Here is a 57,671-nt window from a genome sequence, read left to right as displayed (position 1 = left end):
ATTGGCTTTGGAGGCAAAGGGGTACAACAACTCGCTCCTATCGTGATTTATAAAACTCGTAGTAATTACAACCATATGGTACCGGTAACCTTAGAGGTCGATGGCACAATTATTAGCTATCCCTCTCGCGGAGACTTGGGCAGTGAAGGCAACTACTTCTACCCTATCGAGTTGGACAATGGTTACCTTTGGGATCGTCGAGGCGTGGGGCTAACAACCGCCTTTTTAAGCCTCTCCTATGAAGAGTACAGTGCTCTACCTACAGACCCAACGGCAGTAGAACTACAAGATTTTATCATGGACAAGTCTCCTTTTACCTTTCTCGCTGTATGCGATCGATCACAACTTAAGGAGATAACAGCCGAAGAGCTCAATCGCTACATCGCAGCAGGTATGCCTGGAGCCAACATATTTATAAACCAATAAGGAACAATCTCAGGAGGTAGAAAATATACTAACGTATAAATTCTACCTCTTTTTATATCTATATCCTTTTGAGCCATGCGATATAAGATACCTCGTAGCTACTACCCAATCTCTTTTTTGGGGAGCTTCTTGGGGCTACTTCTCTCTACCTTCGCCCTTCAAGCCCAACAATTATACGAGCTTTCCACCCAAGCCTCTTCTCTCCTTCGAAAAAGCGAAGAGGCGCAAGAAGCACTCTACTCCGTTGCTGTACAAGATATATTTGACCCCTCAGAACGCTATGGCTATGCATCGGAGCGTGTCCTTTGCCCCGCCTCAGTAACCAAACTCTTCACCACCGCCATAGCTTTAGATGTATTAGGTCCCGACTACTCTTTCGTTACTGACCTTTACCTCCGAGGTAAGGTAGAGCAAAATATACTCAACGGCGACCTGATTGTCGTTACCCATGGCGACCCTTCCATAGCTTCTAAGTATTTTCCCAACGATTCTACTCGATGGATAGAAAGCGTCTACTTGACCCTTCAAGCCCAGCATATAAAAGAAGTAAGAGGTAATATCATTATCGAATCTGCCTCCTTTGACTCCATAGGCGTACACCCTCTATGGGACCAAGAAGACAGAGGAGAATACTACGCTACAGGGGTCTATGCAGCTAATATCTATGACAACTGGATAGACCTCTACTATACCACTGGTAGAAAAAGCGATGACTTTACCTTCTTGGGGACTAATCCACCCGATACGGGGGTAGAATGGAGGCATCAACTCAGTGTAAACTGTAATAAAAGTGGATGGGGATGTCGTGGTTATGGACGAGATGAGAAACGTACCATAAAAGGGACACTACCCTGCAATCGAGATAGAGTAACACTCAAATCGGATCTTCCCAACCCACCTCGATACATGGGAGCTATATTAAAAAAACGACTTATCGAATATGGTATCTTCGTTGAGGGGCAAGTACAAACCCTCTTTACACCACTCAATGATCGAGGTAAATTGGCAGGAAAATACTACTCTCCATCACTTAAAGAACTTTGCCGAGAGATGAATTACCGCAGTCTGAACCACTATGCCGAAGCTATTCTCAAAACCATTGCCATAGCCCCCTCGGACTCCACACCAGCTTCGACAAAAGGAGCTATTGAAAAAGCCTTACAAGTATGGAAAGAGGGAGGGCTAACTTTCTCTCCACAATTTAGGCTCTATGACGGCTCTGGACTGGCTCGCGCCAATCGGACCTCTGCTTCTGATGTTACCACTCTTCTAAACTATGTAGCCTTGGGAAGTATCGAACAGGTCGATGCCTTTATGCAAACCCTCCCACAAGCAGGAGTAGAGGGAACGGTAAAGAACTTTATGAAAGAGAGTTACCTGCGGCTCTTCGTCAAAAGTGGTTCTATGAAAGGTATTCAGTGCTATGCTGGCTATCTTCACTACAATGGGCGTACATACAGTGTGGCACTATTAGCCTCAGAAGTTAAGGATAGAGTCAAGGTACGTCTTGCTCTGCAAAACTATTTGGAAACACTCTTCCCCACCACTCTTTCTCTCTAACTACCAATTCACTTACTCTATGATACGTGGCCTTATCCGCTGGCATAAATGGCTTAGTTGGTTGCTTTCGTTTTTTCTTATTTTCTTTGCCCTCTCAGGCATCTTACTGAATCATCGACACACACTTTCAGGGATAGATATTTCAAGGGGCCTACTACTTCCCTCCTATCATTATAAAAATTGGAATCATGGTTCTATGATAGGTTCGGTAGCCCGAGATAGTCTTTCCCATTGGTATATGGCTATTCGGGTATATGGCTCACCGACCACTTAGCACAACACTTCGTAGACTTCAACAAGGGGCTACCTAATGCTACCGATCAACGCTCGATACGAGCCCTTGCCCGAGCCCCTCAAGGGAGTCTCTTTGCCCTTACACCCTATCACCTATACCGCTATACGTACAAAGGTTGGGAGAAACAAGCGATCGCTGTAAAGAAAGACGATGCTCTCCTTACAGATGTTGTCTTTAAAGGCGATAGTATGCTGGTGCTATCTCGATCTGCACTACTCCTCTCGCTACCACCTTACAAAGAATTCTCGTTGGTACCTCTACAAGCTCCCGAAGGGTACAAGCCTCAAGCTTCGCTCTTCCGTACACTTTGGATGCTACATAGTGGTACTCTGTTTGGCTCTGTAGGCATTTTTGTAGTCGATATAATCGGTCTTCTACTCTTGATTTTAATTGTAACAGGGCTACTCATCACCCTCTATCGTATAATGGTGCGAAGAAATAAGGATAAAAAAATCCGCAACAATGCCCTATTGAAAAAGTGGAATACATCGCTACAATGGCATAATTGGGTGGGAAAGAGCTTCTTCATACTCTTATTGCTAATTACCCTTACGGGAATGTTTTTACGTCCTCCCTTGCTTATTCCTATCGCTCGAACAAAAGTACCTACCATTCCAGGTACTGCTCTCCACTCGGACAATCCTTGGAAAGATAAGTTGCGCAAGCTACGCTATGACTCGATTGCAGGCGAGTGGTTACTCTCTACCTCAGAAGGCTTTTTTTCTTTAAGACATTGGAATCAATCACCCCAACGTATAACAGCATCCCCTCCCGTTAGTGTTATGGGTGTAAATGTCTGGGAACAAGAGTCTGATGGTTCGTGGATAGTGGGTTCTTTTAGCGGTATCTATCGCTGGAATCGCTCCTCTCAAGAGAGCTTAGATTATATCACTCAAAAGCCTATAAAGGCAGTCCAGGGAGGTATGCCCTCGTTCGAAAATGCTATTTGTGGGTTTTCCAACCATTTTACTCAAGGGCCTCTCATAGTAGACTATAACAAAGGGGCTTCATTTATTGACTCCAACTGTCCTATCCCTCTATGCCTGACGAACTACGACCAGGGCGCATCTCTCTGTGGCAAGTAGCTTTGGAGGCACATACGGGGCGACTTTTCATCCCTCATATGATGGGTTCCATGCTCTACATTTTCGTAGTGGGGCTTTTGATTCTTATCGTGTTTTTATCAGGATACATCGTATATAAGAAACGATACGTAAAAAAGTCGCCCAAGAAGTCAAAGAAAAATACCCAATAAAGAAAAGAATGCGGAACAATAAATATCTCCCTTGCTGGTTAGTAACCCTTCTTCTCTCCTTAAATATAGGGGTTGTATCTGCCCACTCTCTATCGGGTACTTGGTATGGCACAATCAGCTTACCTTTTGGTGCAGAGTTAAGTTTGGTAATCCATCTTACTGAAGAAAAGGAGAGTTGGGGAGGAACAATGGATAGCCCTGACCAAAACGCCTTCGACATACCTTTATCTGAGGTAAAAATGGAAAACACATCACTCTATTTCTCTCAAAAAGAGCTTTCCATCTCCTACAAGGGGGTACTGAATAATAAGGGAGCTTTCGAGGGTACTTTCGAACAAAATGGCTTCTCCTTACCACTATTATTGAGTAGAGAGAATTATCGATATCGCCCACAGACTCCGCAAGCACCTTTTCCCTACCATGAAGAGGAGTGTACTTTCTTTAGTGAAAAGCAAGAGTCGATAACCCTTTCGGGGACCTTAACTTTTCCGAAAAACACTTCTACCCCTCTGCCTGTGGTGTTACTTCTTACGGGTAGCGGTCCGCAAGATAGAGATGAAACGCTCATGGGACACAAACCCTTTGCCCTAATTGCAGATACACTTACTCGAGCAGGTTTTGCCGTACTCCGTTATGACGATAGAGGGGTAGGTAAAAGTACAGGATACTTTGCCAAAGCCAGCATCCAAGATCTAAAAAATGATGCGCTATGCGCTATACGATTTCTACAGCAACATCCTAAAATTGACACTAAGAGAATCTATCTCTTGGGGCATAGTGAAGGAGGCATCATAGCTTCGATGATAGCCGCACAGCACCAACAAGATATAGCAGGAATAGTACTGCTTGCCACCCCCATACAACCTCTTGTGGAGCTCCTCCCCATGCAGGCAAGAGCAATAGGTGCTTTGGAAGGCTTAGACAACGCGACACTGGATGAAAACAATCGCATCAATAAAGATTTGCTCTCCATAGCCGTCGATAGTATGCAGAGCGAACAAGAACTCAAAAAGGCTTTGAGCAAATACATTCACTCCTATGCTTCGCAACACCCTCTTCTATCTCCCCTACAACAAAAGCAACTCGAAGAGCAAGCACTTGCTCTGCTCCAACCGGGGATACGTAGCCTCCTTAGCATACGACCGCAGGAGTACTTATCGCAAATAACCTGCCCTATCATCGCTCTACAAGGAGAGAAAGATGTGCAAGTATTGCCCCTCAATATAGATTTACTAAAGGAGCACTGCCCCAAGGCAAGGACTCGACTCTTCGCAGGTCTCAATCATCTCTTTCAACCAGCCTCTACGGGAAGTCCCAGAGAGTATGCTCGCATAGAGATTACTATAGCTCCCGAAGCCTTAGGATGGTTAGTAGAGCAACTAAAAGAGATAGAGTAGCTTTCTTTTTCCACAGAAAATTTCAATCGAAAAGGTATAACCCTTTTGAGAGTTTGCACGGATGGTTTGGCGCCAAAGGGTCAATGGTTCGGAAAGTTTGCACGGAAGGTTTTGCTTCAAAGGGTTAATGGTTGGGAGAAATAGCTGGAATTATCAAGAGTCGGAGCAGTATAGATGGAGGCAATAGCCATTGTTCGTTTCGCTTCGTTCCTGCTTTATCTACATGTTTTGGAGTAGTTTTAGGCTGTTGAGTACTTTGTTATCTTTTGCCTTACTATTCTTTGAGTACTTGTGCTAGGATTTAGATGAAGATGGCTAATCTTTTGTACATCAGTTTCTTCTCTTAGTACTCGGTTAGAAGGCGAAGAGTAGAGAGGGAAATAGAGGATAAAAGTTTTAGCAAAAGTGTTGCTAATCCCGAAATAATAGCTATCTTTGCAGTCGGAAATAAAAATGCTTCCTTAGCTCAGTTGGTTAGAGCATCTGACTGTTAATCAGGGGGTCCAAGGTTCAAGTCCTTGAGGGAGCGCAAAAGAAAGGGTCGTTATTCACAAAGAGTAACGACCTTTTTCGTTTTACATTTTGTCGGAAGAGAGTTTCAGATAACGAGATAATTATAGCTATACAGCTTTTGTTGTATTACTCTCATTACGTAAATATGGTTGTACATTGCTCTGTACTTTTTCTTCTTATTAATGTTATGTTTTTATCTCTGCCAAGGGAACTCCCCCAAAAAAGGTAAATAGAAGAGCCTTTCTGGGAGAGTTCGAGAGTAGCATTCTATCGTATCAAACGTAGGGCTTGGCGAACTTCTTCTTCGTAATAAGCTACCGCAATATAGGTTCCCTCATCGAGAGAGGATAGATCTATCCACTCTGTTGGATTTTCCGAAAAAAGTACTTTCTGCCCGAGCATATTGTACACCTCTATGTGTAAATAGGGTTTCACGAAGTGTAGTCTTTGGTTTGTTTTGTCGTAGTAGTAATGGAGCTCTTCGGCATTGATTGGAGTAATAGCATCGGGTAGTCCCGGAGCGTTCTTTACTATCCAACCAAGGGAGTGCGCTTTGTTAGTGTCTACTTCGCTACTTCCATAGTTGTAACTAATATCAATTTGCTTAACCCACTCTTTGTTGTTTTCGTTAATCTCAACCGAAGAGACATCGGGTAAATCGTTCAAGAGGCGAGTAAGTACCTCTTTGTGTAGTTCGTTATGATCAAGTCTAATGCCCTGTATGCCTTGATTGCTTTTGAGGTTAATCTCCTTGAGCTTATTGTGCGAAGCGAATAGCTTCTGCAAATTGCTTAGATGGGCTACTTCGAGCGAGGCGATTTCATTATTCTGGCATTCTAACCATACAATGTTTTTATTGTTTTCAATAGATAGATGGGTCAATCTGTTGCTGTCGCATTCCAGCCAAATTAGTTGCTTTTGACGAGATATATCCAACTGTTTGAGTTGATTATTGCCCACCCAAAGTACAGATAAATCGGGGTTGTGGCTTAGGTCGATACTGTGCAATTTATTGTGCGATGCCTTAATTTGCTTCAATTTACTTTGCTGGCTGAGATCTATTTTCTCAAGATGATTGTCGTCGAGGATAAGCCATTGTAGAGCTTTGAGGGGAGTGAGATCAATTTGTTTGAGTTTGTTCTGCCCAAGATAGAGGTTCTCAATAGCTGTATTGTGTGAGAGATTTATTGTCTCGATACTATTCTTAGTAAGTGTTAGCGTTTTGAGTTGCTTGTTTTGGCTTAGGTCGAGCCAAGAGAGAGCGTTCTCTACAGCGTAGAGTTTAGTCAGTTTGTGGTTCTTTGTTAGGTCTAAGCTCTTGATTTTATTGTTCGCACAGAGCAACTCATCCAATTCGCTACATTGAGTTACATTAAGTTGTTCTATTTCGTTGTTTTCGCAACTGATAGTAGTGAGTTTGTCCGCTTTGGAGGGCAATATGAGTTCGCTAATTCGATTGTCATTACAGATAATGGAGGTCAAATTCTCTATGTGCGATAGGTCCAATCGCCCTGATATTTGGTTGTTTTGACAACTTATTACATTCATCCTGTTTTGGGCTTTGAGGTTCAATGCTCCTGATATTTTGTTTCGATCGCAGTAGAGCATATAGAGGTTGGGCGAGTGCGAGACATCAAGACTCTTGAGCTCGTTATCCATAACCTGAAGTTTCATGAGGCTTTTGGCATTTGAGAGATCGAGCGATGCAATACCCTGTTGATTAGCTACAAATACAAGGATTCCCTCTCCGTATATTTTAATAGTTCTACCTTGTACTGTCTCTGTGATTACTTTAGCCCCTTCATATTGAATTGGTTGTCCAGAGCCGAAGTCTATCGAAAAAGAGGTCCCCTCATTTCCTCCCACACCGAGCTTAACATTACTATTCTCGGTGCTCATAGTAACCACGATGGCAGGGATTGCTTGGGGCGGTTTGTAGGCAAAGGCACCTCTATCTATCTTCCCATCTCGTATACGCTCTACACCACGCATATCGGTAGGTTCTGGTGTCTCAGGGATTATTTCGCCTGTAGCAATATGATCGCTACCAACGTCAAGTGCCCAATCAGCCGAATAAATTTCTTCTTTTTGCTCGGGTGTTAGTGCTGACCCTGTAAAAGAGGTTGAGCGTATGAAGCCTACGGGAGAAGGGTCGTCTGAGGCTATTGTATTGAGCATAATGCCCCCCTCTCCCAAAGTTACGTTTTGTACAGGCTGATTGATGAGGCGTGCGTTACATTGTTGTACGGTGGAGTGGTAAAGTTTGCCCGATGTTTTGAAGCCAACGCCCCCACCCAGCTTACCTGAACTACAGTTTGCAATGAGCGAGCCTATTACAGTTGTGGCTCTTTCGCCATAGATTCCTCCTCCTGAGCCACCTCCAGCTTCGCCAAAAGCAGGGTCGTCCGCATAGCAACCTAATATCTGAGTGTGATGTATCTGGCTATTCGCAGAGTAGATGCCTCCACCTACGAGCCCTCGGCAGTCGGCAATATAGCAGGCCTTTATTTGTGCATCATTGGCACAGATAGCACCACCTTTACCTCCGTAACAGTCATAGAAGTAGCAGTTTTTTATCTCTCCGCTGTTTAGTCTTACTGCACCGCCAGCATCTACGCCGACATTGGCGCGAAATAGGGAGTTAGATATAGTACCTTGCTCTAAGTACACTGCCCCTCCTTCGGCAGAGAATGTAGGGAGATAGGCTTGATTGTCTTCAAAGAGACAGTTTTCTATACGAGCCTTGCCCCCTCCATTACCTATGTATACAGCACCACCAAAGAAGTTGACATTGCCTTCGGCTCGACTGTATGTAGCGTTTCGCTTAATGATACTATTGAGCAAATGTATCTCGCCACGAGCATAGAGAGCGGCTCCCGATACTTTTACTTGAAATACATCGGCATAGGCCCCTGTTAGTACTAACCCATCAATAACGATAGCATGGGTGGCTATGTCGGGTAGATAGAGTAAGTGATTGGCATTCTTCTCATGCCCTGAAATTTTCCAAATATAGCGAGAAGTCGAGCCTTCCTCTATAACTCTTTGCCAAGACTCTTCATTGTCATCGATATTGCCGTCGATAATGGTACGATGCTTGAAGAGAAACTGTAGAGGTACAGGTGCTTGGGTATGTTCGCGCTCTTGTTTAGAGGTTTCACTCCCAGCAAAGCCTCCAAGCAGACTTACTCCATTTTTGAGATGAAAGGCATACGAACGCTTTTTGTTCTCTCGAATGAGTCGAGTCGGTTTGTAGTGCCCTTCGGCAATCCATATCTCATCGCCAGAGGTAGAAGCATCAATCATTGCTTGCAAATCTCCAGATGCTTTTGACCAAGAAGAGCCATCTCCAGAGCCACCTTCCTTTACGAAACGAATATTACCCTGTGCTTTGAGGGTAGGAACACTTAAGAAAATACTCACGAGGAGTATACAATAAGTAATTAAGTTTTTCATAGGTCTATAATCTTTTATTAATGATTATTAGAAGATTTCGTAAAGGTATCAAAAACATATCTAACATCGAATACCTCGAGGCTATGGTGTATTACTAATTTTGTATAGCCTTCTGATCGAGAGAATTACCCCCTCGGGGTATAGTCATTGTTATAAAAAATCCCCAAAAGGCTATGAGGAAACCTTTTGGGGGAGTAGGTATTCTTACGAGTTTTATCTCTCAAATGATTGATTACACTCTTAGAGACAAGCGCACATTACTTTTCGATGGGCATTTTAGATTCTGTCCAAGATTTGATACCTCCTTTTAGCTCCCATACCTTGAACCCCATCTTTTGCATTTTTAGAGCTGCCTTATTGCTTCTTTTACCACTACGACAGTAGAGGTAGTAGGTCTTGTTTTTGTCGAGTTTCTTTATCTCTTGCTCGAAGAGAGGTTCGTCCAGCACGTTGATGAGTATAGCTCCTTTGATATGTCCCATTTTATACTCTTGAGGTTGGCGTACATCAAGGACAATAGCCGAAGGGTCATTCTGTATCGCTTGCTTATATTCTTGAGGGGTAAGACTCTTAATCCCGTTTTGTGCAAAGCTCTTATTACAAAAAACAAGAAGAGCAATCAAGAGTGGCAAAATTTTCCATTTTATATCTTTCATTGTTTCAGCTTATTTGTTATTCTGTATTTACTATATCGAGTTATGTTTCTGTTGTTGTGAAATTTTTGAAGGTCGTAGATGTACTGTTGATAGGAGAGGTTTATTCGATAACAAATATAATGGTTTGCAGGTAAGGTGCCCATTTATAGATGAAGAAGGCATGAGAGGAGGGCGTTCTGACACACATATGCGAGAGTGGACGTGTGCCCAGAGAACTGCTATACTCGGTGATTTCTTCTTTAGGCACCACAGAGGGTACACCATGCACATAGGCTCCTCCTGTGAAGCGACAGGCATAAGGAGCAAACCCTGCTATTTCTGTTTGCGAACCATCTTTAAGATAGCGCATCTTTTCTCGTTTCCCTTGTAAGAGAAACATGCCTAAGGGGGTTTCTTGTGAGTAGGGAGGTTTTTGGATACCTGTAGTACTGGGGTTTACACTCCTTATAGCCCATTGTTGAGGGGATAATCGCTCCGTCGTAACGATATATTGTCGCTTGCGATCTATAAAAATAACGTGCTGAAAAAAGGTGCTGTCTGCAAGAGGAGTGAAATAGGCTCTTGGAACCAAAAATTCTCGATCCAACTCAATGGGATGTACTCGATAATAATCGTTTTCTAATCCCTTGTTGAGAGCTATCCATCCATCTCTTGCATAAAGCAGAGGAAGCTCTAAGTCTTCTTCTGTGTAGAGAGGAATAGCTTGGTAACGTTCTACACCCAACGAATCGAATACGCTTTTACCCTCGATGCGAGCATTTTTAGGCTGAGGAGCTTTCCCTTTTAGGTTTTTGTAGTTTTGCAGTACTCCCCATTGGAAAGAACCTTCTAACATATTCTCCACTAAAGCAAGTTTAGAACGTATTTGCGCCCACTGTATTTGTCTACGCTTTTTATTGTAGGTATAGGTATCTTTTAGGGTGTACTTATCATAGAGTAATATTCTTTCGAGCGATATATCTTCTCCAAAATATATAGGTAGTAGAAGTTGCTCTCGTAGCTCCTTAGAGATATTCTCTGGGTCGAAAGTGAAACTTTGAGTGTCTTCAGTTTGTGCTCTTAAGGGAGTGTATCCCCACCAACCTATTAATAGGACTATAAGGGATACAAGATGAAACACGTTTCTTGTCATAAGAAGTTACTGCTTTATGGATGGTCTCATTACTTCGGGTTTACGATGAGAACACTCGGCAGATGAGCAAGAACCTCAGGACGTAATTCTGTTAGTAAGGTCCATGTTTCGTAGGAGATGAACATAAATTCGTATTGAGAGATTTCCTCGCCCGACTTGCTTGGAAGAAGTAGATTGACAGACAGAGAAGAGTAACCCTCTGCTCCCTTATCTGAGGAGGTAAGTTGTAGAGGTAGGAGTGATACTGTGCCCTTGTTAATTGCCGCCATATTTTGAGCATAGGGTAATAGTAAAGCATCTTCTTTTCCATGGCAAGCTACTAATATACGTCGAGGAGAGGTAAACTTACGATTAACGAAAACTCCGAGCGAGCATTTGGCTTCTTCGGCAAATCGAGCCATTTTGTCGTTAAACATAGTGCGAGCATTGAGGATTGCTTCGGGGGTATTTACGGATAGCTTACCCCAAAATTTTTGGAGTGATTGGTGCTCGCTGATAATACTTTTGTCGATTTCGGAATCCGAAAGGTTTAAGCCTGCCCCGACCAATAGGAATTTATGTTCGCCATTGTTGGCACAATGGATAATTTCTGTCGCTGCTTGGTCAGATATTTTATGGATAGGTTCTACTTTTAGTGATAGGCGTTCGCTCTCTTTGATAGACTCTTCAAAATTTTCTTCAAAGAAAGTCTCCTCATCAATAACGCTAATGTTGTAGCTCATAGTGATGTGTAGTAGCGAAAGTCCATTATTCAACTCTTGTTTGGAGAATATTTGATGTGCCAAGCGGAGCAGAGTTGGACCTGTATTTGAACGCCCGAAAGCCAAGAGAACACGTTGGCTGATTTTACGAAGTTTGCCTTTTCTTTTCTGTACTAAGGCATCTATTGTATCTATTAGGTGAATCAATGGAGCTGTCATCAGGGTTGTTACCAATGTCATAAGTACCAATATGGCGAAGAAGACAGGTGGTAGTACCCCCAAATCAAGACCTATCTTTAGTACAACGAGTTCCATGAGACCTCGCGTATTCATGTAAGCTCCTAAGTACAAACTCTCCTTTACTTGTAGCCCACAGATACGAGCCGAGAGATAAGTACCTCCAATCTTGCCGATAATAGCCACGGCGATAAAAATCATAAGGAGAATCCATAACTCTGGAGTATTGATAAGTCCCAGCTCGGTACGTAGTCCCGAAGAGGCAAAGAATAGTGGTAAGAATACGTTGAGCGAGACATCCTCTACCTTTTCGGTGAGGATGTGGCGAAACTTTACATCTTCGGGCATGATGAGACCTAATATGAATGAGCCGAAAAGGGCATGCATACTTAGAATTTCTGTTACATAGGCACTCACCAAAAGGAGTATGAAGATAAGTCCTATAATGGACTTGCTAATAAGTTCTTGTTTGTTATAAATACGTCCGATGATAGAAAAGAGAGGGCGTAGGATGCCGAAAGCTACCAAAAGATAGAGTAGCAAGAAAAGGAAGTTGAAGATAGCACTATTGAAGCTCCCACTTTGTGTGATTGCCATAATACCAGCCAGAAGAAGCCATGCAATGATATCGCCAGCAGCTGCTGTATTAAGTGCCAATTTCCCCAAGGGAGTACGACTCATAGAACGCTCTTGGATGATGCGAGCCAATACGGGGAAGGCTGTAATACTCATAGATATACCCATAAAAAGAGCGAGAGGCAAGAATGCTACTTGACTGGAGTAACGGGTATAGGTAGTGATACATAGGACAATTCCTAAAACAAAGGGAATAAAAATGCCCGACTGGCTAATGATAAGCGCATTACGGGCTTGTTTACGAATGTCGGATATGTTGAGTTCCATCCCGATCGTAAACATGAAAAGGATAAGACCAAATTGGCTTAAAAGTTCAATACTTCCCAAGCTCGACTCAGGAAAGAGAAAGGCAAACCCCTCTGGCCAAACAGCTCCCAAAAGGGTAGGACCTAAGAGAATACCCGCTACAATCTCTCCAATAACGGTAGGTTGCTTTAGCTTGGAGAAGAGAATCCCCATACCTCTTGCCACAGAGAGAATAACGATAATCTGCAAGAGTAGTAGTCCTATGGTTGTTCCTAAATGGTGCTGTACTCCCTCTGTAAAGGTGGCAAAGGCACTGGTACCTACTCGTATATTGCTCTTTGCCATCTCGTCTGGGGAGAGGATCGGTAGAGCGATAGTTGCCGTTGCCCATATTCCCGCTATAAAAATAAGCAATAGGAAAAGGTAAAATATGAGTGATTTTTTATCTTTCTTTCTTGCTAATTTATCGTCTTGCATATTCATCAATCTTTTTTATTTCCCCTACAAAGATACTTTGTTTGTGTTATTTTCTGCACAGTGATATGTCTGTTTTTGGTATAAAAAAGATGCTTGGAGAGCAATGGATAACTCTCTCCCTTGGTAAACAAGGCTTGTCTTACCTATGGAATACTCCCCTTTTTGGCATTGTTTTATAGTCTTTATCGGACACTATCCATCAATACAAAAGAGCTATAATGGCAACTCTTACCCCTCCCATCCCAGCAAACTTTCCCAACCATTAACCCTTTGAAGCAAAACCTTCCGTGCAAACTTTCCGAACCATTGACCCTTTTGCAACAAAGCATTATAGGAAACTATTACATCTCTTTCTGTGAACACCCATAATGCTCTCTACAAATAGTCAAGAACTAATGTGCAAATGGAGAAAAGGCGACTATAAAAATCCCCATCGTCCAATGAGAACAAAAAAAGGGCAACCCCAAGATTGCCCTACTTTTTCGATATGTTTACGACTCACAAGCGTATCAATTCATTGCTTCCAATACAACTTGAACTACTTCTCCGATAAGTTTTCCATCGGCTCTACCTGCCAACTCTTTACACAAAACTCCTGTTACACGCCCTTTCTGCTTGATATCAGTAATGCCCAATTCTTGTAACTTGGCGGTAACAATAGGGCGCAACTCTTCGGCAGATAATTGCTGGGGGAGATAAGCCTTAAGTACTTCTGCCTCTTCGAGCTCTCTTTGCGCCAAATCGGCACGACCATTTTCGGTGTATATAGCAGCACTATCTGATCTTTGCTTCAGTAGTTTACGGATAATTGCAAGAGCTTTGTCATCGGGAAGCTCTCCAGTACTGCCTTTAGCCGTGAGGACCTCTTGAAACTCTTTTTTTACGCTTCGAAGAGCTTCTAAGCGAACCTTCTCGCGAGCCAACATCGACTCTTTTATATCTTGGTTAATCTGTTCTAATAAAGACATAATCAAAAAAAGTTATTTATTACTGAAATACCATCATTCTCTTCGCTGGTTTTCTCTGCAAAGAGTTCTTCAGACTCTAAAATATGAGAGGGAACTCTCCGTAGTTTGTGAGAGTTTTTACTCTTTCGCATCTCCTCTAAAAGAAAATGCTCTCTGCGAAAAGCAGGCTGATTTTCGACCGCGTGGATAAAAGCATCATCATCCAACTCGTCTAAAGTAAAAACAAAAGGAGTAGTCGAAGACTTTACTCCACTTCCAATCTCTTCAAGTTTATAATACTTACTAATAAGTAAATCATCCTCTTTCTTCTTATAGGCTCGCTGGTAAGACTCCATTGGATCAGACTCTTCCTGTTTCAAGCCTAAAAATTCGTAAGTAGCTTCGGGGGCAAATCCTGAGGCAACAATAGTTACTCTCATACTGTCTTTGAGCGTGTCATCGTAATAGTAGGCACGGATGCAAGCATATCCGCTCTGAAGCGTGCGAGTGAAATCTGTTATTACACTCTGCTCCTCTATCCTCAAGGCATAGCGCTCATCTTTAGAGTGATAAACAGCTATGAGTATGCGCCGTGCCTGCTCCACGTTATTGTTATTGAGCAAAGGTGATCTGAGAGCTTTATCAATAGCCTCTTGCATACGATTGGGACCACTTGCTGTACCAGTACTAACGATAGCCACATTACCATTCTCAAGAGTAGTACGAATATCATTCAAGTCGGCATTTTGATACCCTTGCTTCCAAATGATTTCGGAGATACTCCTCACGGCATTAATCAAAACCTCATTGGCTTTCTGCAGTGCTGCGGGAAAGGTAAGCCCTTTATAAGCCTCTAGCATTCGCTCATTACTGATTACCATAAGGGCGTCTACCTCTTTATGTAGCTCTTCCAACCCTCTTAATGCCTTAATTATTTGATCTCTTCCATCTGCCGAAAATGGGATAGTAACCACAGCAATGGTTAGTAACCCCAACTCTTTCTTTGCAATACGAGCCACAACGGGACTTGCTCCTGTTCCCGTTCCCTTACCCATGCCGGCGGTGATAAAGACCATTTCGGTACAACCATCATTGAGTTTGTCATAAATCTCTTGGAAGCTCTCTTCGGCTGCCTTGCGTCCCTTTTCGGGCAAGTCTCCAGAGCCTAAGCCTCGAGTAACCGTGGGACCTAAAAGGAGTTTATCGGGCACCGCACTCTTGTCCAAGTCTTGTTGGTCAGTATTGAGCAGCAAGTAAGATACGCCCGAAACCTTCGCTTGGTACATATCGGTAGTAGCATTACCTCCACACCCACCGACACCAATTACCTTGATATTAGCTTTTTTCTGCGGTTTGGGGTAATTAAAAGAGAGTTGTGGACGAGGCTCTCCTCCTGAAGAGAGGCGAGATGGGTTCATGTCTATAATTGGAGCATCTCCACTGGGAGTAGCATTTACGCCTGTTATGTTCAGTTTATTATCTTCCATATTACCCTATTTTAAAAGGCTTCTCTTTAGACATACAGTTCTTATTTCCTCTTCTCCTTAAAGATTAAAAATCTCCAAAAGGCGTCTCCTCATCCTCTTCCTGTGGAGTAACAAGAGAGGAAATCTTGTCAGTAACATTTTGCAGGAATCCTTTTGACTTCTTTTTTAAACTAAAGCCTCTACTTCCACCATTATTTGTTTCAGAATGGGTCTCTTGATTTGGGTCTTCCATATTCTCAGAGTCAGGGAATAAGCCTCCGTCATTGGAAGTTGCCGAGGAAGGTGTTTCCGACTTTGCCTCAAGAGTACTCTCAACAAGCTCTGAAAGTGTCTTATGAGTTACCTCAAGACAATCCTCTTGGGCCTCCAATGCCAACCCCAAAAGGGTTATAAAACGAGGGTCTGAACTATAAAGCAAACTATCGCTCAAATCAGTTATCTCATCCGAAATAATCTCCCTTTTTATAGTTCTGATTAGCGTATAGTTGCTTGAGCAATACATCTCTATGAGCTCTTTCATATTCCGTATTTTAGTACCCCCTCCAGCAAAAATATAGCCCGCACGCAACTGTTCTTTGGGAACTTCGGAGTAACCCACGATAGCCACAGCATTGTGTATAATCTCCTTCATACGCATCGAGCTAAGATTGTTAATATCAATCTTGCGATAGGTGGTGGGTTGCTCCGATGTTTCCGTAAGCAATTGCACCGTTTCGTTACGATCTTCCGAAGATCGCATAGCACTCGCATGTTCTATTTTTAGACGCTCGGCATCGTCCTCTACTATCTTCAGATCTGTGAGGTCTTTAGTAACGTTGATTCCACCAAAGGGATACACATTCAACTGTTCCAAACAACCTCGTAAAAAAACAGCTACAGAAGTTGTTCCTCCCCCCACGTTTATATAGGCACACCCCAGCTCTTTCTGAGTAGGCGAAAGTACTACACTGCTCTCGCACAGAGGGGCAACTAAGATTTGTACTAAGGTAAGATGTAGATGATCTTCTATAACCGAGCGTATGTTACGTGCTATGGAACTACGAACAGAAATCAAACGATAATGAGCCTCAAACTTATCTCGACAAACTACCCCAAGAGGCTTCGTGGTATGAATACTATCTATTGTAAAGAAAGGATCTGCGATATGAATAATCTCTCGACCTTCATACCGTTTTTCCTTTACCCTTTGCTGAAAGTCGTCCAACATCTCCTGCGAAATAGGAGTACTCTCCTCATTCATTTTGTGGGAAAATTTCTCCTTATGCGAACGTAGGGTCATACAGTCCACTCCGATATACACTCGCTGAATATGATAATTCTCCTCTAAGCATCCATTCAATTGCTTGATAATAGAGGTTATAATCTCTCCCGTAGCATCTATATTCTGCACCGTACCATGAAATATAGATTTCTTACTGGGTTCTTCGGCATATCCTAGAGGGATAACCCGACCCATACCATCTTTGCATGCAACCATGCCAGAGATTGTAGAACTACCGAGATTTATTACGGCATAAACAGGAGACTTATAGGGCATAAAACTATAATCTAAATCGTCCAAAAATTCATAAAGGAAAGCATCGCACCAAGAGCACATAAGCCTTTGTTATCGAATACTAAAGATACCCTGCATACTACTAAGCCAAACGAAAAAAACAGCTTGCAAAGGCTCTACAACAAGGGCATTCTCGCTCCCTTGCAAAAGTATAAAAATAGGCTGAAACGAGCAATAAAAAGAGCTTTTTTTCAAACAATTACGAGAATAAAAAAGAGCATAGTAGTACAGTTCACCATCTTAGCACCCTCTTTTTTATAGTTCGTCCATCTCTCGCTATCTTTGTAACCTCATCTAAAAACGCCTTACAGACATGCCTCTATCTGTATCTCAACGCCTTGTCTCTCCTCTCCAAGAATGGTATCTCTCGCACCACAGATCACTCCCTTGGCGAGATACTCAAGATCCCTATAAAATATGGGTGTCGGAAATCATTCTTCAACAAACCCGTGTCAATCAAGGGCTCGAATATTATAAGCGTTTTATAACCTACTTCCCCTCCATCAAAGAGTTAGCAGAAGCCCCCGAAGACAAGGTACTTCTCCTCTGGCAGGGACTGGGCTACTACAGCAGAGCACGCAACTTACATAGAGCGGCACAGCTGGTTATGGAGCAATACGAGGGAGTGTTTCCAAAAACATTCGAAGCAATTAGAGCTTTACCAGGCATTGGCGAATACACAGCAGGGGCAATAGCCTCCTTTGCCTATAATCTATCTCACCCTGCAGTAGATGGCAATGTACTCCGTGTAATGAGTCGTATCACAGCTTGTGCCCTACCTATAGACTCTAATATGGGCAAAAAAGAGCTATCTCAGGCTGTAGTCTCTCTACTCAAATCTGCCCATCCTGCTATCTTCAACCAAGCTCTCATCGAACTTGGAGCACTAGTCTGCACACCCAAAAAACCTCAATGTAGCCAATGCCCTATTGCAGAGCATTGTGCGCTTGCAGGCACTCCCGAAGTAGAGCGATACCCCTACAAAGAGAAACAAATAACCATACGTCATCGCTATCTAAATTACATAGTTCTCTCCTCTTCTTCTGGGTACTATATCAACAAACGAGGCGACAATGATATTTGGCGAGGTTTGTACGAATTTCCTTTATTGGAAACCGAACAAGCGACCGCCCCTAAAGACCTTGCCCAGCTATGGCAAGAAAAATTTGCTACTTCGTGGACGGAAATCCCCTCCGCCCCTCTCTTCGAGATGGAGCATAAACTAAGCCATCAGCTCCTACACATCAAAGTGTATCGAGCCGTGCAGAGTGCCGATACGCCCTTGGGCAACCCTTTCCAACTCGTCTCCCAAGGGCAATTGTCAGACTACGCTTTTCCCGTCCCCCTTGCTCAATTCATCAAAAAGCATCGAGAGTAACCCGCTCACCCTCTGCCACGAAGAGCGTTTGATAGACTCATCAACGCCTCCTCTCACTCCTCACAGCCGCTCTCTCCACTCGATAAAAAAGAGCTTTCGACGCCCCTTTCGGCACTTTACCCTCCTTCCGTTTTCCCTATTGCTCTGATATTGTTACCTTTGTGAGCAGTATTATAGGCTAATGATGCACATAGATATTATCACCATACTCCCAGAGATGATAGAGCCTTTACTCTCTGTCTCTATCATCGGCAGAGCTGTCCGTGAGGGGCATGTATGTATCCATCTGCACAATCTCAGAGACTACTCTAACGACAAGTGGCGCAGAGTAGACGACTACCCGTATGGCGGGGAAGCAGGTATGATCATTGGTATAGAACCAATAGCCAATGCCATAGAAAGCCTAAGCAAGGAGCGTGTATATGATGAGATTATCTACACCTCTCCCGATGGCGAACGGTTCGACCAACCGATAGCCAACGAACTAAGCCTTAAAAAGAATCTTCTCATCCTTTGTGGTCATTACAAAGGCATAGACCATCGGGTCAGAGAGCACTTTATCACCCGTGAAATCTCTATTGGCGACTATGTACTTACAGGCGGAGAACTACCCGCAGCCGTTATGACCGATGCTATTGTGCGCCTCCTACCAGGGGTAATTGGCGATGCCGAAAGTGCCCTGAGCGACACTTTCCAAGATAACTTATTAGCCCCCCCTATATACACACGCCCAGCCGACTTCAGAGGATGGCGTGTACCCGACATTCTGCTGAGCGGTCATCAGGCTAAGATAGAAGCATGGAAACAGGAGCAAGCCCTTGAACGAACTCAACGTCTACGCCCCGACCTACTCAACCAATAACTCACAACGACATCTATTTTCACCACAAATAACATTATGGATCACTTAACAGAACAAACCGTAGCTCGGTATCTATTGCAGGTAGAGGCTGTTCGCCTTAGTCCTAAAGAACCTTTTACTTGGGCTTCAGGCTGGAAATCTCCCATCTACTGCGATAACCGTCGCACCCTCTCCTATCCAGAGGCACGCAACTATATAAAGATGGCTATGGCAAAAGCTATCATAGATCGCTATCCCGAGACACAAGTTATAGCAGGCGTTGCTACTGGAGCTATATCGTGGGGAGCTTTTGTTGCAGATGCACTTAACTTACCTTTCGTGTATGTACGTTCGCAAGCCAAAGACCATGGTATGAAAAACCTTATCGAAGGTTACCTACCTGAGAATAGCCGAGTGTTGGTTGTAGAAGATCTTATCTCGACAGGAGGTAGTAGCCTAAAAGCTGTAGAAGCTCTGCGCGATGCTGGCGCCGATATACTTGGGCTCTATGCCGTATATACTCATGGCTTCGAGGTGGCAGAGCAACTCTTTGCAGAGGCTGGTGTAGCTATGCACACCCTAAGCAACTACAACGCCGTTATCGAAGAGGCTCTACGCACTGGCTATATAGCCCCTGAAGTAAAAGAAGTACTCCAAGAGTGGCGCAAAGACCCAGCTAACTGGGGTAAGTAATAGCAACTTTCTCTCCTTACACCCTACACGATGAAAATTAGTAGTACACCCCGAGAAATCAAAGCCCCTATTGCCACTGTCTTTGCCAAGGTATCAAACTTTGAGCACCTACGCCCTCTTGCCGAGAGAGGTGCTATCAATGGTGTCTCTATCTCGGTACAGGATGCCGACACCTGCCTATTGCAAACAGCTATCGTTGGCGACATTGAGCTCACTATCGTACAGAGGGAAGTGCCTACGTTCGTGAGCTTAATACCCAAGAATGCTCCCGTAAGCGGTTCTTTGAGTCTTACTTTAACTCCTCTTTCAGAGGAAGTCACATCGCTTGTATTTACTATAGAGGCAGATGTGCCTATATTCGCAAAAGCCATGGTCTCTAAACCTATGAGCGAAGGTGTCGAAAAGATAGCCGACCTATTCAGTAGCATATCTTATATTGAATGAGAAGGTATTGCACCCATCTAATAAGGCCTTTAGCAGAGAGGAGGGTTATTTTCCTTCTCTTGGCTTTGAGCCTTTTTTCTTTTCTTACCATGGGGTGCATCTATGAGTCGGAGAGCAACATCCCTCCCTCTCCTGTATACTATCAGGTGGACTTCAATTCGTCGGCAGGTAAAGCCCTCATTGCTCCTGGAGGTTATCTTCGGGTAGAGCGTGTAGAGCTTGCCAACTCTGCTATTGGATATGGAGGGTTGCTCATTATCCACTCTCTTCTACAAAACAATGTTTACTATGCCTACGATCTCTCCTGCCCTTATGAGCGCAAAAGGGAGATAAAAATCTTTTTCAATGACCGCTACGAAGCCGAATGTCCTGAATGCAAAAGTCGCTTTAGCATACAGTACGGAGATGGGAGTCCTCTTTCAGAGCCAGCCCACACACCGCTAAGACGCTACGTTGTGCAAACTTCACCACAAGGCTTGACTGTACATAATTAACGATATCTTTCGCCCCATTGCCTGCCACTTATCCCTCTGTGCCTTTGCTATCATTATGAAAAAAGAGAGTCGCCCCTACCACTCTACCACAAAAACATCCCTCACAAACTCTTTTTTCAAAGGGTTACTACTTCTTGCCCTTCTATTATTCGGGAAGGGGTATAGTACCATTCTGTGGGCACAAACGGGCTACTTCATACAAGGAGAGCAGGAACAGGGTGATGTAGAACTCATCAATCGGGGAGAAACTTTCCGAGGATTTAAGCTACACCCCGTCACTGGGATGCCCTATGAGAGCGATGTAGATACGATAGCTCTTGACTATTACAAACGCACTACGGTAGAAGGCAAAGGTCTTGCCGTTGGGTATAACGGCAATCTAATCGGACCTCGTCACTTCAAAACCTACTTCGACCGTACCTATCCTATTAATCCTTTTATATTCGGAGATACCTACCAAGGTCTTCTCTATGCTCAACCCTCTATTCGATTCTACGACACTCGCTCTCCCTGTACCAATATGCTCTATCAGCGTAATGGTTCTGCCAATCAACGTGAAGAGGAGTTAGACATGACTATGGCTCTCAATATAGGCAAGCCTATATCATTGGGGGGCGACTTCAACTACACGCTTTCGAGAGGTCAATACATTGGCAACCTATCACAAGGGGTTAGTTATCGCCTTTTCGGGAGCCTATCACTGCCTCGCTACGAACTCTACGCTTCGGCTGGTAACAATTACCTACGCATGAATGAAAATGGCGGTATTAAAGACGATGATTATATCAACAATCCTATGGGGTTGGGAGGGGGAGAAGTAACCTCCAATCTATCGAAATACCCGTGCGCTTCCCCAGTGGTGTTGGTAATACCTTTTTTGTAGGGCACATATTGGCAGCTCACCGCTTCAATATAGGGAGTGAGAGGAGTTTTCGCAAAGATAGCCGACTGCCCAATGGCAAGATTGCACAGCAAGATACAACCCTCTTCGTACCGGTGGGAAGCATTAGCCATCGTTTCTCCTATGATAGAGGGGTACGTCTCTATATAGGGAAGCGCAACCACCTCGACACTATCTATAAAAGAGCCTACCCCTATCTGTGGGAGGGGCGGAGCAGTCAGCAGACAGACACCCTTATGGTACTACCCTTCGACTCTATTCGTATGACTCAAATAACCAATACGGTAGCTCTTTCATTACGAGAAGGCTTCCGTCCGTGGATGAAGTTTGGACTTACGGCATATGCGCGCTTGGAAAATCGCTCTTTCTTTCAGAGAGACACTCTATCGAGCAATCGAAACATCCATGAATTCTCTACATTCGTGGGGGGACGTATCGAACGAAAAACAGGTAAAGGGCTCAACTTCGACGCAGGGGGCGAAATAGCCGTACTCGGTAGCAACATTGGAGCTCTACACATTGACGGCACGGTACAAACAGCTTTCCAAATAGGCTCTATCCCTGTTGGCATCGGTGCTCATGGAGCGTTGCATATAGACCGGCCGCCCTACCTTATGCGCCATCACCACGGCTCTTTTTTCCGTTGGGATCAAGAGTTTGCCTACACAAGGCGGTTGCTCTTGGGCGGTACCCTCTCGGCACCGAAATGGGGCACCGATATATCGCTACACTCTGCCACTATTGGCAATCAGATTTACATTGCCCCTGACGGCTTCCCCCGACAATATACCCAGCCACTCCAAATAATGGAGGGACGACTAAGACACCAATACCATTGGGGTTTCATAGGCTGGCAAATGGAGGGATCGTATCAAATATCGAGCAATCAGCAGGTGATGCCTCTGCCTCAACTTTCGGCATATGCCTCTCTGTACCTCCACTTCTACGTGGCAAAGGTAATGCGTACCCAAATTGGAGCCGACTGCTACTACCACACTCTGTACCACGCTCCCTACTACGAACCAGCCACACAGCAATTTGTCAATCAGAGGGATGTCTTGGTAGGCAACTATCCGATGCTCAACTTCTTTGCCAACTTCAAGGTACGGCGTGTGCGCTTTTTCCTTATGATGCACAACGCTACTGAGCTTTTCCTACAACCTGCCAAACGCTTCTCTTTGGCACATTACCCCATCAATCCGATGACGTTGCGTTTGGGTATCAACTTCGACTTCAACAACTAACATTCCTCTCTTTTTCCGTTCACTACCCCTCTTCGAGGTTTTCGATAAACACTCGAAGTGCAACCATTATACCTTTGTCCGAAAAGCATTAATCCTTTCGACAGAAACCATTAATCTTTCCGAGCAGAAGTATTAACCCTTTTGTTGCCCGTCGTGAGCTCTCTTTTGAGCCTATCTCTACTGGTACTCCAACAGAGATAGGCGAAAAGTCTCTTTAGGCTCTACATAAATCTCTTCTATGCTCTTTTTGAAGTACCTTTGTAGTATAATTTTTACATTCCATAGAAATAATAGAAGTATGATGCTCAACGAACGTGCCTCTGCTCTCTGGCGAACCTTTACGCCACAACTATTCCAAAGTCTTCGAGATTACAATCGTGAGAAGTTTGCCAAAGATGTAATGGCAGGCCTCATAGTCGGTATCGTTGCACTCCCTTTGGCGATAGCTTTCGGTATTGCCTCTGGGGTCAGTCCCGAGAAGGGTCTTATCACAGCCATCATAGGGGGCTTCATTGTCTCCTTTCTTGGGGGGAGTTCCGTACAAATCGGTGGTCCTACGGGGGCTTTTATCGTAATTGTTTACGGCATTATCCAGCAATTTGGCGTTGAAGGCCTGGCTATTGCCACTTTTATGGCAGGATTGCTACTCCTGCTCTTAGGCTTTCTTCGCTTGGGTACAGTGATTCGTTTTATCCCCTACCCCATCATCATCGGCTTTACAAGTGGTATTGCCGTGACCATTTTCACCACTCAAATCAAGGATTTTTTCGGACTCACTACGGAAAGCCTGCCAGGTGATTTCATCGGAAAATGGGAGGTCTATTTCCACTCTTTCAATACTTTGCAATGGACAGCTACCCTCATCGGACTTCTTACCATTGCTATTATCTTCCTTTTCCCAAAGATTTCTAAGCGCATACCTGGGTCTCTAATTGCAATTATCGTGATGACCTACTCGTGTATGTTCTTAATAAATTCACCACACTATCGGGCATGGAAACCATCGGCGACCGTTTCTCCTTCTCAGCATCGCTCCCTCAAGCAGAGTCGCTCGGGCTAAGTATGGAAAAAATCCGACAGCTTCTCCCCTCCGCCTTTACGATTGCTATGCTGGGAGCTATTGAATCTCTCCTCTCTGCCTCGGTAGCAGACGGAGCTATCAATGAAAAGCATAACTCCAATATGGAACTCATAGCACAGGGTACTGCCAACATAGTAGTACCCTTCTTCGGAGGAATACCCGTAACAGGAGCCATTGCCCGCACTATGACCAATATCAAAAATGGAGGTAAAAGCCTATTGCGGGTATTGTCCACACCATAGTTCTTCTTCTTATTATGCTCTTTTTGGGGCAATTAACTGCCTACATTCCTATGGCTTGCTTGGCAGGTATCCTCATGGTAGTGTCGTTCAACATGAGCGAAATCAAGTCTTTCACTGCCATACTCAAAGGACCTATAGGAGACAGAGCCGTACTTTTGGTTACTTTCTTACTAACGGTACTCATCGACCTAACCATAGCAATTGAGATTGGTATGCTACTCAGCGTACTCCTCTTTATGCGCCGTACTTATTTAGCCACCGACATTATCCTACACAAAAACCATATCGATCTGGACAATGAGGTAGCTCCCAGCACGCAAGAGGAAATACTTAAAGTACCCGAAGGTGTTGAAGTGTTTGAAATCAATGGTCCCTTCTTTTTTGGGATAGCAAACCGCTTTGAAGAAGTAACCAAACTGGTGGGCAAACGGCCTCAAATACGCATTTTACGTATGCGTCGAGTACCCTTTATGGATGCCACAGGAGCGCACAACCTCAAGATGATGGTCAAGGCATGTCAAAAAGAGGGCATCGCACTCATCTTATCGGGTGTCAATAAATCGGTTCATGAGACTCTCACGCAGGTAGAAATAACTGCACTCTTAGGCGAAGAGAATATTTGCCCCGACATCCATCGAGCCATCGAGCAGGCACAATGTCTACTTCAAGAAGAGCCTCGGCTCAACCAGGAATGAACACTTCCTCATAAAAGCTGTTTTTAGTGTGGAAGAGAGAGAGAAAATACCGACTTGTTATCTCCTCTTTTCTGATATAAAGAAGTAGCTTTGTAGTCGGATAATTAGTAAAAAGTATCGTTTTAATTGTATGACAAATAATAGAATAACCTCTCTCTTAGGAATAGAATATCCCATCATTGCTGGTGGTATGGTTTGGTGTAGCGGATGGCGTTTGGCTTCTGCCGTAAGCAATGCAGGCGGATTAGGCTTGATTGGTGCAGGATCTATGCACCCCGAAACACTCCGCGAACACATCGTTAAATGCAAAGCCGCCACTCATCGTCCTTATGGTGTAAATGTTCCGTTACTTTACCCAGAGATGGATAAAGTAATAGAAATTATTATAGAAGAGAAAGTACCCGTAGTAGTAACCTCTGCTGGTAACCCTAAAACGTGGACTGCTAAACTACATGAAGCTGGTTGCAAGGTACTTCACGTGGTAAGTAGCTCTAAGTTTGCTATGAAAGCCGAAGCGGCAGGAGTAGATGCTATCATTGCCGAGGGTTTCGAAGCAGGAGGACACAATGGTAAAGAAGAGACCACCACCATGTGCCTCATACCCTCTGTAGCAGACAGCGTGCAGATACCCGTAGTGGCAGCTGGGGGGATAGCCTCTGGACGTGCTATGGCTGCGGCTATGTGCTTAGGAGCAGAAGCAGTACAAATCGGTACACTTTTTGCTATGAGTGAGGAGAGTTCTGCACATAAGAACTTTAAGAACCTTTGCTGCGAAGCTGGCGAAGGCGACACTGCCCTTGTACTCAAAAAGTTAGGACCTACACGTATTCTCAAAAGAGAGTTCTACGACCAAGTGATTGCAGCCGAAGATCGTGGAGCCTCGGCAGAAGAACTCAAAGAGATACTCGGCAAAGGACGTGCCAAGAAAGGCATCTTTGAAGGCGACCTCGTAGAAGGAGAGTTAGAGATTGGACAAGCCTCAGCACAAATCAGCAAGATTCGTCCCATCGCAGAGATTATGACCTCTCTTCTGGAAGAATACAAGCAAACGCTAAATCGAATGCAAAAATAATCGACGAACCTTCGTTGTCATAAAGGCATAAATAATGCCCCCAAAAAACCTCATAGAGAAAGGCTAAAGACCCTACTCTATGGGGTTTTCTTCTTGCTATCTCTCGCTCTCCTACCACATTTGGATGTTTGGGATATTTAACTACATTTGCTCCCATTGTAACTCCACGATCTTTTTACTCACTGCAACAAAAGAAGTATTCAAACTTAAATGACCCAAGAAACAATGAAAGAAAAGGTAACTAAGAAAGGTATCGTTATAATGCTATGTATAGTATACGGCATTGTACAAGTATTGGCTCAAGTAAAAATCCCGTTGCCCGAGAAATTAAACTTTGAAGCCAGCAATCTGCTACTCGTTAGTGATGGTGATAATGAATTAGGGCTATTAGCCAAAGAATATGTAGTACTCGAAGGCAAAGGACAAACACTAACGCTCTTATACTTACCTAAAGAGAATAGAGAAATAGACTTTTCGGTAGGATATAGAATAGATCAAGCCAAAAAAGTACTCCATAATACCTCTAACAATACTTCAGCCGAGGAGACGGTAGGAGAAATATGGCAAGGAGCTTTGTTTCTTACAAATAAAGGGAACCTCTCCTATGCACCCATAGATGGAGCCCAAGAAGTACTTATAAAGCCGTTTTTATTGGAAGATAAAAGAGGCGACGAGACAGAACACTATGCCTTAGTTAAAGTAGGGTTACAGATTTGGATGCGCGACAATCTACGTACTGGGCGTTTCAATGACGGCTCTACTATTGTTACCAATCTCCCTAAAGATCAGTGGGAAAAGAGTAAATCTCCTGCAATGACTTACTATGATGGTAATAAAGATAACAAAGATAAAATGGGAGCATTGTACAACTGGTATGCCGTAGAAAACGCAATATCTATCGCTCCTAAAGGTTGGATAGTGCCTCGTATGGAAGATTGGGAGTCGCTTGCTAAATACATTGACCCTAAAGGGGCTATGACATTTGACTACGAAACAGCTTCTCTATCCTATACAGCAGGTGAGATGCTCAAGAGTAAAACAGAGTGGGTAAAGCCCTCTACTGCAACGGGACAATTACTTCCTGGTAACAATGCCACAATGCTCGATATGAAAGCCTATGGCAGTACCTCTACAAGCAAATACTTCAATGGGTATTCAGGACTCAACCGACAAGGCTATTTTTGGACCTCTACCGTTAGTGACTACTCTGATACTAAAGCTCTGTTCATCCGTCTTTACTGGGACTCCCATACCATTAACAGTTACATGGAAGATAAGTTTATGGGCTATTCAGTACGTTGCATACTCCAAGCTCCATTGCCCCTCTCTCCATGGCAAGAGGTAAACAAAGAGGAGTTAAGTCTCAATGTTTCCAAAGCAGGTGAATTGGCATCATTAGTAAAGCCTGACCAGTTTACTATGGTTAAATCTCTAACAATAAGTGGGACATTAGATGCAAGAGATTTTCGCACATTGCGCCGTTTCAATCAACTACAAACATTAAATCTCTCTAATATCTCCATAGATGCCTACAATGGCACCGAAGGTACATTGGAGGGGAGCAAAGCATACAATAAAGAAGAAATACCCGCAGAAAGTTTCAAAGGGATGACCTCTCTCGTCTCGTTTTCTGCCTCTGGTACGTTATTGGCTTTAGGTGCTGGAACTTTCGAGGGGTGCTCGGCTCTTGCCCAAGTTGTTCTTCCTGAATCTTTGAAGAAATTAGGAGGCAGTAATTTTCTCAACTGTACCTCCCTAAGTAGCCTCACACTTCCCTCTCAAGTAGAAGATTTAGGCATAGCCACCTTTAAGGGATGTACAGCCTTAGGAACTATTTCTTTGCCAAATACAATTACGCAAATCAAAGAAGAAGTTTTTAACTCCTGTCAATCCCTTACTCGTATTACTTTCTCTCCGAACATCAAGGAAATAGGAGCTTCTGCCTTTAACAAATGTACGTCTCTCAGCGAAATAGCCCTTCCTAATCAAATTACTAAGATTGGAGATCTCTCCTTTGCTCATTGTAGCAAACTAAAAAGCATCGCTTTAAGCAATGCCATAACAGAGATTGGCATCTCTGCTTTTCTAAACAATGCAGATCTAAATGAACTACATCTTCCCGACGGATTAAATAAAATAGGAAATTTTGCTTTCGAAGGGTGTACCTCTCTAACTCGCCTTGCTCTCCCCTCCTCCCTTAGTTATCTTGGAGACGGAGCGTTCAAGGGAACTGCCATACAGTTCAACCTTCCTGAAAATTCTCTATATAAACTGCACAACGGAATGCTTATGAGTAGAGACAACAAAACAGTCTATAACTTGCCCGTTAATTATGCACAACCAGTAGTTATACCAGAAGGAGTTGAAACCCTCGCTGGCTCTGCTTTTTTCGGATGCAAAAGCCTTACCCATATAGATCTGCCTTCTACTCTCAAAAAGATTAAGGCTGCTGCCTTATCCAATACAGCTCTATTCCATATTGTACTACGAGTCAATGATCCTGCAAACATAACACTCGAAGAAAATGTATTTGGGACAATGGATTATACGCGCTGTGAACTCTTGGTTCCCGAAGCCTCTTTCGACCTATACCAAACAATCGCCCCATGGAATTTATTCAAACTGTCTAAAATTACCGCTACGACCATTATTGACTCAACACCTATAAAAGTAGCAGTAAAGAAAGAGGCTATCATGGTAGTAGTACCAGAGGAATACCTTGGAGAGATGATACATCTATACACTATAGATGGTAGGCTTATTTTCTCCTTACAAATACAAACGGAGGAGGTCCAAGTTTCTACAAGCAACTTTCTCAGAGGCGCTTATTTCCTTAAAGTGGGCAAAACCAGTCAGAAGCTATACATACAATAAGAATGCTGTAAGCCTCCTTTGAGAAGGAGTACAATAACCTCTAAAAAGAACCTCATAGAGAAGGCAAATAGTCCTACTCTATGAGGTTTTATTATATACATTCCCTCTCTCTTATCATCATAAGCTCAAAGCATGAAACAAAGTATAGGCTACGCTCCATAGAGGGACGGATAGAAGTATCATCGGGAGTTACTTCACGACAAGTTTCTCTACCACCCAAATACCTTGTACTTGATACTTCACGAAATACACTCCTCTGGGCAAGCTTCCTACCTCAATCTGCTCAATGGGATGAGCGTTTCCCGAACGGATCAGCTGACCACTCTGTGTATAAAGTGTATAGGAAAGAGTTGATTTTGGGAAATAAACAATGTTATCTGACGGATTAGGATAAAGATGAAATAAGCGATCCTCTTCGGGCATTGAATTCAAAGAAAGAGCCTTTTCTACAATATCTTTCGGTTTATGAGCTACAAAAACTCCTGCATCTGTAGTGAGGACAAGATGTTCATCTCGGAAATAAGTATTGTAAACCATCAACTTATTACTCAATCCATAATTCGTTCCAAGATGTTTGTAGACTCCATTTTTTGTCCTGAGGAACAAACCATCAAGTAATGTACCGATAAAAGCATTTCCCTCACCATCAAACACAATAGAGGTCAAAATAGACATAGGATTATCTACCGGTCCTGTCTCATGCACCTTTGTATCTGTTACAGGATCGTAGATAACGAGACCACTTAGCTTACTCACCCATACTTTTCCATCAGGAGCAAAAGCAAAATTGCGAACATTATTGTCTTTTACGGTTTCAGCAGCTCCTGTATTAGGATTGACCATCTCGGTTTCTGTGGTAAAATCTATCATCCTATAAGCTCCGTCCTTATAAACTAATGCTCCATCTACTGAGCCTATCCATACCGAAGCATCTGGAGCTTGCTTTATTTCAAAGAACGAATTACACCCTTTGGGCAATACATCCAAATTTTTATCGGTATAGAAGCGATATTCCTTTGTCGTCAAATCAAGTATCCCAAAACCTAATTGTGCGCCGAAAGTACAGAGCCATATCTTATCTTTCTCAAATTGGTAGGCCTTTATTTTTGGAAAAACAGGGTTACCCTCCTTATCCTTTGCCTCTACGGGATAGGTAGTCCAACTATTCGTTTCGAGATTAAGGGTAGCAACACCTCCTTTTGTTCCCACATGAAGAGTTTTCTGAGTTTCATCATTCAGATTGGGGCAAACTGTGGCAATATAATTCGAAGGAAACCCCTTTCCGTCTTCCCCCTTAAGCGTATAGTTTTTCCAAAGTTTCCCATCAAAAGAAGAAAGCCCAGCCACCGTAGCATACCAATCCTTACCTCCGAAGTTAAAAAGCATATCCACCACATCGTTACTTGCCAACCCCGAAGAAGTCATATAATGCCAAACATCATTGGTATCTCTATAACAAATACCTCCTATGTGCGTACCAAAGTAAATCTCATTTTGGGGATTGAAGGCTATAGAATAGATGTCATTCGAGCTAAGGCCATTGGTGGTATTATAAATAGTCGATTTTCCCTCTTTTATGTGAGCTACTCCAGCTCCATCTGTACCAACCCACAAACTACCATCTTTAGCAATAGCAACAGATGTGGTAAAGTTATCGGGCAATCCCTCCTCCGTAGTCAGCAGTTTGACCGTTTTCTCTCCTTCCAATTCATAGCGAATAAGCCCTATATCACTGGCTCCGTAAAGTAAACGATTACCCTCATCAATCAACAAATCCGAAACAGCAGTCTGGTAGTTTTCAGTAATAGGAGTAAAAAGTTGTCCATCAAATTTTACCACACCTTGGAAAAGAGAACCTCCATAGAGTGTCTTCGTTTGCTTATCATAAGCCAACGAAAGGAGTTTATCAAAAGGATTATTGCCCAAAGTAGTAAAATGGTAATGCGTGAACTTACCCTCGGGAGAAAGATAAGAAAGCGTAGTACCCATCTGAGCCCAGTTAGAAATCCAAAAACCTCCCTTCTCGTCTTCGACGATATCAAAGAGGATATTACTGGCAATATGTGCATCATCCAACTCCTCCGATTCAAGAAACATCGTTACTTTTCCATCAGCACCTACACGAGCAAGGCCAGCTTCTTCAGAGCAAATCCAAACATTTTGCTTGGAGTCGATACGTAGTTTTCCTAATCGCACATTACCCCAAGTAAGGCCATCTTCCTCTCCATACACTTTCCAATTAGTGCCATCGAATGAAGCCAATGCCAAATTAGTTCCTATCCATAGTTTGCCATTCCTATCAAATTGTATTGAAAGGACTTCATCACTGGGCAATCCAGAAGAGGTATTTGCGGTGTTTGTTATCGTCCAAAAATCTTGAGCTTGAACTTGATGAGGCAATAAACTAAGTGTTATTGCCACGACGAGATAGAATAATCGATTCATTGTGATATTGTCTTAAAAAAGTATGTAAGATCTATGGCTCTTATCATTAGAACTTGAAACAAAAAATGAATAAAAGACCATTGTTTATAAAGCTCGAATAGGTACAAATATCGGAAATGATTTCTGACAAAACAAGAGAACATCTATCTAAAAAGAGAATGGGTGCCTTCTCTATAAAGAGAGACACCCACACTCCAATAATATTCAATAGACCTGATTACTTCCAGTTACGGTTCTCACTCAAGTTAGTATTGTTTTCAAGGTCACGTGTTGGGAATTCCCATACGAACATTTGCTCTGTCTTAGGATCTTTTTGCAAGAGACGACCTTCTTTATGCACGATGAACTCTTCACCAAAAGCTTGCTGAATCTTTTCCATTTCTGGCTGTTGTTCGCTACGTTGAAGAGGTTGTCCCCAACGAAGCAAGTCGTTCAAACGCCATCCCTCAGCCACAAGCTCGCGTACACGTTCGTCGCGAAGAAGAGCATAAACTTGATCTCTCGTAGCATAGTCATCGTCAGAAGTGGTCAAACCACGAGCTGCACGAAGATCTCTCAAAGCTGTACGGGCATCAGCAGTTCTATTAAGATTAACCAAAGCCTCAGCCTTAATCAAGTAAGCCTCTCCAACATTGAACAAGTGTACCCCAAACTTATCTTCACGGATTTTCTTGTCTTGGTCTAAAGAAGGATTACCTTCATGCTTTGTTACCGAACGGAAAGGAATAACGGTATAGTCTTCTCTATAGAAAGAACGTGATCCAGTATAAACTTCCTTACGGATATCACTATCTTCGTACAAATCGCATACCCATTTTTCAAGTACAAGGTAAGGAGTGAGGAAGTGTACTCTTGTCTGTTCCTTATCCTCAGGGTTAAGGTAAGCCATCCCTGTACTACCTGCATACAAGAAGCTAGTTACAGCACCAAACTGAGGAGTTGTATAGAGACGAATCATAATTTCGTCACTGTCTTCCGTTCTCCAAAGACGATTCAAAGCTGTAACATCATCAGTTCTATTACCAGTCATTCTTGTCAAGGAGTAATTTCCTATGAAGTTCTCTACTGCGTCTGCAGCCCCCTGCCAGTCTTGCATAAAGAGGCACACACGAGCTTTAACAGCATAAGCGTAATCACGTGTAATGTAAACAGCAGGTTTTACATCCTTGTTAGCACTCTCTGGAATAGCAGCAATAGCTTCATCCAAGTCCTTAATAGCCTGTTTGTATACCTCTGCACGAGAAGCTTTCGGATCAGATGCACGAGCAATAGGATCGTAGCTCAAGATTTGGATAATACCAGAGTATTGGTCATTGTCTGTAGTACCATCCCAAGGCTTCGAGAAACGGATTACCAAACGCCAGTGAGCTAAAGCTCTCATTACTTTAACTTCTCCTATATATTGCTCCAAAAGCTTGCGTTCTGGCTCTTTCAGGGTATATTCTTGGCTATCCAAAAGCTCTTGCGCACGCCACAAAAAGTAGTTGGCTTGCATCAATACGCTATAGAAAGCTCCGTAATAACTTACAATCATATCATGGTCTGTTACAGACTGACGACGCCAATTATAGAGACCATTCATAGAGTTATTATCAAGGAACGTAAGGTGATAGAGGTCACTCTGTACATCAGCTGCGTTCAAGGTATTAGGAGACTCTGCACTTCTCAAAAGAGCGTAGAGAGCATCTCTATTTTGCTGAGCCATAACAAGCGTTCTAAAAGGACCTTGCTCTGGAGTAACCTCAGGCTTGCGAGTAACATCGCAAGACACAAATGTAGTAGCCAGTAAAACTATGGCTGACAGTAAATATGCTATTTTTTTCATTTGTTTATTCTTCTACTTAAGAGTTTAGAACATTAACTGAAGACCTCCAACAAACTGACGAGTATTTGGGAAGGCATTCAAAGAAACTCCACCACCTGCTTCTGGATCGAAACCAGTGTAGCTCTTGTCTACGAAGGTAAGAAGGTTACGAGAAGAAACGTACACCTTAACACCTGAAATTATCTTCTGACTTCCTAAAAGAGTTTTTGGGAAAGTATAAGCGAGCTGGATATTCTTCAAACGAAGGTAAGAAGTATTTTCAAGAAGACGTGTGTCTACAACCAAATCCTCTCCAAATTTAGCAACTGTTCCCTTTGGATTATCTTCTGTCCACTCATCCAACAATTTCTTAGAACGGTTCATCATACTAAAACCATACACGTTGTTTTCGAGGAAGAAGCGGTCGTTATTGAATGTATAAGCTCCTGCTGTGAAAGTCCAATCCATATTGAAAGAGAGTTGGTTCTTCCAAGTTACACCCATTGACACCCCACCTGAAATAGGAGCAGAAATACGAGCATAATCAATATCTTGTCTCAAGTCACTGCTATAAACGTCTGTCTTATTTCCATCTTTGTCATACCACATTTGTTTACCTGTATTTTCATTAATACCAGCAAAAACAGGAATATGGTAAACAATAGGCTTGCCGACATTGTATTTCATAAGATTGGTAATAGCATAACCTTCTTTATTGGTCTTATCGCTGAACAACTTATCGATACGCTCATCATTGTAGTTGAAAGTAGCACTAACATAAGCATTCCAATCTTTCAAACGCAAGAAATTATATTGAAGAGTAAGGTCAATACCTTGGTTCGTCATGGCTCCAACATTTTGCCAACGAGCTCCGTACCCTGTAGAATAAGGGAGAGGGACATTCATAAGCATGTCAGTAGTCTTACGGTTGTAGTAAGCAAGATCTACAGTAAGAGTGTTATCCCACATACCATAATCTACCCCTACGCTGAACATACCTTGACGCTCCCAAGCGAGGTCTGGGTTACCGATTGAAGTAACACCGAAAGCAAGTTCTTCTGTATAATTAATAGTACCCGTCAAAGCCTCAGAAGCATACAAAGGAATTGAAGAGTTACCCTGCGTACCGTAGTTAGCTTTCAAGCGGAGAGTACTAATAAGCCCCTTATCATCAACCAATCCTGAACGGAGGAAATCGTACATAGCTCCTACAGAGAAGAATGTAGCTGCTTGGTGATTACGTCCAAATCTCGAAGAGCGGTCGTTACGAACAGTAACATCGAATGCCATGTAATCCTTGAACGTATAGTTCAAACGAGCAAAGAGAGAGAAGTAAGCATAAGCAGAAGATGATTGAGAAGGACGAACGAGGAATGAGCCAACTGCCCATGACCTAAGAACATATAGTCACGGTTACGGAGACCACGAGCCATAGCAGTAAAGCCTTCGCTTCGGTTGTCTACAAATTCTTGTCCAAGAAGAGCTGTAAAGTCATGGTCTTCTTTAACTTTGAACTTATACTCTGCCGTATTGGTCCAAGTAAGTGTGTTACTGTTGTCATAAGATTGACGGTTAAAGCCAAGACCATTTACATCTGGATTTTCAGGGTAAACAAGTCTCTGATCTCTTCCGAAAATCATATCAACACCTGCTTGTGTTTTCAAAGTCAAGCCCTCGATAGGACGCAACTGAGCATATCCAGAAGCATTCAAACGATAGCTGGTTCCCTTTGACAAGCTTGTCTCATTAGCAACACTTGGGAGATAAAGAGTAGCATTTGTCAATACTGGGTAAGATTTATGGAGACGGATATAACGAGCATATTCGTTCATATCGTTTCCATTTGCATCTTTAGCAAAAGGACTATAATAAGCAGGAATAGTAAGAGCAGCAAAAGTACCGCTATTTACATAAGCACTACCTTGGAAGCTACTGGCTTCTTGTTGAACCAAACCTCCAGAAACATTCATACCTACACGAAGCCACTCCTTAACACGAGCATCGATATTACTACGAATGTTGAATTTTCTATAACGAGATGTCTCTGCAGAGATACCTTCTTGAGAGAAATAACCTCCAGAAACATAGTAAGAAACATTGTCACTACCACCAGCAATAGACATATCTGTCTGGAATGTAGGAGCATGTTTACCCATAAACACATTCAACCAATCATACTCGCGAAGTACCTTACCTGTATAGTTGCCATCTGAGTCTACTTCACCAGCAAAAGCAGTTCCCTTAAATCCTTTTAAGAATTCAGACCCAGGCACGGCACCATCATTTTGGCTGACACGATGTTTCATTTGATATTTGAGCAACTCTTGAGCAGACATGATATGCTCAAAAGGACGACGGCTGATAAGAGAAGAAACACCATACATGGTACTTACAGAGATTTGACCATCCTGGTTAAGTTTACCTCTTTTAGTAGTAATAACGATAACACCGTTAGCAGCACGAGCACCATAAATAGATGTTGAAGAAGCATCTTTCAATACTGTGATAGACTCAAAGTCGCTGGGGTTCATCGCCATAACCACACCTGCAGAAGTTTGCACTCCGTCTACGATATAAAGAGGAGAACCTCCAGCTCCCAAAGAAGCGTTACCGTGGATTTGTACAGAAGCTACTGCGTTAGGGTCACCAGAACCTGTCTCAACTTGCATACCTGCTACTTGACCTTGGAGACCGTCCATAACGTTTGCCACAGGCTTGTTCTCCAACTTTTCGCCAGATACACGTGCCACAGATCCAGACACAGTGCTCAACTTCTGTCCAGAACCATAACCTACGACAACAACTACATCTAAGTCTTTGCTATCGCTCAAGACGATGTTCATTACATTTTCGATGTCATGTTCTTGTGCCTGCATCCCTACGTAAGAAAATCTCAATTTCTTAGCATTAGCGGGTACAGAGAGTTTGAACTTACCATCAAAATCAGTTGTAGTACCAATAGTAGGTTGCCCCACTACTACAACACTTGCGCCAATGAGAGGTTCGTTGTCCGTAGAAGACACAACGGTACCTGTCACTGTCCTATTCTGGGCTACAGCCCATCCCAAACCCATCATGAGGGTTAGGAAGAATAGTGCCAATCTTTTCATAGACATTTCTTTTTCCGTTTTACTAATTAGTTATCTTTTTCTATTTCTTCCATCTTTAATCCAGAGGAGGGACTTCTCACCATTCTATCTCGAATAGAATACCCCTATTCTCCAAGCAGTCTCTCAACAGGAGCAATCTCTACTCCCGAATAGTTCTACCTGCTCGCATAAGCACTCTGCCCCACGCGCATACCTATTTAAGAAGCACGTTTTTTGAAAAACATTTACAATCGTTAAACAAGTATTGCCAGCAAATATACTAATTTATAACTATCCCACAAGCGAAATACCCCTTAATAATTATAAAGAGGACTTTCTAAATTGAGAGACTTAGCACACCCAACAGAGAGGTGTTACACAGAGGATTTGCCGAAGTTTTAATTATTCCTTGACACGTCCTATATAGGAGCCGTCTCGTGTATCAATCTCTATTAACTCATCGTTTTGAATGAAAAGAGGCACACGAACCTCTGCTCCAGTCTCAAGAGTAGCGGGCTTCAATGCATTAGTCGCGGTATCTCCCTTTATACCGGGTTCGGTATAAGTTACACGGAGCACAACATGTGCTGGCAATTCACAAGTAAGTACGGTTTCGCTCTCGGCATGCACCATAGCCTCTACCATATCTCCATCTTTGAGAAATTGCACTCCCTCGATGCTATCTCCAGGAATTGAAATCTGTTCAAAGGTCTCTGGATGCATAAAATTGTAGCCCATTTCATCTTTGTAAAGGAACTGATAGGGACGACGCTCGATACGCACCTCCTCTACCTTAACACCACTGTTCCATGTTTTGTCCAGTACACGACCCGTAGCTACGTTACGGAGCTTAGTACGCACAAAAGCAGGACCTTTACCTGGCTTTACGTGCAAGAATTCAATAATAAAGAAGTATTGCCCATCGATATCAAGGCACATACCATTTCTAAAGTCAGCAGTTGTTGCCATATATAATATGTATAAATCTAAGTCTGTTCAATTCTTATCTCCTGCCTACAAAAGTAGGTTTTTTCATTCAATCGCCACAAGGCTAAAGGGAGGAAACTCTATCTTATTCTTGCACTTGATTATTTTCAAGACTCTCCTCCAAGCCTCCTTGCCCTGTTGCTACATTGTCTGGAAGGGATTGCTCTGGCGCACCATAAATAGCTGTAAGATAAAGGGCTAACTCTTTTTCATACGGGGTCGCTATCGAAGAACCATAGCGACGTGCCAAAACAGCAACAGTTTGCGCCGCATTCAAAGCATTTTCAAAAGTTTGATCTTGATAAATATCGAAAAACACAGCTTGTGCCGCCTTATTGCCTCTATACAACTCCATAGCCCAGCGTATGGTACGCATATTACTTTCAAGCACCGCCTTAGCTATTTCATCGGCTTGCTCTCGCATCTCGGCATCATAGCAAGCAATCGCCAAAGGAATATCGGCTCTTGTATAAGGAATAGCCTTAGGATGCAACTCTTGGAAGCATTTTTTCAAAACCTTCTGAGCACGTTCCTTATCGCCTCTCTGCAATAATGCCTGTACCAAATTTGGGAAAAGAACTCCTCTGTAATAGTATCGAATAGTACCGCGAATATAATCGTCGTAGTAAATATCGGGATCAGAAGCTCCAAACCAACGATACTTATTCATTACTAAATCATACTCTTTGTCTACATTTATCTCTTGAAGAGTTCCCTTCGTTTCAATAGGATTCACCCTGTAAACCACTCCATTCGAAGAGAGGTGATTGGGGAAGTTGGCAAAGACATCGTCTATAGGGGTAGATTTAGCCCAATGAATCGGACGTTTCCACTTATTCGTTTGCAAAAGGTCTAAGAGTGCCATTTTATCTCTTGTTATCACTCGCGTACCCGACAGTGAGATATACATTTCAGAGGGGATAGACATCCCTTTCAGCTGGGGGAATGCCTCTACAATCTGGAGTGAATCAAGAGGTATTGTCAATTGATTAGTGGGCAATACTGCCGTACCATACGCAGGCAAAGGTTGTACCATACGCTGTAAAGCACTACCCGCCTGTTGCACTCCACTTTCCTGCACATAAGCAAATGGATTGGGATAGTAAAACTGAGGCGTCATATACTGCAATGGCATCGGCTGAGCCTCATGCGACTGCTTACGCATCTGATCAACATACCTTTCGTCCGAAAGATAGCTAAGATTAGCGGTAAGCACATCAGGTCTAACCCCCTCTACTTCTTGCGCATACCATAGGGGGAATGTATCATTATCACCAAAGCAGAAAAGAATGGCATTGGGTTCACAACTCATCAAGAAATTGTATCCAAAATCAGCAGCTACGGTACGCCCTGAACGATCATGATCATCCCAATTTTGGGTAGCCATTTGTAAGGGTACCAAAAGAGCTACCACTAAGGCAATACCACTACTGGGGAGGGGAGACAACTTTGCCCTTTGCAAGAGGGAATAGAGACCTGCTATCCCGAAACCAATCCATATAGCGAAGGCATAGAACGAACCTGCATAGGCATAATCTCGCTCACGAGGTTGCCCCGTTGTCTGATTGATATAGAGGACAATAGCAATCCCCGTCATAAAGAAGAAAAAGAAAGTTACCCAAAAGCTCTGAGCCCCGCGAACACCTCGCATCAACTGAAAGCCAATACCTAGCAACCCCAACAAAAGAGGCAATAAGTAATAAACATTATGAGCCTTGTTGTCAGTTAAAAAATCAGGCAACTGCTGAGCATCTCCAATTATCATTCGGTCTACAAAAGGAAGCCCAGTAGCCACTCCTCCATTAATGCGCCCCCCATGTCCTTGTATATCATTCTGTCTACCGATGAAGTTCCAAGCAAAGTAACGCCAATACATATATCCTAATTGATAGGAGAAGAAGTAGCGCAAATTCTGCCCAAAAGTCGGCTGAGACATATCGTCATATGCACGCCCCATCCAAAGGTTATAGCCATATATATGAGCAGGTTGCGTAGAGAAAGCACGAGGGAAGAAAACTTTCTTATCGTAGACCGCTTTTTCCTCATCGTAAAGTTTGATATACTGGTCTTTATCCTCTGGAGAGTTCTTAGGGGCTGGACTCCACACACCATTCCCCATTTCCCTGCCTACCATCTTAGAGGCAAAGGTTGGTCCTGATATGTGGGGAATAGTACCATACTGCTCTCTATTGAGATAGCGTTTGAGCACCAATGCCGTGTTGGGCATATTTTGGTTCATTGGGGTACCTGCAACAGAACGCACCAATATAACTCCATAGGAAGAGAAACCTATCAACACTGCCAAGAGAGACATCTGCAAGGTAAAAAGCGTAGAGAGGTTGATACGTTTAAGTCCAAAGATCAAGTAAGCCAATCCCGCCAACAAAATAGCCCAAACGAAGAAGCTATCGGTCATAAAAGGAATACCCATAAACGTTGCCGTTAGAAAGATAGAGAGACGACAACGAAAGAGATTACGCTGGCGAGTAAACTCTACCACAGACCACGCAAAGAGAGCGAGCAAAAATAGCAAGTAGGCTATAAATCCAGAGTTGAACGAAAGCCCCAAAGAGTTTACGGCAAACTTATCTATCGAAGCTCCCAACTTGGGTACTCCCTGCACAATGCCGTACATCATAACTGCAATGGTAACGAAAGAGAGCACAAGAGCTATCAACGCACCCTTAACAGAGGGGGTTTTCCAACGTTTGTAGTAGTAAATCAAAGCCATGGCGGGGATGCAAAGCAGGTTGAGCAAGTGCACCCCAACGCTCAAACCTAAGAAATAGGCTATAAGTATCAACCAGCGGTCCGACCCCTCTCTGTCAGCTTGGTCTTCCCACTCCAACATCAGCCAAAAAACAAGGGCGGTAAAGAAAGAACTAAAGGCATACACCTCCGCCTCTACAGCACTAAACCAAAAAGAATCGGTAAAAGTAAAAAGCAAAGCCCCCCCTATCCCCGAGGCGAGTACGGCAATGGCTTGTCCTAACGAGAGTTTTGCCTCCTGACCATCTAAAGTATGCCCACTACGCACACCGGGAGCCAAGAGTCTACGCACCATGTGGGTAATGGTCCAAAAGAGGAAAAGTATAGTAAAAGCACTCAACAAAGCACTCGTTGCATTGCAGTAAAAAGCTACTTGAGTAGGATCGGAGGTAAATTGAGACACCACATTGTAGACCAGCATAAAGAAAGGAGCACCGGGTGGATGCCCTACTTCTAACTTGTGGGCAGAGAGGATAAACTCCGCACAATCCCAGATACTGGCAGAAGGTCCTATGGTCATCAAGTAAGTAACCGCTGCGACCAAAAACACCAACCAGCCTACCACTCGATTGGCTCTACTAAATACTTTCCATTCCATGGGCAAGATGTATCTACTTCTAAATCTTAAAATATCAAATAGCAACAAGCATCTTTATAGATATAAGACACAAAAGCTAAGCGCAAAAATAAGCAAACTAAAGGAGACTGTTACACAATAGAGTTGAGGCAATACGGTTTTCGATAATTGGATGCCCCAAGCGCCTACCTAACCTCTGCTCTATACGTGGATGTAGCACGGCGAATAGAAGCATTGGGATGGGTCGCCGTATGGGAGTTTGCGTCTGCATATATACTAAGGAAGAAGAAATCTAAAAAAGTTTGACTTTCTGACAAAAAACTATACTTTTGAAGTGCTAAAAAAAAACACAACACACTAACATTATGACAAAAAAGATGGTAAAAGTAGGAGCTTTCCTCACCGTACTCCTATTGGTTTTCAACTCCTGCTTATGGTTACGCTCTCCTCAGAAAAAATCCGTAACATCAACGAAGATTCTCTATTTTTCGCTCAGATGCCTCCCGCCTCTCAACTCGGTGTGGGACTTGTGGCATTTGAGATCAATGGCAAACCCTATGTTTACCCCTACGATGCTTTTCCCGACTCGCACTTCCACTCTTCGTGGAAAAATAAAGAGTTCACATTCCAAATTGACAAGATTGACAGCGTCTCAAAATACATATCAGGACGTTTTTCTGGTCCCATCATTGCAGAGAAAGACTCCACTCGATCTGTAACATTTTTCGATGTAGAGTACCGCTGAAAAGACAAAATAGGGAGTTTGACATTCCCCTCAAAAAGAGCGAATTTGCCCTCTATATAGTTTTGAAGTACTGAGAAGAAACAAGAAGTATTGTATAATGACAATAACTATGCAACGCTCAACAGAATGAATATTTTCCTAAAAGGTCAGAACAACAAAAAAAATATCAATAAGTATCTTTAGACTCTCCCTACTTTATTTATGTATAGGTTACTTACTCTACTTTCAGTATTACTCTGGACAACGACTCTACTTGCACAAAATCTAATTGGGACAATCTCTGGAAATATCCGAGATAATCAAGGCATATTAACGGGAGCATCGATTTTCTTAGTTAAAGATTTATCGACTCAAGAAATCATCCAACATACTGTAAGTGGAACCAATGGAGAATTTTCATTAGTTATTCCTGAGGGTGATTATATTTTAGGGGTAAGTTTCATTGGATACGCTCTTTACGCAAAAGAAATACATATCACTTCTGAGAAGCTGGATCTTGGCACTATCACTCTACAAGAAACCACTCAAGAACTTCAAACAGTGGTCGTTCAAGGCAAGGCTGTCCGAGTGCGTACACAACCTGATGGGTTCGTTGTAAATGTAAAAGAATTTAGAGAGCGAAGCAACGATGCTCTTGACTTGTTAAAATCAATACCCAGAGTACAAGTAAAGGGAGATCAACTTTCCGTAATCGGTAAAGATAAGGTATTGGTTAAGGTAGGAAACATCTTACAGCGTGTAGAAGCATCCGAAATAGCCTCTGTTCTTAAAGGATACGATGCTGGTCTAATTGACCGAGTAGAGGTTATCACTCAGCCCCCTCTTCGTTATGACCCTGATGGGAATACAGCAATGATTATACTACACACCTCTTCTATATTCAAAGAGTATATAGGAGGGATTATAGGCACCGAAGAGATGTGGGGGAGCAAAGACAATTTTCGCTTTGGAGGTTATGGAGCACTACATTACAATCGTCGGGGAGTTTTTGTCTCTCTTGCCCCCTCTATCAACTTTAATGGCTCTGAATATTCAGAGCAACAAGAATATCAAATAGGACAACACCAATATAAAGTACAAACCCCCTCTGTGGGACAATTCAATTATAAAGGTATACGCGGCAATTTGCAATATGAATATGGAGACAAGAAACTAATAGGGTTAGCTTTCTCGTGGAATAAGAAAAAACACAACAATCAGTTCGAGAGTCGAGAAATATCGACTCAATTAGGGAAGGCTGAACGTGTAGTAAATAACCAAAATAGCTACAAATCAAGCGAACCACGTATAACAGCAACTGCCTATTGGGAGACTTCCTTTGGGCAGAAAGGACACCAAGTTTGGACAGAGCTATCCTATTTCAATCTTACCAATCGCTCTCAGACAAACTATGTAGGGTATGAACTCTTTCAAAACACACCTTTTTTGAAATACTTAGAAGGCAACGATATAAACACCTCTGGAGTAAATTTAAATAATGACTATTCTATCTATATAGACTCGGAGCATAAATACTTACTGGAGACTGGGATAAAGGGGAGTTGGAGTTTTACGACCAATTATAGGACACATAACGAACATAGAAACCTCAGTCCAACAACCCATCAAAGCAACAGTATACAATGGGATGAATTGATACTAACTCCCTACATAAGTAGCACGCTTCGATTGGGCGAACGGTGGTGGATGCGATTAGGACTAACATATGTCGGCACCCAATCTCTTCTACAACAAATAGGTAAAAACACAGCAGGTATTCCCAAAGTATCAATGTACAATAATGCGTGGCTACCCTTGCTACACACCAGCTATACTCTATCATCCAATCATCAAGTTACATTCTCATTCAACAGTTCTATTAACCGCCCTAAATTCAAAGACCTCAATCCATTTGTATGGCAAATCAATGAATATTCTTTTTATCGAGGGAATACAAACCTACGCCCTCAACTTTACTATACCACAAGTTTAGGATATACTTTCAAAAGAGCACTATCCATCAAAGGTAAGGCTAAAAGAGGGTTAGGGTTAATCACTTCTCTATCAACGATGCAAGGAGAGAACGTATATACCAAATGGAAAATGCTCAAAACAGTCTATTTTTAGGACTCGAAGCTGGATACTACTTTGATAAGTTAAGCTGGATAAACGCTAGTATAGACGGTTATTACGGTTGGAGTCAATATACCTCAACCCATCACTCTCTCCTGCCCCAAACAGAAGGCAATGAATGGGGACTAAGTGGGTATTTAGATTTTACCTTCAATAAAAGTCGTACATGGACAGGGTATATATCGGGAGAGTACACTGGACGCAAAAATACAACCGTTGCATCTATCGAACCTCAATATGATTTAGGTATAGGCATGAGTTATTTTCTACTCAATAGACGTTTATCCCTATCAGTTGCAGGTATAAATCTTGTCTCCTCTGCCTACAAGGGAGTTAGCCATCGAGTAGGCTACTCCATTGCATTCAACAATAGATACTCTTATCCTACTCTTTATCTATCTATTTCCTATAAATTTTCTAATGCGAAAGATAAAGCGAACAGTCGCTCCAAAGGTGCTCAAGAAATTGAACGTCGCTTCTAATTATATTTAATGGGATAGCTAAGTCGAAGAGCCATTAAGTATAACTGGCTATTCTTAAAAGGTTAAGGGGTAGAGGAGAAAGGTTCGAAGGTTGCAAAAGTTTGCACGGATGGTTACGAGAGTTTGCACGGGAGGTTTCAAGAGAAAGGTATATACCTTTTTCATGAGGCGTTAGTAGCCTTTGAATCAGCACAATAATCACCCATTGCACGAACTATTAAAGGGAGTTACTCAAAGTATTGGAAGGCATTACTCAAGAGATTGGAGGGGCACCACTCTACCCTCTATCGGGAACGTGCAAAAAGACTTGTCAGCCTATAAAAGAAGAGCCTGCATAGACCGCAAATCTACGCAGGCTCTTGTTGTATCTATCCCACAGATTAAAGTCTATCGGATAGTAGTTTTATGGTTTATTGGAAGTCGTACGAGCGAACAAATTCGGTAGCATCCTGAATTTGCTTGTACATCACCACATCTTCCTCTACACGAGGCACAACACTACGGAAGGCACTCATCATAGCTTCGATAGTAGGTGAACTCTTGGCAGGACGACGGAATTCGAGTGCCTGTGCCGCATTCATCAACTCAATAGCGAAGATGTGCTCCAAGTTGTCTATAATGGGGAGCAACTTAGTAGCCGCATTAGCTCCCATTGAGACATGGTCTTCTTGTCCGTTGCTCGAAACGATGCTGTCCGAAGCAGCCGAGTAGCAATACATCTTGTTCTTGCTCACCATAGAGGCGGCTGCATACTGAGGGATCATGAAACCTGAGTTCAAACCGGGATTAGCCACGAGGAACTCGGGCAAGTCACGCAAGCCCAAGATGAGTTGGGCCACACGACGCTCAGAAATGTTTCCTAACTCTGCCAAGGCAATCGCCAAGAAGTCGTACACAATCGCCAAAGGTTGCCCGTGGAAATTACCACCCGAAACGACGCAATCTTCATCGGGAAAGACGGTAGGATTGTCCGTAACGGAGTTAATCTCTGTTACTACCACGCTCTCTACATAGTCAATCGCATCACGAGAAGCGCCATGCACTTGAGGCACGCAACGGAAACTGTAAGGGTCTTGTACCTGCTTTTTGGGGCGACGGATAAGCTCACTACCCTCCAACAACGCTCTCAAGTGACGTGCCACTGTAAGCTGTCCTTTGTGAGGACGGATGATGTGCAACGCATCGGAGAAGGGGGCATCAAGTCCATCAAAAGCCTCCAAAGAGAGAGCAGCGCAGCTATCTGCCAAATTCGCCAAACGGCGAGCCTTGATGAGTGCATATACACCGTGCGAACTCATAAACTGAGTACCATTGAGCAGAGCCAATCCCTCCTTGCTTTTAAGGGTTACTTTGCTCAATCCCAACTCGGCATACACCTCTTTGGCATCACGCTTCTCGCCCTTATAGCGCACTTCGCCCTCTCCAATCAAGGGGAGGAAAAGGTTAGACAAGGGAGCTAAATCGCCAGAAGCACCGAGCGAACCACGGTCGTAAACAATAGGCAATACATCGTTGTTGAGCATATCTAAAATACGCTCTACGGTAACTACCTGCACTCCACTATGACCCAACTGCAAAGCATGAGCCTTCAAAAGCAACATTAGGCGCACTATGTCGGGGTGCACCTCTGTACCACAACTACAAGCATGGCTCTTAACCAAGTTTTCTTGTAGCGTAGTAAGCTGTTCGGGAGATATGGTTCTATTGCAGAGTGAACCGAACCCTGTGGTTACTCCGTATATGGGTTTATCGCTCTCCTTTACTTTATTGTCGAGATAGTCACGGCAGTGTTGGATGCGTGCCTTTGCCTCTTCACTAAGAGCCAAAGGGAAACGCTCCTCTAAGTATTGAGCGCAAAACTCAAGAGTCAGCGGAGCAGAGCCTACAAAAAACGTATGATCTGCCATAACTTATTCGCACGCTTTTTTGGTGTACTCGATTACTTTCGCTTCACGAGCCATAACATCGGCTTCCAAGCGGTCTGCTTCGGCTCTCATTTCGGCTACAAAAGCCTCATCTTTGAGTGAAGTCAAATTGATGCGTACATTGAAGAGCGCGCCCACAATGGCTACTCGAGCACACATCATGGCTACACATCCATCAGTAACAGCGTTTTGATTACCACGTGCTACCACCGCTTCGATGCGAGGGAGCAAGGTAGAGGTACGGCGAGCCACTTCCATAGGTACGAGGGCAGCCTTTTTGGTATTCTCTTGTATCGCTGCAGAACGAATAGCCTTCTCTTCATCGGTTTCTTTGGGCAGCTTAAAGGCTTGCGCTACACCATCATAAGCATCACTGTCCCTATCAACATCGAGTACAAGTTCTTTCTGGATGGGAGCCACATCGGCAGCAATAGCCTTCATCTCATCCTCTACCTCTGCATATTTCTTTTTACCAACGGTTAGGTTGGCTACCATCTCTGTAAGTGCTGCGGCAATAGCGCCATTGAGAGCAGAGATACTACCACCTCCAGGCACAGGAGCTTCGCCTGCGGTTTCAGCCAAAAGACCTTTTACGGTTAATTCTGTTAGCATAACTATCTTTTATTTCTTAATTGATATGATTTGTATATACTACGCCCTTCTTGATGGTAGAGCGTACAAGGTTTACACCAAAGTGATAAGACAAGAATTTATACGAGGGGAAGCGTAAAATGACCAAATCACCCTGCTTACCCTCTTCGATACTTCCTATACGGTCGGCTCTATCTATGGCAGCAGCACCATTAATGGTTAGTGCAGTTACCGCCTCTTCTACAGTCATTCCCATATATATCGTAGAGAGAGCAAACATAAGAGGCACCGATGAACTAAAGCAACTACCTGGGTTCAAATCGCTCGCCACAGCCACGGCACATCCGTTATCTATCATCTTGCGGGCAGGAGCGTAGTCCGCCTTAAGACTAAAAGCGGTACAGGGAAGCAAGGTAGCTACCGTGTTGGAGTTCGCCAAAGCCTTGATACCCTCATCGGAGATTTGCAACAAGTGGTCGGCAGAGAGACAGCCCAATTCGGCAGCTAACTCTGCTCCTGCAAAGGGTACAATCTCATCTGCATGCATCTTTAGTTTAAAGCCCATGGCTCGTGCTGCATTGAGCAACTGACGGGTTTGGGCATGGTCGAAAACCCCTTTTTCAGTAAATATATCGCAACACTCTGCCAAGTTACGCTCACGCACCACAGGAAGTACCTCTCGAATAATGAAATCAATGTACTCCGTAGAACGCCCCTTATACTCCTCGGGCGTATCATGCGCTCCCATAAAAGTGCTAAACAACTCTACGGGATGCGACTTCTGCAAGCGTTGTACTACCTCTAACTGCTTGAGCTCGGTATCTAAATCCATACCATAACCGCTCTTCGCATCGGCGGTAGTAACCCCCATGGATAACATAGCATCCAAGTGCGCACGAGCCGAACGCTCCAAATCTTCTATGGATGTGGTACGTGTAGCACGCATCGTATTGGCAATGCCTCCACCACGCTCCATGATACTCATATAGCTATCGCCTGCCAAGCGCCACTGGAACTCATCTTCTCTATAACCTCCGAATACCAAATGGGTATGGCTATCGACAAAACCTGGCAATACGGCATTACCTTGAGCATCGCACACCTCGCACCCCTCGGTAAGGGAAAGGTCTAAATCTTTCGCTGCTCCTGCAAAACGGATAATACCGTCTCGGATAACCACAGCAGCAGGTCCTTCGACAACCGAGAGGTCTCTCATCGCTTCAGCTCCATGCTTTGCTTGCTTGCCTCGACAGGTTACGAGCTGACCTATATTTTTTACATAGAGGTTCATCCTATTATTTTTTTCAGATTTATCCAACAAAAAGAGGAGAGAGACCCTCGTCTTTGAAGTTTAACTCCCTCCTCTTCTTTTTTATCAATACACCCTAAACTAAACTTGGGTTATTACTCCATCATTCTTAGTTCGAGGATTTGATCGTGCGAGAAGTTTTCTATGCCCAAATAGTACTCGGCACAATCAATCAGAGCAGCCATAGGAAGAAGCCCAATTACTTCACTACCGATGATTTCCACCCCATAGCGTTTAGCTTCCATACGTACCATTTCGTGTGCACGGTATACAGCCGTCTTGGTATAATCTGTAAGGTTCATAGAAACCTGTGCTACCTTACGGTCGGTAAGCTCCACACCCATAGCCTTGCAGAAGCGGAGTCCACCACCCAAGTGACGTACTTTTTTGGCAATGGCATCGGCAATAGCTACATCGCTGGTATTAAGGTTCACATTGTAAGCGACCAAAGGCATACGAGCACCCACTGCTACACAACCAGCTGTAGCGTGACGATCTGCAGGTCCAAAATCGGGTTTCCATTCTGCTTCGTGTACCTTCTCTGCCATGCCTTCAAACTCTCCCTTGCGAACTTTTGCCAAGTTCTCACGATGAGGAGCTGTAGCCGATTTTTCATAGAGGAATACAGGGATACCATATTTTTCACCGATGATTTGTCCCACTTCGCGAGAGAGTTCAATAGTTTCTTCCATCTCCATATTACGGATAGGGATAAAGGGAACTACGTCTACGGCTCCCATACGAGGGTGCTGACCAGAGTGCTTTGTCATGTCTATAACCTCAACAGCTACGCCAATCGCTTCGAGAAGAGCCTCTTTGAGAGGTTCAGGTTCGCCCACTACGGTTACCACAAGGCGGTTGTGATCTTCGTCATTGCTATAGTTCAATAGCTTTACTCCGTTACGAGTGCGGAAGGGGTTTACGATTTTCTCAATCTTCTCTCTGTCACGCCCTTCGCTAAAATTGGGCACACACTCTACAATCTTGGTTAGATTAGCCATGTTTCTTATTTGATTTAGTGAATATCTGTTCTATAAAAGTCTTCCTTCCCTTTAAGAAAGGAATTTATACTCTATATTTTTTTCCTGAGTGCGAAGTTAGTACTTTCTTTAGAGCTTTCTATCTCTATCCTCAAAGAGAGTTTGTATCTTCGTACAAGAAAAATTGGTAGAAAATCTGAAAAAAGGGGAGGGAGGTATGCAGTTTAAGGATATAGATGGCTATGAAAGCCTAAAAGAGCATCTGCGCTCTATGGCACACTCTCGAAAAATACCCCACAACATCCTCCTAGAAATTCAAGATGGAATGCCTGGCATTGCTATGGCACTGGCATGGGTACAGTATCTCAACTGTCTTAATCCACAGGATGGGGACTCGTGTGGCACTTGTGCACAGTGCAAGATGATAAGCCAATTAGAGCATCCCGATGTACACTTTATATACCCTGTTATCGACTCTGCCGATGCCGAAACCCCTTCGGACAACTACTTACCTCAATGGAGAGAGATGCTCCAAAAACAAGGAGTTTACTGGGCAAGCGAAGAGTGGTTACAAGCCCTCAATCCCGAGAATAAACAGCCTATTATATATAGTAAGGATGCCTATGCCCTTGAACAAAAGCTACGTCTTACCATAGGGTATGCCTCTTATCGTTGCATCATTATATATCAACCTGACAAGATGAACGATGAGGCGAGCAACAAACTCCTTAAAACGATGGAGGAACCTCCCGAACGCACCCTCTTTATATCCGTCTCTTTCCGACCAGATTTACTCTTGGAAACAGTACACAGTCGTATGCAATCTATCGAGATGACTCCCCTCTCTAATGTAGAAATGAGGGCAGCCATTACTCGTTGGTCTCCCTCACAACTCGACAATAATAGGCTCAACAGCATTGTACAACGCTCGCAAGGACTGGTACTTAAAGCAAAAAGAATACTCGACAACAAGAATGCTGAGAAGAAATACACGACCTACTTCGATATGCTTACCAATGCAATGCTCAACAAAGAGATTATTGTATTCCGCACACTCAGCGAACAGTTACACAAAGAGGGGCGAGCCGTAGCAATCAATATGATTGAATATTTCGAGGAGTGCTTCCGAGTATTACTGCGTGAAAGTGTAGCTCCAGGCGAGATAGCCCAACGTTCGTCGGACGAACAGCGACTGCTCAACCGCATCAAAGTATGTGTTACACCTCAAAACATCCAGCATCTTTACAAACTTTCGGAACAAGCCATCCGCCATATAAGAGGCTATGTATCGCCTAAGATGGTGCTCTTCGACACATTTATACGCTATACGGCTATTTTCTCTATCGAGCTTCGTAAACAGCAAGTGAGACCATAGGAACGCTCAGGTGCGTTTACCTCTCGCCCCCTTTCTATACAATAATATCATATAAAATAGTGATATTTGCACCGAAATTGAGATGGTCATTACCTATGAAACAGTATATACAACAGTACAATCGCCTCCTATATAGAGGCATTGTAGTCGCACTTATCCTCTTGTTATTAGCCAGTTATACAACTCTCCCTACCGATATTTACAGTTGGGTAAAAGCTCCCATCGTACTACTCATCGGGCTGCTTTTTGCCTTTTTCTTCGGCACTCCTTACAAGAAATTCAATAGCAAAGCCTCAAAAAAACTCTTGCAATGGTCTATCATTGGCTTAGGGTTCGGTATGAACTTACAGGAGTCTCTTTCTTCTGGCATCGGAGGAATGAGTTTTACTATTCTATCGGTTGGTCTAACCCTCGTGGTAGGTATGCTCATTGGAGTTAAATGGCTCGGAGTAGATAGAAAGACCTCTTACCTCATAGCCTCGGGTACTGCCATCTGCGGAGGTAGTGCTATTGCAGCCGTAGGCCCCACTATAAAAGCCAACGACGAGTCTATGTCTGTTGCTTTGGGGTCGGTTTTTATCCTCAATGCCATAGCTCTTTTCATCTTCCCCTCTATCGGTTCATTCCTCTCTCTGGGGCAACACGACTTCGGCACATGGGCTGCCATAGCTATTCACGACACCAGTAGCGTGGTAGGAGCAGGTGCTACCTACGGCGAAGAAGCTCTACAAACTGCTACAATGATTAAACTAACTCGTGCTTTGTGGATTATCCCCGTGGCATTTGTCTCCTCTTTTATCTTCAAAGAAAAAGGAAGCAAAGTACAAATCCCTTGGTTTATACTCTACTTCGTTATTGCCATACTTATCAACACCTATCTACTGACCGATTATCCACAAATAGGGAAAATAATCAGTGGCATAGCCCGCAAGGGGATGATATTGGCGATGTTCTTCATCGGCGCTACACTCTCGCCTCAATCACTCAAAGGCATAGGATTGAAACCTTTCTTACTTGCCGTTTCTCTCTGGGTCATAGTCAGCGTTTCGAGCCTTTGTGTTATATATTTTCTCTAAGACACAAGAAGAGAAAATACTTCGCCCTTTTTGAGAAAATTCTCCTCTAAACAGTTGTAACAAATAGGGAAAAATAAATGAACGTTTCGGGGCATCATCGCAAGAAAAAGATCTTGGGTGTCGGTGCAGTAGGTACTCTCTCCAACATCCTCCTTACCGTACTCAAATTAGTAGCTGGTATTGTAGGCAATAGTAGTGCTCTAATAGCCGATGCTGCCAACTCTCTTTCCGATTTGATAACCGACATAGTACTCTTTGTACTCGTACCGCTTTCCTGCCGCCCCTCCGACAAGTGTCATAAGTATGGGCATGGCAAATACGAGACATTAGCTTCTGCTATCATAGCTTTCGGTATGATTGTGCTGGGTGCTATTCTTTTGGCAGAGTCGGTAAATGTAGTCTCCGATGTCATCTACCACCAAAGGGAGATTACTCCCCCAGGAACAATAGCCCTTCTTGTAGCCTTTTTTACTCTCATCTTTAAGCTAACTCTATTTTTCTACACTCATAAGAGAAGCGAGCAACTCTCCAGTTCGAGCCTTCGAGCCAAAGCCTTTGATCACCGCAACGATGTCTTTACCTCCTTGGCGGTACTAATAGGCGTTGGGGCTGCTATTCTTTTGGACGCTCGTTGGGCTATTTTAGAACCGATTGCTGCGGGAGTTGTTAGTCTTATCATCATCTACACAGGGGGGATGCTACTCGTCCCCGCCTTGGAAGAACTATTAGAAAAAAGCATTCCTGAGCATCAAGAGAAAAATATCTGCGCTATACTTGACGAAGAACCGGCTATCCTTAGCTACCATAAGCTCTACACTCGACGCATCGGAACAAGATATGCCATTGAAGTAGATATAAGGGTCAAAGGCTCTATGAGCGTAAGAGCCGCACACGATGTAACAAAAGAAATCGAAGACCGCTTGCGTCTTTGCTTCGGTCCGCAGACGCACATCATCGTCCATGTAGAACCACAGGAAGAGAAAGACCGTGACGAAGACTTCGTGCCTTTCGAATAATCTCTTGCCTCTCCCTCTACATCTTCTAAAACTTATGCTCAATAACCTCTAAAAGGTTCTTAGAGAAACACGAAAAACTCCCTCTGTCGGCACAAAGCTAACAGAGGGAGTTTGCTATTGTTTAGGCATTTACAGCCCTACACGATGTACCTAACTCCGTGCAGGAATATATTACTTGCCCTGCTCCTCTTTGAGTTGAGCGAAAAAGCCTTCGCAATCGCACATTGTAGGGATAAGGTTACGGTCTCCAAATCCGTTATCTACACGTGCCACGTTTATCCAAAACTTGTTATCGAGCAAATAGGGAAGGGCAAAAGCAGCCTTACTACGAGGGTAGCTGTGCTTCCATTCGTCGGCAATGACCTCATACTGTGGGTGAGGAGCATTCTTCAAAACGTTGTCTACCTTATCGGCCTTACCTTCTACAATCTCACGCGTTTCTTGATAGATACAATCCATCACATCGCAGAAACGATCCAACTCGGCCTTACTTTCGCTCTCGGTAGGCTCAATCATCAATGTACCATGTACAGGGAACGATAGCGTTGGAGCGTGATAACCGAAGTCCATCAAACGCTTAGCAATGTCGCTCTCGTCTACACCACACTCCTCTTTCACCTTACGACACTCCAAAATCAACTCATGTCCTACTCGCCCTGTGGTCCAGTGTAGAGTATGCCGTAGGTATCCTTAAAGCGTGCTGCCATATAGTTGGCATTAAGAATAGCCATAGCTGTAGCTTGACGCAGACCTTCAAAACCAAGTAAACGTATATAGCTATAAGTGATAATGGCTACACCAGCACTACCATAAGGAGCAGCAGATACCTGATTGAGGTCGTCCTCAAAGCGAATAACATGCTTAGGCAAGAAAGGTGTTAAATGTTTGGCTACACAGATAGGTCCCACACCCGGACCACCACCACCATGAGGTATGGCAAAAGTTTTGTGCAAGTTCAAGTGACATACGTCAGCACCAATAAAACCGGGGTTAGTGTAACCGACTTGAGCATTCATATTAGCACCGTCCATATACACCTGACCACCACAGTCATGAATGCGTTGACAGAGGTCTACGATATTGGTTTCAAAGATACCATGCGTACTGGGGTAAGTAATCATCATGGCTGCAATTTGATCCTTGTGCGCTTCGGTCTGAGCCATAAAGTCGTCCCAATCAACGTTACCACGCTCATCGGTCTTAATAATTACGCACTTATAGCCACACTGCACCGCACTTGCAGGGTTAGTTCCATGCGCAGACGCTGGCAAAATAACGATGTCTCGGTGTCCCTGTCCGATACTTTCAAGATAAGTACGGATGGTACGCAAGCCTGTGTACTCGCCCGATGCCCCAGAGTTGGGCTGGAGCGAAGTCGCATCAAAGCCTGTAATCTTTGCCAAGTAGTCGCCCAAGTTATCAAGCATTTCGAGGTAGCCCTCTACTTGATCATCGGGAGCGTAGGGGTGAATGTTACAGAAGTTAGGATTGCTCAAGGCGAAGAGTTCGCTTGCAGCATTTAACTTCATTGTACAAGAGCCGAGAGAAATCATCGAGTGTGCCAAAGAAATATCTTTACGTTCGAGACGTTTGATATAGCGCATCAACTCTGTTTCTGTATGATAGCTATTAAAGACATCGTACTGGAGGAAGTCGCTGGTACGTACATTCTTGTCCGATACATATATCTTATCTTCACTTAACCCTTCAAGAGAGGGAACTTCTTTTCCTGCAGCTTCGGCAAAAATGTAACAAAGCACACCAATATCAGATGGGAGCGTTGTCTCATCAAGCTTACACCTACACACTTACCACAGGGGAAGTAGAAGAAGTTTACCCCACACTCCAAAGCAATTTCCTTAACACGCTCTACCGAAACAGAGTCGGGCATACGTACATGGAGCGTATCGAAAAATTCGACATTCTTTTGGAGATAACCGAGCTCGCCCAACTTCTCATTAAGAAAACCTGCATACGAATGGATGCGACGAGCTATTTGACGCAAACCTTCGGGGCCATGATATACCGCATAGAGCCCACTCATAGTAGCAAGCAATGCCTGTGCCGTACAGATATTTGAGGTTGCCTTCTCACGCTTTATATGCTGCTCACGAGTTTGAAGAGCAAGGCGGTAAGCAGGATGCCCGTAAGCATCTTTAGACATACCAATGATACGACCGGGGATTTCACGCTTGTACTCCATACGACAAGAGAGGTAACCTGCAGAAGGACCTCCGAAGTACATGGGGATACCGAAACGTTGAGACGAACCAAACACCACATCTGCACCCCACTCTCCTGGAGGTGTAAGGAGCACAAGGCTCATAAGATCTGCTGCCACAGCTACCGTAGAACCATTGGCTTTCGCCTTAGCTACAAACTCTTCGTAGTGGTGTACAGCTCCCTTCATATCAGGGTACTGAATCATTACCCCAAAAATATCAGGAGTAAACTCCAGTGTTTCATAGTCGCCAATTACGAGGTTCATACCCTGAGGGATAACACGTGTACGTATTACAGCCTGTGTACTCTTGAAAAGACGCTTATCCACAAAGAGTGTTTTAGCCCCCTCTTTCACCTGCGCACGTGTGCGCTCATTATAGAGAAGTAAAGCCGCCTCTGCCCCTGCGGTAGCTTCATCAAGCAGAGAGCAGTTGGTCAAAGGCAAACCTGTAAGTTCGGTAATAACAGTTTGGTAGTTAAAAAGAGCCTCCAAACGCCCCTGAGAAATTTCTGCCTGATAGGGGGTGTAAGAGGTGTACCATGCGGGGTTTTCCAACACATTGCGCTGGATAGGAGCTGGGGTAACGGTATCGTACCAGCCCTGACCGATGTAAGAAGTATAGGTCTTGTTCTTAGAACCCAACTCAGCGATATGCTCTGCAAGCTCTCGCTCAGTCATCGCTTCGGAAATATCTATTGATTCTTTCAAGAAGATATTCTCAGGATACACTTGGTGCATGAGTTCGTCTACAGAAGATACTCCTATTGCTTGGAGCATCTCTGGTAAATCCTTGTCGGAAATACCAATATGACGAGTAGAAAATTTTGTTGTGTCCATTTTTTTATCGGATATAGGGATTATTTTTATGAACTGAATCCATGTCGAAAGAGGGACCATGCCCTGAATAAACTTGTGTAGTAAGAGGTAGAGGAAGAAGCTCTTCTTTGATGCTCTTTATCAGCGTTGTGTAACTTCCGCCAACAAGGTCGGTACGCCCAATATCTCCACCTACAAAAAGTACATCACCCACAAAGAGCAATCCATCTACTGGTTCGTAAAAGGCAATATGCCCCGGAGTATGTCCCGGTACAAATAACACCTTGAGGGTGGTAGCTCCTAAAGTAAGTTCATCGCCCGTATGCAATGGGGCGTAGGTGGGTTGAGGGCGCACTTCGGCATCGGGAAACCCAAAAGAACCGAGTTGCTGAGGCAAGGGGGGCATCTTCTGAATCTCCGTTTCGTGCGCCATAGGAGTAAGCCCATATTGTTGCGCCGCAAAAGCAGCCCCCCAACAATGATCGAAGTGTAGATGGGTAAAAAGAAGTAACCGTGGGGTTACTCCCAACTGCTCAACGGCTTGCACCAAGCGCTGCTCCTCTGCTGTATTCATACATCCACAATCTATAATGGCAGCCTCTTGGGTGGCCTTATCCACAAGTATGTAGGTATTCTCTTCGACGTAATTGAAAGTAAGTTGATGAACAGATGTCTGCATCTCTAAATCGTTGCTAATTATAGGGTTAAAGGGGCAGATAGACTACTTTTTTCTCTTTGAAATAGGGGTCTGGTAGGAAAGGATACAAGTCTTCTTCCATAGCTCTCTTAGCGAAAGAAGAAAGCTCTCCCTCTAAATTGCCCCCTTTGAGAGCAATAAAACCATTGGGCAGAGCATTGAACTGCTCTTTGCTCACAAGGTGGCGACTCAACTTGACCAACTCGGCAAGAGGCATCGTAGCACGCGTTACCACAAAGTGGCACTGCTCTTTAAGAGCCTCTATACGAGTATGATGTGTAGTTACATTGCGCAAACCGATAGATTGAGCCACACTCTCTGCCACTTTCACTTTTTTGCCGATGCTGTCTACCAAGACAAAATCTACCTCGGGTAGCATAATAGCCAGCGGGATACCGGGAAATCCTCCTCCCGTACCTACATCAATAACTTTCGTTTTAGGGGCAAATTTGAGTATTTTGAGTACACCTAAAGAGTGGAGTATGTGGTGTAAATAAAGATGTTCTATATCCTTACGAGATATAACGTTTATCTTGCTATTCCAATCGGTGTATAGCTCCCAAAGGGCCTCCAGTTGCTTTCGCTGCACATCGGTTATATCTGTAAAGGTGGTACTTATGAGTGCCAGTTCTTCCTGTGGTGTCATACGTTGTCTCGTCTATTATATAGAGCGCTCTTTTTTCTTCTTGTAGTCTATCCTTTTGAGTGTATTACAAAGGATTTTCTCTACCATTGTAAAAAGACTTTTCCAAAGCGTAGAGAAACAACATCGTATAGCCCAAAGGCACTTAGCACATTGCCCTCTATGCGACTACAAATATACACCATTTTCATATAGATATTCTCAATATCTCAAACCTTTTAGGTTCTCTGTTCGGATAGTGAATAACAAACAGAAGCATATCTTAACGACACTCCCCAAAAGAGCGTTACTCAAATACCCAAGCGAAGCCGAATATCAACAATAATATCGCTGTATAGAGGAGAAAGCAAACGTCTCTAAAAACCTCCGCTACATAATTAGACAACAGAACCCTCTGTGCAAACACCTAAAAGGATTAATGGTTTTACATCAAACGATTAACCCTTTCATCGCCAACCATTATACCTATTGAAAGCCCTACACAGTCTCTACAACGCAACATACTAAAAAAATATGGACAGCCCATTACAGACTATCCATATATCGACCCCCAATAGAGAGAAAAGGGGGTATAGCTTAGTGAATGTTAGAAACGCATCCCAACACCAATCATATAACTAACATTATTCAAAGAAACATCTGTTTTTTTCTTTGACATATTAAACAAACCTCTCTCATAACCAAAGTTGAGGTAATATCGATCATACCCCAAGGCTAAAGAGGTTCCAATCCCCATATCGAATCTGGATATTTCGCTTTCCGTTTGAAAAAGGGGATTGGTCTTTTTTGTCGAACCTATTTCTCGAACGGCAGTGCCGAAAAGAGCAAAACCCACATAAGGACCGACCTCTACCGACACATTTAACTTGTTACCCAAATCTATGCGATAGCCTGCATTGATGGGTATTTCCAAATAATGAAATCGCATGGTAAGAGTCGCTGGTACTGTAAGCTGAACTGTATTCTTGAATCCTTTTATGCTGTATGCCAAACCTGGAGCTACATAAAAGCCCTTACTAACAGCAAATTCTGCGGCACCGCCGACTCTCAAACTGGGTAACAAGCCCATGGGAG

General features: G+C 43.5%; 41 protein-coding genes, 1 tRNA gene and 2 pseudogenes (2 of these 44 only partly in view). 23 read left to right on the top strand and 21 right to left on the bottom strand.

Going from position 1 to position 57,671, the window contains the following annotated elements:
* The 7 genes from JCM15907_RS03615 to JCM15907_RS03595 form a co-directional block, all read left to right on the top strand.
* Positions 1-426: the 3' portion of a hypothetical protein gene (locus JCM15907_RS03615; RefSeq protein WP_025842753.1), read on the top strand. The gene continues 141 nt to the left of window position 1, outside the view; only the last 426 of its 567 coding nucleotides appear in the window; its start codon lies off the left edge, out of view; its stop codon occupies positions 424-426.
* Between the two features lie 75 nt (positions 427-501).
* Positions 502-1,986: a D-alanyl-D-alanine carboxypeptidase/D-alanyl-D-alanine endopeptidase gene (gene dacB / locus JCM15907_RS03610; protein ID WP_036885403.1), complete on the top strand. Its 1,485-nt coding sequence runs from the start codon at positions 502-504 to the stop codon at positions 1,984-1,986.
* 19 nt (positions 1,987-2,005) lie between these two features.
* Entirely contained in the window at positions 2,006-2,260 is a 255-nt protein-coding gene (locus JCM15907_RS12830) for a hypothetical protein (RefSeq protein WP_148297451.1), read from the top strand.
* Complete coding sequence (locus JCM15907_RS10565; RefSeq protein ID WP_051522362.1) at positions 2,218-3,366, top strand: PepSY domain-containing protein; 1,149 nt, start codon at positions 2,218-2,220, stop codon at positions 3,364-3,366. Before JCM15907_RS12830 ends, JCM15907_RS10565 begins: the two co-directional genes overlap by 43 nt.
* A complete protein-coding gene (locus tag JCM15907_RS12825; RefSeq protein ID WP_148297450.1) occupies positions 3,321-3,536 on the top strand; it encodes a hypothetical protein in 216 nt (71 codons plus the stop codon). Before JCM15907_RS10565 ends, JCM15907_RS12825 begins: the two co-directional genes overlap by 46 nt.
* An 8-nt stretch (positions 3,537-3,544) precedes the next feature.
* Entirely contained in the window at positions 3,545-4,933 is a 1,389-nt protein-coding gene (locus JCM15907_RS03600; protein ID WP_025842751.1) for an alpha/beta hydrolase family protein, read from the top strand.
* Between the two features lie 455 nt (positions 4,934-5,388).
* Positions 5,389-5,462, top strand: a tRNA-Asn gene (locus JCM15907_RS03595).
* 251 nt (positions 5,463-5,713) lie between these two features.
* Here the strand turns inward: JCM15907_RS03595 and JCM15907_RS12130 are convergent.
* The 7 genes from JCM15907_RS12130 to JCM15907_RS03550 form a co-directional block, all read right to left on the bottom strand.
* Entirely contained in the window at positions 5,714-8,902 is a 3,189-nt protein-coding gene (locus JCM15907_RS12130; protein ID WP_025842750.1) for a leucine-rich repeat domain-containing protein, read from the bottom strand.
* Between the two features lie 257 nt (positions 8,903-9,159).
* Positions 9,160-9,558, bottom strand: a complete 399-nt coding sequence (locus tag JCM15907_RS03580) for a rhodanese-like domain-containing protein (RefSeq protein ID WP_025842749.1) — start codon at positions 9,556-9,558, stop codon at positions 9,160-9,162.
* A gap of 100 nt (positions 9,559-9,658) precedes the next feature.
* Positions 9,659-10,690: a L,D-transpeptidase gene (locus JCM15907_RS03575; RefSeq protein WP_025842748.1), complete on the bottom strand. Its 1,032-nt coding sequence runs from the start codon at positions 10,688-10,690 to the stop codon at positions 9,659-9,661.
* A 29-nt stretch (positions 10,691-10,719) separates the two neighbouring features.
* The gene (locus JCM15907_RS03570) at positions 10,720-12,987 is read right to left on the bottom strand and encodes a cation:proton antiporter (RefSeq protein ID WP_051522367.1); all 2,268 of its coding nucleotides are present in this window, start codon (positions 12,985-12,987) and stop codon (positions 10,720-10,722) included.
* A gap of 509 nt (positions 12,988-13,496) precedes the next feature.
* Positions 13,497-13,955, bottom strand: coding sequence for a GatB/YqeY domain-containing protein (locus JCM15907_RS03560; RefSeq protein ID WP_025842746.1), 459 nt, complete (start codon positions 13,953-13,955; stop codon positions 13,497-13,499).
* A gap of 2 nt (positions 13,956-13,957) precedes the next feature.
* A complete protein-coding gene (gene ftsZ / locus JCM15907_RS10555; protein ID WP_025842745.1) occupies positions 13,958-15,421 on the bottom strand; it encodes a cell division protein FtsZ in 1,464 nt (487 codons plus the stop codon).
* Positions 15,422-15,485: 64 nt separating this feature from the next.
* Entirely contained in the window at positions 15,486-17,018 is a 1,533-nt protein-coding gene (locus tag JCM15907_RS03550) for a cell division protein FtsA (protein ID WP_025842744.1), read from the bottom strand.
* 271 nt (positions 17,019-17,289) lie between these two features.
* On the opposite strand from JCM15907_RS03550, the gene mutY reads away from it, so the two are divergent.
* The 10 genes and pseudogenes from mutY to JCM15907_RS03500 all read left to right on the top strand — a co-directional run bounded on the left by mutY (position 17,290) and on the right by JCM15907_RS03500 (position 28,935).
* Entirely contained in the window at positions 17,290-18,354 is a 1,065-nt protein-coding gene (mutY, locus tag JCM15907_RS10550) for an A/G-specific adenine glycosylase (RefSeq protein ID WP_036885400.1), read from the top strand.
* Between the two features lie 184 nt (positions 18,355-18,538).
* Entirely contained in the window at positions 18,539-19,216 is a 678-nt protein-coding gene (gene trmD, locus JCM15907_RS03535; RefSeq protein WP_025842742.1) for a tRNA (guanosine(37)-N1)-methyltransferase TrmD, read from the top strand.
* A 36-nt stretch (positions 19,217-19,252) separates the two neighbouring features.
* Entirely contained in the window at positions 19,253-19,888 is a 636-nt protein-coding gene (gene pyrE / locus JCM15907_RS03530; protein WP_025842741.1) for an orotate phosphoribosyltransferase, read from the top strand.
* Between the two features lie 30 nt (positions 19,889-19,918).
* Positions 19,919-20,332: an SRPBCC family protein gene (locus JCM15907_RS12125; RefSeq protein ID WP_025842740.1), complete on the top strand. Its 414-nt coding sequence runs from the start codon at positions 19,919-19,921 to the stop codon at positions 20,330-20,332.
* Positions 20,333-20,397: 65 nt separating this feature from the next.
* Complete coding sequence (locus tag JCM15907_RS03520) at positions 20,398-20,826, top strand: Rieske (2Fe-2S) protein (RefSeq protein WP_148297449.1); 429 nt, start codon at positions 20,398-20,400, stop codon at positions 20,824-20,826.
* Between the two features lie 55 nt (positions 20,827-20,881).
* Entirely contained in the window at positions 20,882-21,709 is an 828-nt protein-coding gene (locus JCM15907_RS13595; protein ID WP_051522360.1) for a putative porin, read from the top strand.
* Complete coding sequence (locus tag JCM15907_RS12115; protein WP_051522359.1) at positions 21,670-22,971, top strand: putative porin; 1,302 nt, start codon at positions 21,670-21,672, stop codon at positions 22,969-22,971. Before JCM15907_RS13595 ends, JCM15907_RS12115 begins: the two co-directional genes overlap by 40 nt.
* 298 nt (positions 22,972-23,269) lie before the next feature.
* A pseudogene (locus JCM15907_RS10535) lies at positions 23,270-24,989 on the top strand (SulP family inorganic anion transporter).
* A gap of 130 nt (positions 24,990-25,119) precedes the next feature.
* Positions 25,120-26,061 (top strand): NAD(P)H-dependent flavin oxidoreductase, encoded by a 942-nt coding sequence (locus tag JCM15907_RS03505; RefSeq protein ID WP_025842738.1) that lies wholly within the window; start codon positions 25,120-25,122, stop codon positions 26,059-26,061.
* Positions 26,062-26,286: 225 nt separating this feature from the next.
* Positions 26,287-28,935, top strand: a complete 2,649-nt coding sequence (locus JCM15907_RS03500; protein WP_159099907.1) for a leucine-rich repeat protein — start codon at positions 26,287-26,289, stop codon at positions 28,933-28,935.
* Between the two features lie 189 nt (positions 28,936-29,124).
* Here the strand turns inward: JCM15907_RS03500 and JCM15907_RS03495 are convergent, their stop codons facing one another.
* The 6 genes from JCM15907_RS03495 to JCM15907_RS03475 all read right to left on the bottom strand — a co-directional run bounded on the left by JCM15907_RS03495 (position 29,125) and on the right by JCM15907_RS03475 (position 40,627).
* Positions 29,125-31,380 (bottom strand): two-component regulator propeller domain-containing protein, encoded by a 2,256-nt coding sequence (locus JCM15907_RS03495; RefSeq protein WP_025842736.1) that lies wholly within the window; start codon positions 31,378-31,380, stop codon positions 29,125-29,127.
* A 217-nt stretch (positions 31,381-31,597) separates the two neighbouring features.
* Positions 31,598-33,205: a RagB/SusD family nutrient uptake outer membrane protein gene (locus tag JCM15907_RS03490; protein ID WP_025842735.1), complete on the bottom strand. Its 1,608-nt coding sequence runs from the start codon at positions 33,203-33,205 to the stop codon at positions 31,598-31,600.
* 24 nt (positions 33,206-33,229) lie between these two features.
* Complete coding sequence (locus JCM15907_RS13320) at positions 33,230-34,498, bottom strand: TonB-dependent receptor domain-containing protein (protein WP_242396789.1); 1,269 nt, start codon at positions 34,496-34,498, stop codon at positions 33,230-33,232.
* Complete coding sequence (locus JCM15907_RS13315; RefSeq protein WP_051522357.1) at positions 34,495-36,294, bottom strand: SusC/RagA family TonB-linked outer membrane protein; 1,800 nt, start codon at positions 36,292-36,294, stop codon at positions 34,495-34,497. The genes JCM15907_RS13320 and JCM15907_RS13315 overlap by 4 nt, the downstream gene beginning before the upstream one ends.
* A gap of 381 nt (positions 36,295-36,675) precedes the next feature.
* Entirely contained in the window at positions 36,676-37,242 is a 567-nt protein-coding gene (efp, locus tag JCM15907_RS03480; RefSeq protein WP_025842734.1) for an elongation factor P, read from the bottom strand.
* A gap of 103 nt (positions 37,243-37,345) precedes the next feature.
* Positions 37,346-40,627, bottom strand: coding sequence for a glycosyltransferase family 117 protein (locus JCM15907_RS03475; protein WP_025842733.1), 3,282 nt, complete (start codon positions 40,625-40,627; stop codon positions 37,346-37,348).
* A gap of 412 nt (positions 40,628-41,039) precedes the next feature.
* Between JCM15907_RS03475 and JCM15907_RS03470 the strand changes: the two genes are divergently transcribed.
* From JCM15907_RS03470 to JCM15907_RS13590, 3 genes are all read left to right on the top strand, one after another.
* Positions 41,040-41,351, top strand: a complete 312-nt coding sequence (locus tag JCM15907_RS03470) for a hypothetical protein (protein WP_025842732.1) — start codon at positions 41,040-41,042, stop codon at positions 41,349-41,351.
* A gap of 201 nt (positions 41,352-41,552) precedes the next feature.
* The gene (locus JCM15907_RS10525; protein WP_277906874.1) at positions 41,553-43,457 is read left to right on the top strand and encodes an outer membrane beta-barrel protein; all 1,905 of its coding nucleotides are present in this window, start codon (positions 41,553-41,555) and stop codon (positions 43,455-43,457) included.
* Positions 43,427-43,945, top strand: coding sequence for an outer membrane beta-barrel protein (locus JCM15907_RS13590; protein WP_277906873.1), 519 nt, complete (start codon positions 43,427-43,429; stop codon positions 43,943-43,945). The genes JCM15907_RS10525 and JCM15907_RS13590 overlap by 31 nt, the downstream gene beginning before the upstream one ends.
* Positions 43,946-44,355: 410 nt before the next feature.
* Here JCM15907_RS13590 and hutH read toward each other — a convergent pair whose 3' ends face one another.
* From hutH to ftcD, 4 genes are all read right to left on the bottom strand, one after another.
* The gene (gene hutH, locus JCM15907_RS03460; RefSeq protein ID WP_025842731.1) at positions 44,356-45,852 is read right to left on the bottom strand and encodes a histidine ammonia-lyase; all 1,497 of its coding nucleotides are present in this window, start codon (positions 45,850-45,852) and stop codon (positions 44,356-44,358) included.
* Between the two features lie 3 nt (positions 45,853-45,855).
* Complete coding sequence (locus JCM15907_RS03455) at positions 45,856-46,482, bottom strand: cyclodeaminase/cyclohydrolase family protein (RefSeq protein ID WP_025842730.1); 627 nt, start codon at positions 46,480-46,482, stop codon at positions 45,856-45,858.
* 16 nt (positions 46,483-46,498) lie between these two features.
* On the bottom strand, positions 46,499-47,752 hold the full coding sequence (gene hutI / locus JCM15907_RS03450) for an imidazolonepropionase (protein ID WP_025842729.1): 1,254 nt from the start codon (positions 47,750-47,752) through the stop codon (positions 46,499-46,501).
* A 113-nt stretch (positions 47,753-47,865) separates the two neighbouring features.
* Entirely contained in the window at positions 47,866-48,771 is a 906-nt protein-coding gene (gene ftcD / locus JCM15907_RS03445; protein ID WP_025842728.1) for a glutamate formimidoyltransferase, read from the bottom strand.
* 196 nt (positions 48,772-48,967) lie between these two features.
* Here ftcD and JCM15907_RS03440 point away from each other — a divergent pair, with 196 nt between their 5' ends.
* From JCM15907_RS03440 to JCM15907_RS03430, 3 genes are all read left to right on the top strand, one after another.
* A complete protein-coding gene (locus JCM15907_RS03440; protein WP_025842727.1) occupies positions 48,968-50,125 on the top strand; it encodes a DNA polymerase III subunit in 1,158 nt (385 codons plus the stop codon).
* Between the two features lie 95 nt (positions 50,126-50,220).
* Positions 50,221-51,201 (top strand): YeiH family protein, encoded by a 981-nt coding sequence (locus tag JCM15907_RS03435; RefSeq protein WP_025842726.1) that lies wholly within the window; start codon positions 50,221-50,223, stop codon positions 51,199-51,201.
* A gap of 77 nt (positions 51,202-51,278) precedes the next feature.
* Positions 51,279-52,217 carry a cation diffusion facilitator family transporter gene (locus JCM15907_RS03430; protein ID WP_025842725.1) on the top strand — a complete coding sequence of 313 codons (939 nt, stop codon included), beginning with the start codon at positions 51,279-51,281 and terminating at the stop codon, positions 52,215-52,217.
* Positions 52,218-52,388: 171 nt separating this feature from the next.
* Here JCM15907_RS03430 and gcvP read toward each other — a convergent pair.
* The 4 genes and pseudogenes from gcvP to JCM15907_RS03410 form a co-directional block, all read right to left on the bottom strand.
* Positions 52,389-55,278, bottom strand: a pseudogene (gcvP, locus tag JCM15907_RS10520) (aminomethyl-transferring glycine dehydrogenase).
* Between the two features lie 4 nt (positions 55,279-55,282).
* Positions 55,283-55,936, bottom strand: coding sequence for an MBL fold metallo-hydrolase (locus JCM15907_RS03420; protein ID WP_025842724.1), 654 nt, complete (start codon positions 55,934-55,936; stop codon positions 55,283-55,285).
* A gap of 25 nt (positions 55,937-55,961) precedes the next feature.
* A complete protein-coding gene (gene rsmG / locus JCM15907_RS03415; protein ID WP_148297448.1) occupies positions 55,962-56,600 on the bottom strand; it encodes a 16S rRNA (guanine(527)-N(7))-methyltransferase RsmG in 639 nt (212 codons plus the stop codon).
* Between the two features lie 583 nt (positions 56,601-57,183).
* A protein-coding gene (locus JCM15907_RS03410) for a porin family protein (protein ID WP_025842722.1) crosses the window boundary here: on the bottom strand, positions 57,184-57,671 show its 3' portion. It continues 136 nt past the right edge of the window; 488 of the gene's 624 nt are visible here — the last part of the coding sequence; the start codon falls outside the window, past its right edge; its stop codon occupies positions 57,184-57,186.

Source organism: Porphyromonas gingivicanis JCM 15907 (assembly GCF_000614585.1).
Lineage (GTDB): Bacteria > Bacteroidota > Bacteroidia > Bacteroidales > Porphyromonadaceae > Porphyromonas > Porphyromonas gingivicanis.
Note: the sequence above shows the minus strand (reverse complement) of the source record. Positions and strands in the feature narration are given on the sequence as shown.

Excerpts from the sequence above, each read along its gene's own strand:
- dacB (WP_036885403.1), top strand. The coding sequence starts at position 502 with ATGCGATATAAGATACCTCGTAGCTACTACCCAATCTCTTTTTTGGGG.
- JCM15907_RS12830 (WP_148297451.1), top strand. The coding sequence starts at position 2,006 with ATGATACGTGGCCTTATCCGCTGGCATAAATGGCTTAGTTGGTTGCTT.
- JCM15907_RS12825 (WP_148297450.1), top strand. The coding sequence starts at position 3,321 with ATGCCTGACGAACTACGACCAGGGCGCATCTCTCTGTGGCAAGTAGCT.
- JCM15907_RS03600 (WP_025842751.1), top strand. The coding sequence starts at position 3,545 with ATGCGGAACAATAAATATCTCCCTTGCTGGTTAGTAACCCTTCTTCTC.
- JCM15907_RS12130 (WP_025842750.1), bottom strand. The coding sequence starts at position 8,902 with ATGAAAAACTTAATTACTTATTGTATACTCCTCGTGAGTATTTTCTTA.
- JCM15907_RS03580 (WP_025842749.1), bottom strand. The coding sequence starts at position 9,558 with ATGAAAGATATAAAATGGAAAATTTTGCCACTCTTGATTGCTCTTCTT.
- JCM15907_RS03575 (WP_025842748.1), bottom strand. The coding sequence starts at position 10,690 with ATGACAAGAAACGTGTTTCATCTTGTATCCCTTATAGTCCTATTAATA.
- JCM15907_RS03570 (WP_051522367.1), bottom strand. The coding sequence starts at position 12,987 with ATGCAAGACGATAAATTAGCAAGAAAGAAAGATAAAAAATCACTCATA.
- JCM15907_RS03560 (WP_025842746.1), bottom strand. The coding sequence starts at position 13,955 with ATGTCTTTATTAGAACAGATTAACCAAGATATAAAAGAGTCGATGTTG.
- ftsZ (WP_025842745.1), bottom strand. The coding sequence starts at position 15,421 with ATGGAAGATAATAAACTGAACATAACAGGCGTAAATGCTACTCCCAGT.
- JCM15907_RS03550 (WP_025842744.1), bottom strand. The coding sequence starts at position 17,018 with ATGTGCTCTTGGTGCGATGCTTTCCTTTATGAATTTTTGGACGATTTA.
- mutY (WP_036885400.1), top strand. The coding sequence starts at position 17,290 with ATGCCTCTATCTGTATCTCAACGCCTTGTCTCTCCTCTCCAAGAATGG.
- trmD (WP_025842742.1), top strand. The coding sequence starts at position 18,539 with ATGCACATAGATATTATCACCATACTCCCAGAGATGATAGAGCCTTTA.
- pyrE (WP_025842741.1), top strand. The coding sequence starts at position 19,253 with ATGGATCACTTAACAGAACAAACCGTAGCTCGGTATCTATTGCAGGTA.
- JCM15907_RS12125 (WP_025842740.1), top strand. The coding sequence starts at position 19,919 with ATGAAAATTAGTAGTACACCCCGAGAAATCAAAGCCCCTATTGCCACT.
- JCM15907_RS13595 (WP_051522360.1), top strand. The coding sequence starts at position 20,882 with ATGAAAAAAGAGAGTCGCCCCTACCACTCTACCACAAAAACATCCCTC.
- JCM15907_RS03505 (WP_025842738.1), top strand. The coding sequence starts at position 25,120 with ATGACAAATAATAGAATAACCTCTCTCTTAGGAATAGAATATCCCATC.
- JCM15907_RS03500 (WP_159099907.1), top strand. The coding sequence starts at position 26,287 with ATGAAAGAAAAGGTAACTAAGAAAGGTATCGTTATAATGCTATGTATA.
- JCM15907_RS03495 (WP_025842736.1), bottom strand. The coding sequence starts at position 31,380 with ATGAATCGATTATTCTATCTCGTCGTGGCAATAACACTTAGTTTATTG.
- JCM15907_RS03490 (WP_025842735.1), bottom strand. The coding sequence starts at position 33,205 with ATGAAAAAAATAGCATATTTACTGTCAGCCATAGTTTTACTGGCTACT.
- JCM15907_RS13315 (WP_051522357.1), bottom strand. The coding sequence starts at position 36,294 with ATGAAAAGATTGGCACTATTCTTCCTAACCCTCATGATGGGTTTGGGA.
- efp (WP_025842734.1), bottom strand. The coding sequence starts at position 37,242 with ATGGCAACAACTGCTGACTTTAGAAATGGTATGTGCCTTGATATCGAT.
- JCM15907_RS03475 (WP_025842733.1), bottom strand. The coding sequence starts at position 40,627 with ATGGAATGGAAAGTATTTAGTAGAGCCAATCGAGTGGTAGGCTGGTTG.
- JCM15907_RS03470 (WP_025842732.1), top strand. The coding sequence starts at position 41,040 with ATGGTTACGCTCTCCTCAGAAAAAATCCGTAACATCAACGAAGATTCT.
- JCM15907_RS10525 (WP_277906874.1), top strand. The coding sequence starts at position 41,553 with ATGTATAGGTTACTTACTCTACTTTCAGTATTACTCTGGACAACGACT.
- JCM15907_RS13590 (WP_277906873.1), top strand. The coding sequence starts at position 43,427 with ATGGAAAATGCTCAAAACAGTCTATTTTTAGGACTCGAAGCTGGATAC.
- hutH (WP_025842731.1), bottom strand. The coding sequence starts at position 45,852 with ATGGCAGATCATACGTTTTTTGTAGGCTCTGCTCCGCTGACTCTTGAG.
- JCM15907_RS03455 (WP_025842730.1), bottom strand. The coding sequence starts at position 46,482 with ATGCTAACAGAATTAACCGTAAAAGGTCTTTTGGCTGAAACCGCAGGC.
- hutI (WP_025842729.1), bottom strand. The coding sequence starts at position 47,752 with ATGAACCTCTATGTAAAAAATATAGGTCAGCTCGTAACCTGTCGAGGC.
- ftcD (WP_025842728.1), bottom strand. The coding sequence starts at position 48,771 with ATGGCTAATCTAACCAAGATTGTAGAGTGTGTGCCCAATTTTAGCGAA.
- JCM15907_RS03440 (WP_025842727.1), top strand. The coding sequence starts at position 48,968 with ATGCAGTTTAAGGATATAGATGGCTATGAAAGCCTAAAAGAGCATCTG.
- JCM15907_RS03435 (WP_025842726.1), top strand. The coding sequence starts at position 50,221 with ATGAAACAGTATATACAACAGTACAATCGCCTCCTATATAGAGGCATT.
- JCM15907_RS03430 (WP_025842725.1), top strand. The coding sequence starts at position 51,279 with ATGAACGTTTCGGGGCATCATCGCAAGAAAAAGATCTTGGGTGTCGGT.
- JCM15907_RS03420 (WP_025842724.1), bottom strand. The coding sequence starts at position 55,936 with ATGCAGACATCTGTTCATCAACTTACTTTCAATTACGTCGAAGAGAAT.
- rsmG (WP_148297448.1), bottom strand. The coding sequence starts at position 56,600 with ATGACACCACAGGAAGAACTGGCACTCATAAGTACCACCTTTACAGAT.